Source organism: Waterburya sp. (assembly GCF_058530065.1).
This window is the reverse complement of sequence record NZ_JBZNBU010000260.1, coordinates 1-52,548: the sequence shown is the minus strand read 5'-3', so window position 1 is coordinate 52,548 and position 52,548 is coordinate 1. Positions and strand designations below refer to the sequence as shown.

The window sequence follows — 52,548 nt, the reverse complement described above, 5'->3', positions numbered from 1 at the left end:
GTAAGTTTTATTCGGCAGCAGCATTGAAATCGGAACTTCTTTAATTCCCAACAGCAGATCGCACATCTCAAGATTTTCTGCTAGTGGAATACCTTGCTCTAAATATTCGGAATCGGCAAAGCAGCGATCTGGACTGGGCTGGACAAATATTTGTAAGTCGCGCTCTTTATCTAGCAAGTATCGGCATTGCTTTGGTGTTAACGGTACTCTAGAATCAGTCTTAATTTTGCCTTCTCTAACGATTCCTACTTTCATAATTGGTAGTGTGGTTTATTAGATATCGAGCGTTTCATCACATATTCCTCACGTTATGTTTTTATTGTTGAATGCGAACTCAAGTCAGTTAAAAGTAAAGAAATGAAACGACTAACAATGCTAAAATTCCGAGGTTAGGTATTTATAGCCGTACAAGATTATATTAGGATAAGTTAAGTTATTAGCTCGTAGGTAGTAGGTAAACAGGAGTAAATAACGTCCTAACTTAAATACCTAATGCTTGAAAAAAGTTTAAATCAAAACCTCAGCTAATTTTTGAGAAAGATTAAAAATACGACCGCAACTTTCAGCGTGCCATATTTTCAACTTATCATTAATATTACCTGCAACTAAAGGTCCCATTAAATAAAAATTCTCGTTGGCTTCAAAATCTCCAGTCATTTCAAAACCAATTTTAGATTCATTGGGAGTACATACCCCATTGCTAACCAAGTTTTGAATCAGAGTAGAAGTAGATTTAGTTAGATCTTGAAAACCAGCACAGTTAATCACTACTTTGATGGTTTCGTTATAAACTTCTAGTTCTTGGCTATCGGAATTAATAAATTCAAATCCTCTTTTACTTTTTATAGTACGAATAAACTTGCCTTTAATGAAATCAAGTCTGCCTTTAGCTAGTAGCTTATCTACTACATTAAGATAATCTTGCCCCGCACGTCTTTGATATTTGCCGATTTTCACTCCATACCTAATGATAAACATTTTTTGCTCTTCAAAATCGAGCATATTAAGAGCGGTAATTATTTCTTGGGAAATAAGGCGATAAGTACCATCAATGGTTTCCCCTTGGGCTAGAACATTTTTAATGTCTAGTTTGAATGCTTCAAAGATCTCTTTGGCAGTAAATTTTTCTTGTTCGATCAAAGCTTTGAGATTTTTAGCCACAAAAGAAGTAGAGTTAGGATTGTTGTAAATGCGATGGGGAAATTGGGCATTAGGGGAAACAACAATAAATTTGCTAATTAAATTCTTGGCTTCAGAAATGTTATTGAGACTGTAAAGAGTTTCTAAAGCACTAGCATTTGAACCGATAATTAAGACTTTATTGTCTTCAGGAGTATCAGATTGTTCGAGAAATTTGATAACTGTCTCAATGTTGCTACTTTGGGAAGGTTCATACATATTGGCAATCGCACAGATATCTCGATCTGCTTCACTCTGAGCAAAGTTACTGAGGAAAGAAGCTTTATTTGGAGGGCTACCAATAGCTAAAACTATTTTCTCAGCTACCAAAGATAGATCTTCTTGAGAATTTGCCAAGTCAACTTGATATTGTTTATCTGCTAGTTTTTGTACATTCAATACTTCTCCCTCAAAGAGATCGCATTCTAAATATTCTTGATTTTTACCTTCTGTTAGTAACGTTTCTATTTGCTCTTTTAAATACCAACCAAAAATATAGCGGGGCAAAAATAATTCGTCCCAATGACCTGCAACCATTACCGCTTCGTAAGATTTCAGCCATTGTCGATCGAATATTCCAGGGCGAGATTGTAGAGAGTGTAATACAACATCGTAATTATTGGTTAACCAAGTGATAAAAGATTGTCTTTCCATTGGAGGTAAAAATTCTTTGAGGGCAGTAATAATTAGAGATTGCTTGCCAGTTCTACTTCCATAGGGAATACCAGTCCAAAATTCTCCTGATTTATCTAAAACGGCTACTCTAATCAAGTTATTGGGTATACCTTTAGGAGTATGACTAAATTTTTTTTGATTAAGGAAATGTAGTGAATCAAAGTGTAGGTGCAAGAAATACCCGATCCGACGATAGCTAAATCGTAAGTATTTTTTTGGCAAATAGCTTTTTGTGTACTTGAGTTTTGAGGGTCTATATTTTTCATTTTAAATTCAGACTATATGACTTCGTATAATTTGGGTTTAAAAAAAAGTAAGTAAAAGTAATCGCTAAAAAGCTATTTAAATAGGTTTAAAAATGGAAATACAAAGCATAAACACTCTGGCTACCTAATACATTTAATTTCGATTTTTAGGCGCAATAATCCAAAGTTTTTTAGCTTTTCAAGTTTCTATAGCTCGATTAAAAACATATAATCATCATGAGATATATGTTTTCAAAGTTGTTTTCTAGATTTTATGTTGAAGATCTTGTAATTGGTGCGATCGAGATCGTTGCTGTTTTCAAAATTATCGAGTATGATTATTTTGCTTTTAAAATACAATTTAAAAACTAATAAAAAGCTATACAGACTGATTTTAAATAGTTTGAATAATTTTTGATTATTAAAAGAGTAGTTAGTAGTTAGTAGTTAGTTCAATTAATTAGTAGATTTTGAGAGGGTACTTAGACCCAATAACAATAACTAATAACTAATAACTAATAACTAACCAAAGGTTAAAGCCATTTAATCGTGAGGAAATTAATTAGAATGACTATAAATACTTTCTAATTACAGTGACTAGTTATTTCTTATCCTCAACCAACTCAAAATTCTTGATTTTAATTCAGGAGTGGTAAAAATTCCTTGACTGGGACTAAAGAATAAAGCTAATAAGAAAAAAAACAAAATTACCATCACGATCGCAGCACCAGAAGGAAGATCGAAATAGTAGCTACAATACATTCCCGTGATGCTAGAAATTGCTCCAATAATTGAGCCTAGGAACATCATTTGATGTAGTTCTTTAACCAATAAATAGGCAGCGATCGCAGGACCGACGAGAAGGGACATCACTAGTAACACGCCGACAGTTTGCATACTAGCAACAATGGTTAAGGAAATCGCACATACCAAACCAAAATAAAGCAAGTTGACGGGTAAGCCACAGGCTTTTGCTCCTAAAGGATCGAAGGTATAAAATTCTAGTTCTTTATAAAAAAGCTTGGTTAAAACTAAAATAACAAGGGTAATAATTATCGTGCGCCAAACATCAGCACTGGTAACTCCTAAAATATCGCCGAATAAAATTTCATCCAGATTAATGCGATCGGTTTTGAGAGAAGTAATTAAAATAACTCCCAAAGCTAAAAAACTCGTCAGAGTTAAAGCCATTGCTGCATCGACTTTAATTCGCGATCGCGTTTGAATGCCCATTACTACCAAAGCACTCAATACCCCCGCTACAAATGCGCCAATGGCAATATTTATCTCTAGAAAGAAAGCGATGGAAATTCCTGGTAAAACCGCATGAGAAATTACCCCACTCATCATGCCCATTTGCTGCAAAATTAAATAACTGCCGACTACCGCACTGAGAATTCCTAAAGATAAGCCAATGGCGATCGCCTGGCGCATAAATTCAAATTCTAAAGGTTCGGTTAACCAAGTCAGCATAGTAGCTACAAATTTTCCGCACAAATCCATTTGTTGGGATGGGGAAAGAGTTAATTCTATTTATCTACGGGTAGAAGGCTGTTGTTTATTTTTATCACTAGAGGAAATAATTATATTTTTAATATTAAAAGAATAATTGCGATTGTAAGCTTTATTAATGTTTTCGTTGCTTAAGACTGTTTCCATCGAACCAGCAGCAATCAGCCTCTTATTCAATAACAATAAGTAGTCGTAGTTTTCTAAAGTTTCGCTCAGATCGTGACTGATAACTAACAAAGTTTTTTGTTGGGCTTTGAGTTCGGCAAAAATATCGAAGATGATGGTTTCTGTTTGGCGATCTACATTATTAAAAGGTTCGTCAAATAAAAACAATTCAGCATCTTGGGCGATCGCTCTAGCTAAAAAAACGCGCTGTTGCTGTCCTCCTGAAAGTTCTCCAATTTGATACTTGCGATATTGCCACATTCCCACTCTTTCTAAGGCTTGACGTACTAAAAGGCGACAATGTTTACTATAGCTTTTAAACCAACCTGTAGAGTTGATTCGACCCATTAAGACCACTTTTTCCACTGTCACGGGATAGTCCCAATCGATTTGCGATCGCTGAGGTACATAAGCTATCTTGCTTAATTGCTGCTTGACGGGCTTATTCTTCCACGTAATTGTACCCCTTGTCGGAGTTACCAAACTCAAAATAGATTTTATTAGAGTGCTTTTTCCCGCACCATTAGAGCCGAGCAAACCTACTACTTGTCCTGGTTGTAGGTTAAAAGAAACGTCTTCTAATGCCGAAGTATAACGATAATTTACACTCAAATTGCGAACTTCTAGCATGGGAAGATAATAATTGGAATCATTATCATTCTACATTATAATAATTGGAATCATTTTCATTTTTATTCGCTTCGCAAGTAATTTTAGGTTAGATGTTTAATAAGTCTTGGGTCAAAAGTGTTTTCAGTCTGGCTATCTTAAGCTCTGTAGGGTTCTTGAATAGTTGCAGTCTCAAAAGTAGCAACAATATTGCTCGTGCTGACGATAAGCCTAAGATAGTCGCCTCTCACAGCGTTCTGTGCGATCTAATTCGCTCTTTGGCAGAAGATACAATCGATCTAACCTGTTTGATAGATGGCGATCGTGATCCCCACGCCTACAATCCTACCCCTTCGCAACTTAAAGCGATGGAGGAAGCTCAATTAATTTTATATGGTGGCTATCAACTAGAACCAAAAATCATTAACTTAATTGAAGCTAGCGAAACTCAAGTTCCCAAACTAGCAGTGTACGAACAAGTAGTTACCGAGCCAATTTTGAGCCAACACGACCATGGAGACCATGAAGACCATGAAGACCATGGAGAACATGAAGACCATGAAGAACATGGAGACCATGAAGACCATGAAGACCATGGAGAAAAAAAAGAATTAGAACCAGATCCTCATGTTTGGCACAATGTAGAAAATGTAGTTGCAGCGATCGAACTTATTCAACCGATTTTATTGCAGCTAAATAGTTCAGAAGCAGAAAGATACTTACAAAACAGTAGCAATCTAACCGAACAACTCTGGCAACTAGATGCTTGGATTAAAGAACAAATTGCCACTATTCCTGAAGGAAGAAGAATCCTAGTGACCAATCACGATTCATTTAATTATTTCGTTCGAGCTTATCATCTAGAAGACTATAAAACTCTCCAAGGAGTTAGTTCCCAAACTACGGCTACTGCTTCCCAACTTAAAGAACTAGCAGGAGAAATAGAACAATTAGAGATCCCAACTATCTTCGTCGAAACTAGTACCAGCGATCGCGTGATGAAAAATGTCGCTAAAGCAGCCCAGGTTGAATTAGCAACAGAACAACTGTTTGCCGATGGCTTAGGAACGGCAAATAATTATAGCGAAATGATGGCTCACAATGTCTGCGCGATCGTTAATGGTTTGGGAGGAGAATGTCAAAGTTTCAATTAAATTTATCTGAATTTCCCCCAATCCCTAATCCCTTATGCGTAACGCTACCCTTTAGGACGAACCAATAACTTAGAGGGTACAAAAATTAACTAAAACGACTATATTTCATAACCAAGTAAACAGAGTTAGAAATAAAGAAAAGAAAAAAGCCATTCCTGCAATTGCCATTACTTCCAACGAATCATTTTGATAGTTCATGATTAATTAATTGTCAATTGTTCTTTGCCCAATGCCTATTTATCCATCACCCAACCTAACGATAATCCTGAGACTGAATATCGCTCAAACGAGCTTCAGCACGCAAAAAGCGATTTAGTTGAGATTCAAAAAACTCGCGGTTTTTCTGCAAATGTTGGGGATTGGGATCGTCTATGGGATATAACAAAGCCTGACGTAAAGCTTGAATTACCGCAGAGGTAACGTTGTACATAGATCGCTGAAAGGTAATACCCAATTGAATTAATACATCATCTTTTCCGCGACAGTATTTTTGATAATATTCTTGGAGATAATCGGGAAGGAAATGATACATATCATCCATTAATAATGTGGGAGGAATACCCGCAGTGCCAACGGGGAAAACATCGGCGTATAAAATACCGTAATGAAAATCTTTTTGATCGTCGGGGACTTGTTTGGCTTGGGCATTATAAGATTTTGTACCTCTAAAAGGGGCAGTACGATAAAAAACTGCTTCTACATAGGGTAATGCTGCTTCATACAGCCAAGTAAAACCCTTCGATTTGGGAATAATTTCGTAGCATTCATCCCCAATATAAACATGATGGTAAATCGGTCTACCCGCTACCGCAAAGATACCGTTAACTAAAAAGTCCATCGCATCAGGAACACCTTTAAATCCGCCCTCATCATAGATATCAGACATTTCAAAAAATACCGGTGCCATTACTTCCCAAAATAAGCCCAAGTTGGAATAGTAAGATAGCTGTCGCACCTGTTCGAGAAACATATCGGGAAATAGCTTATACAATCCCAACATCACAGGATTATTTTTAAAATAAGCTTTAATTGCCTTATCTGCGTTTTGTTTGTATTCTTCCGTATCGAGATAGGCATCAAACTTACCCCAGCCCATATCCCTACCGTGCCATAGCATCGCTCGCATACAAGCTTCGGCAAATTCCATATTAATGCGATCGTGCCACAAGTGATGAAATAACTTGGACATTTTGCGGGTATTGCCCTTTTCTATAAATTCGAACAAGTCTGGATGTGTTGAAGCTTTGCCCCGCCAAACTTGAAGATCGGCGTTTTCATCTGCATAGTGATTAGGTAAATCTAAATAAGATTTAGGTAAAAAATATTTAAAAAAGGGAAGCGGATTTAAAAATACTCTCTCGGCGATATAGAGTAAGTCGCGCCAGTAGAAATCCATAGGAACAGCATAGGCTTTGTAGATACCAATAATCTGCATTAGATTTTCTGGCGTATCGGGTAACATCGAACCCCCTGCTTCTAGACGATGAATTACATCGGCGAATTCATGATTGGAAGGAGGTAGTTTGGTTGGTTTAATTGGAGTGGCAGTCATTGTTGATAGTTGATAGATAATTGACGATTGGTAGAAACGTTATGAGATTTAATTTATTCCAGAGACACGGAAGTTATTTATTAGTACTACTTAATTGTTTGATTTAATTGTCAATTGTTCCCTGTCCATTGCTATCTGTTCGATTTGATTGACGTTTACTGCTAGTAAATTGGTTGTAGGTTCTGTCCAACGTAATAACCAGTTGGGTTGAATGCCGAGGAAAAGAATAATTGCCGTTAAGACAAAAGCAGGAATGCTTTCCGAACGAGATACAGTAGGGTAATATGCCGAACTGTTGTCTAATTTGCCGAAACAGGTGCGGTTGAGCAGAATAACAAAATAAACCGCCGTCAAGCCAGAAGCAACAATGCACAATAGTGTAGGAATGGGAAAAGTGCTAAAACTACCCTGGAAGATAATAAATTCTGCGACAAAACCAACTAAGCCAGGAATACCCGCGCTAGCCATTCCCGCCATAATTAATAAGGCACTAGTGAGGGGTAAGCCTCGTATGGGGTTCATTAAACCATTGAGAACATCTAGATCGCGAGTGCCAACTTTTCTCTCCACAATACCTACTAAGTGGAATAGCAAAGCCAAAATTAAACCGTGTCCGATCATCTGGGCTACTGCACCTAAAATACTCAGCTTCGTCCCAGCAGCAGCAGCAACTAAGATATAGCCCATATGTCCGATGGAACTGTAAGCTACCATCCGCTTAATATCCCTTTGGGCGATCGCATTTAACGCCCCATACATAACGGAAACCGTACCAATAATTGCCAAACCTGGAGCAACAATCGACCAAGCATCGGGAAATAATTGTAGGGCGAAGCGAATTAAACCATAAGTCCCCAGCTTGGCTAAGATACCACCTAATAGAATCGTAATGGCGGGGGAAGCTTCGGTGTAGGCATCGGGTAGCCAAGTATGGAGGGGAACTAGAGGGATTTTAATTCCAAAACCAATTAATAATACCGTGAGCAAAATCAATTGGGTGGTTAAAGATAAACCTTGAGTAGAAATAGTGTCGTAGTCAAAACTACTAACCCCATTTAAAAAGCCAATACCTAAGAATGCTGCCAGAATTAGTAATCCCGATACCGCAGTGTAAAGAAGAAACTTGGTTGCTGCATAGCCTCGTTTTTCTCCTCCCCAAATTGCGATCGCTAGATAAAAAGGAATTAATTCTATTTCGTAGAATATGACGAATAGTAATAAGTTCTGGGCGGTTAATGCTCCCGTGATTCCTGCATTAATTAAAAGCAACAAGGAATAATACAGCCTAGGTCTTTCGACATCTTTACCAATGCTATAAATAGCAATGATGGTGAGAAAAGCATTGAGGACTAACAACGGTAGAGACAAGCCATCTACCGCCAAACTGTAATTCAAGCCAATCGGTTCGATCCAGGGTAAATACTCGCTGAATTGCCAGCCAGTATTAGCAAGATCGAATTGAGTCAATAAATATATAGTCCAGACAAAAGTTAAAACTGCAAATACTGTCGCCAGATTGCGTAATTTAACTGCATTTTTTTTTCCTGGAGAGAAACCAATGATACCAGCCCCAATTACGGGCAATAAGAGTAAGAAACTAAGCATTTTTCCTTTATATTAAACATTTTGTTATTTGAAGTATTGAGCAAATAAAAACGATCTACTAACAACTAACAACTAACAACTACGAACAAAGTCAGTTCAAAAAGATATTTGTGTAATTAGGGGATAGCAAACTATGGCAATAAATAAGGTGAGTCCTAGAAGGATCGAAATTACATAAGACTGGGTTTGACCAGAGGTGTTGTATTTCAAACTTTCACCACTAAATAAAGTTGCCAAGCCCAGAAAATTGATCGCACCATCTACTAAAAAGCGATCGCACCAATAAACTAATTTAGAAATTAAGCCCACTACAAATACAATAGTGACGCGATAAAATTTCTCGGTGTACAGATCGTAAGTAAAAAAGTCTTGTACTGCCTTGGGTTTTAGCTGAATGGGTTTAGTAATATTGTCATTAAGGTAAATAAAACTAGCAGCACCTACACCCAAAACAGTAGTTGCAGTCAAAGCACCAGCAACAGTTAAATCTAAATCGGCAAACTTAGGCAGCAAACCCCAGCGATAGAGCATGATTGGTGCGTGTAAAGCCAATCCTATTCCTACAGTCATCGGCAACACCAAACTCCACAATCCTTCGGGCGAGCGCACGGTCATTTGTTTGGTTTTTCCCCCAAAAACCGAGCAGAATTCGCGGGTTAAGCTAAAAGCAGTTAAGCCGTTAACTACTACCATGACTCCCACTAGCCAAGGATGACTTTCCCAGAGATGTTGTGCCATTTCCGTTAGCGTCCAAAAACAGCCAAAGGGAGGAAATGCTACTAAAGCAGCACCACCAACGAGAAAACCGATGCCAGATATGGGACGACGCGACCACAAACCGCCATATTGGGTTAAATCTTGGGTAATCGTATTTAATACCACCCCACCAATACTCATTACTAGTAAAGACATGGCGATCGCATAAGTAAATAGTAGTTTTAAAGCCGTAATATCTTGTTGCGTACCTACGGCAATAAATACCAGACCCATATAAGCACTGACAGAATAGGATAAAGAGCGTTTAATATCTATCTGGGCGATAGCAATTAATCCCGCACCAATGGCAGTAGTTGCCCCCACAGCTATCATAAAGCTAGAAGCAGTAGAAGATAGTGCCAAAACTGGTTGTAACTTGATCAGCACCCAAGCGCCAGTAGAAACCACAATCGTATTTCTTAAAATTGTTCCAGGCATTGGGCCTTCCATCGCCTCATCTAGCCAGAGATGTAGGGGAAATTGAGCGCATTTCGCTAAAGGACCTGCAATTAACGCCAAGCAAAGCAATGTTGCTACATTGGGGTCGATGTCTGTAGTTTGCGCCCAAATAGCCAGTTCTGTATAGTTCCAAGTTCCAGCCAAAGGTAATAAAGCGACCACTCCCATAAGTAGGATTAAATCTCCTACCCTTTTGGTGAGGAAAGCATCTCGCGCTACTGTAACTACTAAAGATTGGTTAAACCACAAACCGATTAATAAATAAGTACCTAATGTCAGAATCTCTAACACCACATAGCTAAAGAAGAGAGAGTTACATAAAACTAAGGCGGACATTCCTGCTTCAAATAAAGCCAGCATAGAAAAAAATCGCGCCCAACCCCAGTCCATTTCCATATAGCCGACGGCATAAACTTGAGCCAAAAGATTCAAGCCTGTAATCACTACCAGGGCAGCGAGGTTAATTGTAGAAATTTCAATATCTAAAGAAATATCCAAACCCGCAGCTTGAAGCCAAGGAAAAGATAAGTATTGAATGGGTTGTTGCCAAGTCTCCAGTAGAGCAAAAATACTGTGAATTAATGCCATCAAAGTCATTAAGATATTAATATAGCCTGATGGTCTCGGCCCCGTATTGCGAATAATTCCAGGCGACCAAGGAATAGCCAATAATGCACCTGCCAGGGCATATACAGGCACTAGCCAGATGCTTTGATTAAAAAACTCATTCATAGATTTATTACTATGTTTTGGGTGTTACCGATTTATTTATATCTATTTAGATTAGATTATAGTATTTACTCTATGAAAAACAAAATATAATTGTTTTATAAGAATGATAAGCCTTAGAGAAGGTTGTTTAAAATAATATTAAGATTAATTGATTAAAATTAATTCAAAAACTTCGGTCTAGCTTGACCATTGCCGTGTAAAACTGCTTCCAATTCTTGCCATTTTTCAATTTCGATTAGTTCAATGGTTCGATCCAAACAATCTCGATAGCCATAGAGCGAGCGCAATAATTCTTCTCGATTGTATTTTGCCATCATTACGCCTAATTCGGGATTGCCACCACCAACCCGACTAGTATCGCGAAAACCAGAACTAGCCAAAATTTGCGCCAGTTTTAGAGTATCTGGATCTGCTTGCAAACAATTTTGAATCAAACTAGCACTAACCATGACAGGTAAATGAGAAATCAAACTCACCGCGCGATCGTGAACCTTGGCATCGCAAACATAGGGTATGGCATTCAATTCTAAGGTGAGAGATTTTAATTTTTCTACGTCTTCGGGTTTGTTTTGTTCTGTAGGGGTAAAAACATAAGCCGCATCGGCAAATAAATCAGATAAGGCAGCTTCTACACCACTTTCACTAGTACCCGCCATGGGATGTCCGCCGATAAAATTTTGCCACAATGGATTGCAAGATTGAACAATGGGATATTTAACCGAACCTACATCGGTCACTATAGCTTCGGGATTAAGATGGGGAAGAATTACTTTCAGGGTAGATGCGATCGCGCCAATTGGCGTACAGATAACTACAATTTCCGCATCTGCTAATAAAGCAAAATCCACACCAGCCCGATCGGCAATACCTTTTGACAAAGCAATTCTACAAGTATTTTCTTGGCGAGATATACCGATAATATAGTGTCCTTGCGATCGCCAATCTAAGCCCAACGAACCACCAATTAATCCTAAACCGACAATACCAATTTTCATGTTTAATTTTTGCTTGCGCTCCTTCACTACTATAAGAGGGAATAGGGAATGGAGAATGGGGAATTAAAAACAGTATTTTTTACTTAAGTTTCTTATCAGAAAATGACTATTAAATAAAAAAAACAGTGGATAAGTTAGGTTATCTACTGCTTTTTCTCTATTGAAGATCGAGATTGTTCGGCTACAAGCATTAACTCTTATGCAACTGCTGCTCGAACTCTTGGCGATCGCTCAAAATCGCAAAGTATTCGTCCATGCTAGTTAATTCAAACAGCATTTTGATCTGATCGTTAATCGAACAAAGAAAGAAATCAACTTCGGCAACCTTAAGAGATTTAAAGGCTTTAACTAAAGCTCCTAAGCCAGAGCTATCCATAAAGGTAACATTACTAAAATCAACTAGAATAGTGTGTACGCCACTATCTATACTTTGATTAATCTGATGTTGAAAGTCATCAGTTTTAGTTCCATCTAAAATGCCTTCTGGTTCAATTATTTGAACTACTGAATTCATATAGTAAAAAAAAAATTAAGATTATAAACTATGAAGTAAGTATAGCAAACTAAATGTCATATAACGAGCGCAATTTGCTTTTATGGAAAAGATAATCAAACCTTGTTCGAGATAGATCGGAAACAATTAGTTTAGTCTCGGCTAACAAGATCTGAAATTGCCGTATATTCTCGTTTTTAAGCATAAAAGAGTTAAAAACAAGGTTATATTCGTGGAATAGATCTTAAGGTACGTAAGTATAATTTACGACAAAATCAAATTACGTTGGGAAATATAGTAAGAAATAGAGCCGATTGAGATTGATAGCAGAATTAAATAGGACAGAAGTAATTTAGGATTGTCATATATTTGTTTAAATCGTTTTTCTGGAATTGAATGGGATATACTCGATTAGTAATTAACGAGCGATCGTCAATAGCATCTAAATATTACTAATTAGGGTTCTTAAGTTTCTTGTTTTTAGTTAAAAGTAAATTAAATTATATTTTTCTGGCTGCGATCGCAACTATTATCGGGCTAAATATTTCAGGTTATTTAGGAGCTTATGCTTTAACTAACTATCGAGAAAAAGAACAAATAGCATTAGGATATCCTCGTCCCCAAAATAAAAAAACACCCCAAGATTTTAATTTACCTTACAGGGGCGATCGCATTACAATTGACAACAACCAATGGATTGAAACTTGGTCGATCGAAACTCATAAACCAATTTCCCAAGGTACGGTAGTTTTATTTCACGGTAAAGGGGTTAGTAAAAGCAGTTTACTTGCTCCCGCAAAAACATTTCATCACCTGGGCTATGATAGCGTTTTAGTTGATTTTCGAGGGGCTGGAGGTTCTAGCGGTCATAAAACTACGGTGGGAGTAATCGAGAGCCAAGATGTAGTCACTGTCGTCAAAAAATTAAAAGCATTGCAACCAGATAAGCCTCTGATTTTGTATGGTATTTCTATGGGTACTGCTGCTATCCTAAGAGCGATCGCCCTACAAGAGATTCAACCAGACGGGATTATTTTAGAACTTCCTTTTACTAGTCTTTTGAGTGCTGTTAAAACCAGATTAAAGAGGTCGAATATTCCTCCTTTTCCTTTAGGTGAATTGATGGTTTTCTGGGGCGGAATTCAGCATGGTTTTAATGGTTTTGCTCACAATCCTCTAGACTATGGGCGAAAAGTTAATTGTCCGACTCTGATTTTACAAGGAGAATTAGACTCTACGGTTAATAATTCGGAGATACAGAAACTGTATGACAATATTGACGCGAGAAAACAACTAGTTAATTTTAAAGATGGGGGGCATCAAATCTTGGTTACTGTCGATCCTGTCTTATGGAAAAATAGCGTTGCCGACTTCCTGAATAGTCTCAACTGAAATGACCATAAATGAAATAAGCAGCATGAATTGAGATATAGTCAAGAATATTGTCATATTTATTAAATAATTTTTTTCAAGTGAATCTGCCAGTTATATCTTCGACCTTTTTTCTCACCTTATTAATGGCGATTGGATTGTTTTTCTTTATCCGCGCTTCAGTCAAAGATCGCACTAAACAAATTCAACTTCTGCCATCAGAATCAGAAGATGTTTTATTGAAAAAGTTACAAGATTATTTTGAGTCGAGGGCTTATCAACTTACCACAGTAGATCCAGAACAGAAACGAATTACTTTCAAAGGATTCGTTCAACCTAGTATTTTTCTGGCAACATTACTAACTTTCTTGGCGTTTGTGGGTTTTTCCTGCTTGGCTTTAGTCTTGTTTCTTTTATTTCCCAATGCGAATAACTTAGTTTGGCTTTTAGTGGTGCTAGCACCTCTGGCTGGTGTCTTTTATTGGCAAAAAGCAGGACGTTGGGAAGAAATAATCTTGGGGGTAGTAACTCGCCAAGATAGCCCCAATTTAGTCAGTATTTCCGCCCATAGAGATGAATTGATTCAGCTAGAAGCAAATCTCTCCGTCCAAACTGTAGACTAGATTAGTAATTTAGTTAAAGGTGCGATCGCTATGAAATATTTGTGTTCTTCTCTTTTGTTTTTCTGTCTAATGGCGACAGGAAGTAGAGTATTTGCAGACAATTCACCCAAATCCAAATCCAACGACGTGGCATATCCCGCGGAATTTGTTCGGCAATATAATACAGAATGCGTGCAAATTTCTTTAGACAAAGGATTGAGCGAAGCAGAAGCCAAAAAACTTTGTGACTGTACTCTGAAAAAGTTTCAAAGTCAATATAAACTGGAAGAATTTAAGCAGTTAACTGACAACTCTCTCCAAGATGAACAAGCTGAAGGAGTTTTAGTAGAAGTAGGACAAGTTTGTTTTGAACAAATACTATATCAACAGTAATTTAATACTCAATTAGATTGATAACTGGAACTCCCGTTAGTTTTTCCCTACCTCTCAAAGCCATCAGTTCGATAATAAAAGCACAACCAATTATTTGAGCGTCAACTTGCTTGACTAATTCAATGGTCGCTCCCGCAGTACCTCCTGTGGCTAAGAGATCGTCTACAATTAAGACTTTAGACTGGGGTGCGATCGCGTCTTGGTGGATTTCTAAACTGTCTTGACCATATTCCAAATCGTAAGTTACTGAATGTACTGCCGCAGGTAACTTTCCCGGTTTACGTACTGGTACGAATCCTGCATTTAACTTATAAGCTAGGGGAGTGGCAAAAATAAATCCCCGCGATTCCATTCCCACAATATAATCTGGAGTAAAATTAGCAGCCTGACATTTTTCCGCCAAACTATCTATGGTATGACTCAATCCTTGAGGATTATTTAATAAAGTTGTAATATCTCGAAATAAAATTCCTGGCTGAGGAAAATCTGGGATATCGCGAATTAGAGATTTGAGTTCCATATCAGTAAATTTAGATTAGATTAGTTTTTATAGCTGTGGCATCATAGCACCAGAGATTAATTTGTTATCCTCGACAGAGAATAACACTTATAACTAGATTATCGATTTGATTTTATAATGAGCCAATCTGCAAGTTTAGAAGCCGACTTTCCTTCCCCAACAGATAGCCCTGGAACAGTTTTAAATACTTTACCAGACATATCTCTTCCTTCTAAGGGTTGTTCTCCTCGCACCCAGCAACAAATCGATCTGCTTTTGCTGGCACTAGAAGCATTAGAATTGGGCGGATCGGAACATATGCTGGCGATCGCCAGGCAATTAAACTTGGATTCGATTATCAAAAATCGCGTTAATCTCTGGCGTTTGCGTTGTAGCAATCCTTGGCGACGTTCCTATACTAGAGACGAATTAAGTTTAAACCAAGCCAAAGCTTTAGTCATTATTGCTGGCTATCGGGCAAAAGATCTGATGGTGCATATCAGACAACTATTGGTAGCAGAACAACAAATGCGCGAGAAAAACTTACCCGTAGACAATCATTTTCGTCTTTCAGAATATTTAGAAAGATTTCGCGCTCATTTTCGCAGTCGAATGAACTCCCGTCGTGCTAAAGTATCGGCTTACATTGCTTCAGAAGAACAATTAAATGAATTAGCGTTGTCGTTACTAAATAAATTGTTATTCTGTACTGGAACTAGCGGTATACAGCGAGTGTGGTTTAGTTTGTTTGATGGGGAAGTGGCATAAATTATGAATATCAAGCGACAGTATATTTTGCCTAATTGCAATTTAATTTTGAAAGGATTGAAAGATAGCGACTCGGAAAATGTTGACATTTTAGATGGTCAATCTCCCATGTCAATTCTGATCGATGCTGAATGTAATTTTCTGAACTCCAATCAAACCATCAGTGGCGGTAGTGTTTTTCTTGAAAATCTATCTCGCACTGTGAGTAGATATGCTCAGGAGTTCTTAAGTGGTGTAGCTCAACCGCCACAGGATAATGGCGAATATCCTCAAGTTACTATTACCAAAACCGACAAAAATCTTCATCGTTTAACCCTCCAACCAGAAGCAAGTAGCAGTGAAGAAAAGCAAGAAATTAATTTAACTACTATCGAATTGTTCGATTTAGTGGATGCGCTCGATCGCTTTTATGCCGATCGCACTACTCTTCCTGCCATGACTCTCCAGTTAAAACCTGCCAGCAGACGCTATCGTCAGCCAGAACAATCCCTCTCGGAAAGATTGACTCCTGTCGCGATCGGTTTTGCTAGTTTGGCAATGGCAGCAGGGGCATTTTTTGTAATCCCCCCCCCAGAAGTACGCCCTCCCGCAACTACCCCTACTAATGGCACTACAGAAACTCAGCCCGAAACTACGGAGGGAGATTCTCTTAATACTGAAAACGATCCTGAAGAAACTAACTAAATTAATTAACTATGGTATGGCGATCGCAATTACTATATTCGGAATTAGTATTAGACGAGCGATCGCCTGTAGGATAGGCAGTTAGATAAATATCGCCATTGGGTTTGACTTCTACGCCCCTAGCCATAATAATTTTGCCTTTAGAAGTATCAATTGCTTGAATTTTAGTTGCTTGAGAATTATCTAAAGAAAACAAAGTATCAGAACTTAAAGGCGCAGTTGGAGACTGTTGGATGCCACCTCTTCCTTGGATGGTGAAACTATTTCGAGCTACGTTATGGCGATCGATGCTACAAGCACTAGCAGCAGTTTGCTCGGTTACAATAACATTTTCAGGTAATTCTCTGATGCCTTCTAGAGTATTGGTTTCAGGCGTGAAAATCGACACCATACCATCCAAACCAAAATCGGAACTAGCATCAATATCGTTAGAATTGTTATTGGCGATCGCTTTTCGTTCGAGAATTCCTAAAATAGAATTGGCATTATTTTCGACATTGATATTGATATCTCCACCATTACCAGTACCATAAACGCTAGTATCTATCGTGCCCACACCGTTAACTTCTAAAGTTTGAATCGGAAATTGAGTATTTTTAAGCAATTTATACTATGAAACATCATATTACATACTTCATTTATTTCGCTCTAATCTCTCAAATTTATTTACAAGATTGCCCATTGTTTATAGTACTTAGGTATTAAAAAGATCGAGGATTATTCGCTACTCTAATTCGATCGCACCAATAGCACATCGATTGTATAGATCCTCAAACTTTTTTAGTTATTGAAAAAGAAAATCAATTAGAATAGATAGCAATAACTAGCAATTAAGAAAGTATTATGATGACAATAACTCCCTTAATTTCTGAATTTACTGCGATTGGCGAATTAAAAGAAGTAGATGCTAAATCTGATGGGCGAGTTAAATATTTACTTTTATCTGTAGATCGCGAAGAATTGCGGATCAAAGTAGCCAAAGAACAACCCAAAAACTTAGCATTAAAGCTTGAATTAGGATCTAAATTAAAAGTTAAGGGTATGTTAAAGCGCAAACCCAAAGAAGATCTTTCAGAATATAAAGCCTACGGTATTCAGTTATTGTCGTCTCCTGTTGTAGCTGACACGCCCGCTTCTAAGAGTGATAAATCGAAAAAGTCGAAAAAGAAAGCTAAAGTCTTGATTTGTCAGAAATCTAACTGTTGGAAAAAGGGTGGCAGAGCAGTTTGTAATCTATTGGAATCAGAGCTGAAAAAACAAGGCTCTCTCGAAAATGTTGAGATTAAAAAGACTGGATGTCTGAAAAAATGTAAACAAGCTCCGACAATGCTTGTCCTGCCAGATAAAGAGCAATATGTTCGAGTCAAACCCAAACAAGTATCAAGCATCGTGGAAAAGCATTTATCTCAAAAGTTTTAGCAGTGGTATTTTTACCCCTGAAAAATAGTGGAAAAACAGCGTAGATTTAAAATTAATTTAAACTTATTGCTAATAAAACTCAATTTTACTCTTAATATTGTAGGATACTAAATAATATTTATTAGCAACTATCAATTTTGATTGAAAGGTGTGAGAGTTAAGGCTAGCTGAGTCTATGACTTGCTTCGCGATCGCAATTGCATTTTTGAGTCATAAATTTGCCATAAAAACAAGAGTGGAAGTTAAGATTAAGATTAAAGACTTATTTATTGGTTCGGCAGTAACTATTGTGGGTTACAACCGCATTTACGGTGGTTATGTTGGTCAACTTTTAAGCAAAAATTTAATTATTGGTCAGAATTTAGTTTTATTAGATAAAAGTATGCCTGAAGGGAAAGTTAAAATTATGTTAAAAGAAAAAATAGTTCAACTTTCTAAACCAGAGGCTGATGCTCTTTGGGTTGAGATTGTTGGCGATTAGAATTGTTTAAATAATTAGTAACTATTAGCTTATTTAGATAAAATTTTAATACCAGCAACTAAACCTAAAATATTAGGAATCCAAGCTGCCCAGAAAGGCGATATTATTCCCGTAATTCCTAACGAGCCAAAACTAAATCCTAAAAAGTAATAAAGAAAGACTATAGCCACACACAGACCGAAGGCTTGAGAACGATTGACTTGAGAATATTTTGTTCCTAAAGCAGCACCAATCAAAGCGAAGATAAAACAAATAAAAGGAAAGGCGTATTTTTGCTGAATTCTAACGGCAAACTTTGCAATATTTATTTTATGACCGCTATCTTGAATCAGGTTTAAATATTGTTTTGCCTGTCTGATGTTCATATCTTCAGGACTGCGTTGGAGTCGAGCAATTTGAAATAAAGTGTTGGGTAAAGATAGATATTTGCGCTCAAATTCTTCTGTAGAAATTTTGCCGTTTTTTGAGTTGATTCGATTAATTTCTCCCTCTACAAGATGCCAAAATTGCTGTTTCTCATCCCACTTGGCTAATTTAGCAGTGATAATTCCCTCGATCGCACCCCTTTCCAAATTAATGATGGTAATCCTATTTAAAACGCGATCGCGATACTGTTCGGCAAAATAAATTCTACTCAAACTTTTACCAGAATTATTATCTACTGATGATTTATATTCAGGATAGAAAATATCTCGTTTTTGTAAATTAAGTTCGCTTTTAGCAATAAAAGGATTTTGTAATAAATTAGCTTGATAGTTAGCTTCGGGTACAATTAATTCATTGAATAAAAAAGTTAGTCCTGTAATTAATAAGCTAAAAATCAAAGCGGGAGCAATAATCCGTTTTAAACTAATGCCAAAACTAAGTAAGGCAATTAACTCACAATCGCTATTCAAACGACCGTAAATAATCAAACAAGATAGCAAAATCGAAATGGGCAAGGCATAGGCAGCATATTCGGGAATTTTATAAGCAAAAATCAAACAAGCAATGGGAATAGGCAGATTATATTCCGTAACTTTATAACCCAAATCCGATACAGTACCGATGGTTACTCCTAAAGAAGAAAATAAGCCAACACTGAACCAAAAAAATAAACTTAATTGATGAATAATATAACGATCTACTAAAGAGATTCCATCGCACCACAGGCGATCGATAATTTTAAACTTCAATTGTATTAATTAACTTGTTGAACTTATATTTTTGACATTTTCAATCTATCCAGCCAAGTAGAATTTTTTCGGCAAACTAGGCTATTTTTGGCAAGATGTTGGCAATCCTCATTTGTAATCGCCATTGCCGCACTTTCTCAACCAATCTATTATCGAGAACTATCCTGGGAATGTCAAAAGATCTGGAGTACGGTAAATGTAGCGGGAGTGAAACTAGTTTCTCATGGTTGAAAAAATCTTAGTACTGTGGAACAAAATGAACTATATTCATTCCAAATAGCGCGAAATTGTGTTGGACAGGTTGACTAACTTGAGCCCTAAAGGATTAGCGACCCGTCACAAACTTCGCAAGAAGAAACCATCTAAAAAATTTAATCGACGATCGAAGCTTAAAAACCTTCTGGGCTGACTTCTGACTTCTGTACGGACGTTTCATGAAACGATGAGACCCCGCGCCGCCGACAGGCGCAAGGGAACGCTCATCGGAGTCTCTACCTGACCCCTGACCCCTGACCCCTGACCCCTGACCCCTGACCTTAAAGCCATTTAATCGTGAGGAAATTAATTATTAACTAAGTTCTTCTTGCAGAACATTTTGATAAATTTGAGGCAAATAATTACTCATAGAATTAGTTTCAATTCCGTAACCCAAACTAGTCCAAGTACCTGAGAGTAACTTCAAGACTTGATTTATTTCACCTTCTCTTAACTGTCGCGAAATATCTGTTCCCCATGCCCTAGAATCGTTGAGCCAATCATGGACAACTTTATCTTGATATTCTGCTTCAAAGCTATATTGTTTCCATCGCCAAAATCCTGAAGGATTGGGATGATATTTTCGGGCTTTTCTGTCCCAAGTGAAATCTAACATTTGATAGCGTCCAGCAGCAGTGGTGCATTTTCCTACATTAGGCCCCGCAACAATTGGCACGCATAATTCGGGATGAGTGCTAAGATCTTCCACATAGCGACCGCCGTAAATTACGTTGTAGGGTCGAGAGACATTTGCTTCGCTAGCGGTAATAGTCCGCATCAAGGCTCGAATATAAGGGTCTCCTCCATCCATAACTAATGGTTGAGTGCGATGAATACTGGGAAGAATACCAATGTCTTGAGTAGGAGTAGTTCCCTTTTCTTGCCAATACTCTGAAAGTCTTGAGAGTATTTGTTTAGATGTTGCTAGATAAGAACGTACTTGGGTTTTGCTGATATGCCCTCCTAATTGAGATAAAACTAGAATTAGACAGGCGAGATAGAAAAACTTGGTAGCTTTATTGATTAGTTGCATCGAAAGCAGCTAGATAGAACAAATGAAAGGTTATAGGTAGTACTTTAGATATTAAACGATATTACTAAACAGTTGCTCCCAGGTTTGAGATTCTGCTTCTGGATTAGCGACTATTTCTACTATTTTTGATTCTGCGGTGGGTTGAAATAGAGCTTCAACACAAACTTGGGCTACTTTGGGGCGGGGAATACTCCCTTCAAACAAAGTATCGGCACTTTTCATAATAATAGGGTCGGAATTATCTTCATTTTTCAATCCTCCTGGTCTCACTATGGTGTAGCTTAAACCGCTAGCTTGAATGTAGGCTTCTGCTTGTTTTTTCCAATACAAAACCAGCCAAAATAGATTTAAAGGATGGAAAAATTTGGAGACGCACAGAGAAGAAACCAAAATAAAGCGATCGATATTATTGTTTTTAGCCAGATCGACTAAATTCTTAGTTCCTTGATAATCTACTTGATAAGGACCAGTAGGATCTAAACTGGGACTAGCTCCAGTGGCACAGATTAAAACGCTACAATCGGAAAGGTGACTGCTAAAAGTTTCTGGCTTTAAAACATCTCCCAAGACCAATTCTGTTGAGTCTGGAAGTATGGATCTTGCTTTGTCTAGATCTCTAACTAGTGCTTTCACGGGAATATCTCTTTCTACTAGTTGCTTAACAATCTCTCTACCCGTTTGTCCTGTAGCTCCAGCAACAAATATCCGCATAGTAATTCTAAATCACACCTAATACTTTAAAAAAGTGTTTAGCTGATAATTAACACCTTTATTGTAATCATCATAACAGTAGGGTGAAGCTCTAAAACGATAGTTTAAGGATAGCTATGCAATCTAAATTTATTAATAGTTCGCCAAACATAACATTACAAAATTCTCAATCCAACTCTATGCAGCTTACCTGTGCTAATTCTTTAGATAATCAAAAAATCTTCGCCTTTACAGTTAGTTTTGTTGGGCGAATGGATATGTATAGCGATGCGGATACGGTAGCTCAATATTTAAACGCCCACGAAGGTTGGTTTCGTCGTTGCGCTCAACCGATGAAAGTCGAACCTCTTGATAACAATGGTTACGTCCTCACTGTAGGTAAATACGGTTCTTTTGGTTATGAGGTAGAGCCAAAAATGGGGGTGGTTTTACATCCTCCTGTGGGTAATATTTATCGTATGGAAACAATCCCTTTAAAAGATGAAGATCGCCTGGGTTATAAGGTTAATTATCAGGCTTTAATGGAATTGAACGAAATCGCGGGCAGCAGTTTGGCAGAAAATAAAAAAGGTTTATTCTCTCGCCAGCAAAATATTCCCCCTCGCATTACTCAAGTCAATTGGGAGTTAAATTTATCTGTAGAAGTGGAATTTCCTAATTTTATTCACAAGTTATCTACTTCTTTAATTCAATCTACAGGCGATCGCTTGTTGGCGCAAATTGTTCGACAAGTTTCTCCCCGCTTGACTTATAAAGTTCAGCAGGATTTTCATCTCAGCCATGAATTACCAATGCCTCCAAAAAGTAGCAGACAGCTAACTAAAGTCGATAAATCCGAGCAATGTGTTGCTTGAAATCGACATTAGACCGAGCTTAAAAATAGATAATTGATTGAATTGAGTAGATTTTTCCACAGATTTGCGTTGTTATTGCATAGTTTTCCACAGGTTATCCACAAGAAGATTGTGTAACAATTATTTACAAGACGAAATAATTGGAAATATGTTGGGTATGACTTTAACTAGCGATAGTCCGAAAACAGCAACCTTATTATCTGGTGGAGCAGAGCCTACCATATTCGATCCTTTAGAAGCATGGTATCCCATTTACTATTTACAAGACCTAGATAAAAGTCAACCGAGTAAATTTACCCTGTTAGAAAAGGATCTGGTAATTTGGTGGGATGAGTCGGCTAATAGTTGGCAAGTGTTTGCCGATAAATGCCCCCATCGTCTCGCATCTCTCAGTGAAGGAAGAGTTAATGAAGAAGGATTGTTAGAATGTCCATATCATGGCTGGGCATTTTCGGGAAATGGAGAATGTGAAACAATTCCCCAGCAACATTCGGGAGAAAAAGCTCATACTTCCAAAAGAGCCTGCGTTAAATCTTATCCTACTGCCACTGCCCAAGGACTTTTATTTGTTTATCCTGGGGATCAAGAAAAAGCGTTTAAAACCGAAGTACCAATTATCGAACCCATGGAAGAAGATCCCGATGCTTGGGTGTGTTTGGATATTTTCCGCGATCTTCCCTATGACGCTTTAACTTTATTAGAAAATGTGATCGATGCCAGTCACATTCCCTACACCCATCATAATACTGTAGGCGATCGCTCTAATGTCGCTCCTCTAGATTTAGAAGTGACCGAATCTAGCAAACAAGGCTTTAAAGGAGTTTGGCAAGAAGGTCCTCGTAAAGGCAAATTAGGCACGCAATATACTACCTTTACTGCTCCTTGTTTGATGTGGCACGATTTAACATCTAAGCAGTTTGGACGTACTTTAACGGTAGTTTACGCTACTCCTATAAGTAAGGGACAATGTCGTTTGTTTGCCCGCTTTCCCTTTAAATTTGCTTCTCCCATACCCCGTTTCTTGATTAAACTTACCCCTAAATGGTATAACCACATTAATCAACATGGAATCTTAGAAGACGATCAAATTTTTCTTCACCATCAGGAGCGTTATTTAGAAGCATTGGGTGGTAGTGCCAAATATAGCAAAGCTTTCTACTTACCCACCAAAGCCGATCTATATGTCTCAGAATTGCGTCAGTGGGTTAATTTATTTAACGCCGATCCTTTTAGCGATCGCCAATTACCTCCAGCTTTACCCAAAGAACAATTATTAGATCGCTATCATTCCCACACGAAAAACTGTGCCAGTTGCTCTCAAGCTTTAAAAAATATCCAAAGAATCAAAATCGGCGCGATCGCTCTAACTATTTTGACTTGGGCAATCATGCCTCTTCTGGCTTTATATATCTCTCTTCCTGCTCGGGGAATTGCGATCGCCACTTCTGCAACCCTACTGATTTCTAGTATTATTTGGTGGCAACTGAATAAGTTAGAAAGAAAGTTTTATCAAGGTACGGGAATGCCTCCCAGGAATCAAAATAAATAATCTAAAATTGTTTCTCACCATATTCTTTACCATCAATTTTCTAGCCTGGATAGACTAACTCATTAAGTTAGTTAACTTGTACTAGCACAATTTAAATCTAGGCATATGAAAATCAAAACTATAATGTTGGCAATATTACTTAGTTGTGGCATTCCTCTGGCAGCTAAAGCAGAAAGCCCAGAAAATTCCAATGCTCGACTCTCCTGTGAGGGACAATGCGAGAGTTTAAACCTCAGCCAAAATAACTCCTTGACTCAGATAGCTGATAGTTTCGATGAAGGACGAGATCTTAGAAGAAGTTCTGTTGGAGGCAATCGATCTTTAACCAAACGGATCTACGCTGGGGGTACTTTGGGAGTATTTTTTGTCAGCGAATTAGATGGTATTGAAATTATTGAAGAAGATCTAGACCTCGATGCGATCGACCCCAATACGGGATTTGGAGGCAGTCTGTTTGCAGGTTATAGATTTAGCCACATACTTGGGGCGGACATAGAAGGTTATATTTTTGGTGGCAGTGCCGAGCCAGAAGATTCTAATTTCTCTTCTCTGGGATTGTTTATTAATCCTAGATTATTCCTTCCTTTGGGTAGTAACAGCCTCAAAGCTCCCTATTTATTTGCTAGCCCTGGAGTCGGTATAGTAGGAATTGGTTTTGGAGACGAAATTGACGATATTGTTGAAGATCCAGATAGTGCCTTTGCTTTCCAACTAAAAGCAGGTGCTGGTTTGCCTCTATCAGAATCTTTTGATGTTATCGGTCAGATTAGATATGTTAACGCTCAAAATATTTATCCAGAAGAAAACGGCGATGAGGGTAATTTAAGTACTGTCGGTTTAGAAGTTGGATTTAACTTTAAAATTTAGCCCCAGTTAATTACTGAATAATTTTTACTACTCACTCCTCACTTTTTTTCAGTAATGACTTGATTTTGGCTTGATATTCTTTCCAAGCTAAAAAGGCTTCTGGCTTGGATTCAATGTCTTTTTGTAATAAAATTACTCCGTCAGAAAAATCTAAAATGCCATATTGTTGCTGGCGATCGACAACTCCGCTAACCAAATTTTCGGCAGTCTTCAACCAATGACGATCTTCGCCAAAAACTGCCTGATATTGTTCCATTTGCCAGAGATCCATAATAATATAATCTACTTTATTAACTTCCTGGCGATCGTTTTTAATTTTAATACCAGACATACGAATAATTTCTCTTCTTCCCGAAAGGTGAGGAATTATATAAGTAGAAGCAGAAACACTAGCATCGGCAGGTATTTGAGCAATTAGTTTTTTAATGTGAGGTACGTGCTGCCATTGCTTGACTGGAGATACGTAAACTCTAGGACTAATAGAGTCGGGAATTATAAAAGATAAAGTACGGCTGGGATTGGAAGTAATCGTGAATAGAATTGACAAGCAAATACAAAAAATCCAAAAGCGACGAAATTTAGGACGTAGTTTTCTCGGCTTGCATTCTGCCAAAGATTGGTTAATCTTACCAAAACCCTGTCCAGCCCACCAAAGAATTGCACCGTAAAATAAACCAGGAGTAACGCTCATCGCATAGCGAATAGAAATTACCAGAACAGTTTGTCCTTTGCCTAATAACAATTTTAATAGGGGAAAGACTGAGATTGCCCAAGATGCTGGGGCAACAGCGGGAATAAACGCTAAGGGCAACCACTGTCCCAAGACATATTTTAAAGTACCGAAAAAGGGAGTAAATAACTCAACCAGCAACAAACCAGGACTAGTGAGCATATTTTTAATAATCTCTAGGGTAGAAGCTTCGTTGCCATCGGCATACTGTCCGAATCTTTCCAACATGAAGCGTTTGGAAATATCATCGGAAAATAGCGGCATAATTAAATTAGTCAATGCCACTATATACAAGAAACTAACGCTACAGACAACTAATCCAATACGAGGGAAACGACGGGAAAGAATCATGTACATCCCAATACCAAACAAAGTAATCCCGCTATCTTCCCGCACCGCTAAAATGCAAATAATCAAAATGCCAAATAGCCACCAGCGTCTTTTTTCCATTGCCCAAAGCAAGCTAAAGACAAATAAAGGAATCTGAGAAATATCGTGGAAATTGGCTAAAGTCGGCCCTAAAATAGCATTTGCGCCATAAAAACTTAGGCTAATTAAAAGGGAAACTTGAGGTTCTAAATAAATTCTGGCTAGTTGGTAAAGTACCAAACCTGCTGCGGTAACAAATATTGCCTGCAATACTGTCAAAGTAGCTGGATGGGGAAATAGATAGTAAATGGGCAACCACAGGAGTAAAGCTGGAGTAAAGTGTTGTCCCAAGCGATGATAGCCGACGTAGGGAACTTCATTGCTGTGAACTACATTGGTTGAAAGTTGAGAAGAAAGAGTGCTTTGAAAAAAGTTACCGTGAGTACCATTCCAAAAAACTTGATTGAAGATTCCTTGATCGTAAGAAGAATAAAACGAAAAATGTCGATGTAGGGTTAAAGAAAGGGTACAGATAAAAAAAGCGATCGCCCCTGCAATTAGAATTTTTCCTTCGCGATCGATACTCGTCTTAGATAACATTTTTATCAATTGAATAATTGCTCTAAACGCAACTAACTATATCTCAAAAAAATCGAGCTATTTTTACGTTCAGAACATTGTATCGATTTCAATGGGCTTTTGTGTCGAAATCTAAAAAAAATCTAAAGGAAATCTATTGTTCTATCAGTAAAAGTAAGAAAGTTCTGGCAATTTCAAAGTTCTATTTTAGAATAGAAATGTGCGGAGACAAAAGTTTCCGTTCACTCCTCACACCACACTCCGCTCGAAAATTTATCGGGCGGTTTTCTATTTTTAGATATATTTTTAATCCAAAGGATAGCTACAATCTTTTAATCCCTGACTTTTAGATGTAAAGTCTAATTGCTTAATGCAGTGTTAATCATTGGCTGTGGTAGAATTCTGTATTATTGAAAAGGATTTGTGGTAAATAAGGACTTAATAAACATGTCATCATCAGCCGCGCCAGTAACAGACGCGAGTTTTCCCGCAGAAGTGTTGGAAAGTTCCGTTCCTGTACTAGTAGACTTTTGGGCCCCTTGGTGTGGGCCATGCCGTATGGTAGCTCCCGTCGTAGACGAAATTGCCGAACAATATGAAGGACAGATTAAAGTCGTCAAGTTAAATACAGACGAAAACCCTCAAGTAGCCAGCCAATATGGTATTCGTAGTATTCCTACCCTTATGATTTTTAAGGATGGACAGCGAGTAGATATGGTGGTTGGGGCAGTTCCTAAAACTACTTTGGCAAATACTTTGGAAAAATATCTCTAATTTTTCTAAAAATTATCAATATGGCTTCAGCAGATCTTGTTTATAAGATTAAGCTGAGGCTACAATCATCTACTAAAAAATCAACTGTCATTATCGTTACAATTGTTACAATCAAGCATACACAATTCACTGTCGATATTAGTTAGATGACTTTATCTCCTCCCGATCGCTCCAATGTAATCGATCGCGCCCTAGAAAATTTACTTGCCGATTTACCCCATCATCCTCACGGTAAGTATATAAAAAGAGCTTTAAACACTCTAATTAGAATTTCTGAATTGGATACCGAGCGTCTTAACTGGAAGATCCTTAGTGCTTCTCTTGAAGATATGGAACAAGGTTTCCAAAAGTTCTATCCCTACAGACATACAAGAAAAATAGCCATTTTCGGTTCTGCTAGAACTTCTCCCGAACAAGCCGAGTACAAAATAGCAGTGGACTTTGCCCGTTGTATGACCAAAGCAGGATTTATGGTGGTTACTGGGGCTGGAGGAGGAATTATGGCAGCAGGAAACGAAGGTGCTGGGCGAGAAAATTCTTTTGGCTTAAATATTCGTTTGCCTTTCGAGCAGGGAGCAAATTCTGCTATTGATGGAGATAATAAGTTAATTGATTTTAAATATTTCTTTACTCGCAAACTATTTTTTCTTAAAGAAAGTGATGCGATCGCACTTTTTCCTGGGGGGTTTGGCACTCAAGACGAGGCTTTTGAAACTCTAACTCTCTGTCAAACGGGCAAACATGGCCCAGTACCATTAGTGTTAGTAGATAAACCAGGAGGAGACTATTGGCATTCTTGGAATGATTATATTTGCCGACAACTCAAAGAAAAAGGTTTAATTAGTCCAGAAGATCCCAGTTTATATACCGTTACAGATCGTCTTGATGTTGCCTGTCAAACCATTAAAGATTTTTACAGAGTTTATCATTCCAGTCGTTATGTTGGTAAATTGTTTGTAATGCGACTCAAATTAGAATTGTCGGACGCAGCAGTACAATCTCTCAATCAAGAATTTGCTGATATTTTAGTTGAAGGGAAAATCAAGAAAAGTTCGGCTCTACCAGAAGAAGCACAAGAAGTCGAGATAGCAACTTTACCTCGTTTAACATTTTATTTTAATCAAAAAAGCCTTGGTCGTTTATATCAACTCATCGCCAAAGTCAATCAGTTAGGGGTCTATTGCGAGGTTACCGAGCATCCAGAACGTAAATAAAATACTTACTAAGAAATGCTTTTTAGGTAAACAATTACGTATACAATGTTAAGCTTTGTGTGAATTTAAGTTGAAAATCTAAATATTTTCTTTATATTCTTCTGAGTTGGATTAACATTGTTAGTGTCGATCTAGTTCTACAGGGAACGAAATTAACATTGTCTATCACGAGGTCAAGCATTTTGAATACTACATTATTGCGCCAAACCTGGAATGTGATTGAAACGACTAATGCTTCGGAACTTTTAGAAATTGAAGAAGCAGAATTAGTACGACAATTGGTCAATCGTTTAGATGCTCAACAACCTTTAGCAGATATGGAACGAGCAGTTGTCAATAATTATTTACATTCTAAAATGGGTTTAATTAAAGATACTGCTGAAGCCCGCTTGGTATATGCCTAATTTCCAGCTCGTTTAAGTTTTGAGCCAAGTTGTATAACTCCAGTTAATCAGCCAAATTATTTGCTTAACTTTAGCAATTTGTAGCTGCAATAGCTGATACTTCTGACGAATTTGACTAACATTACTTTTTCCTTCATAGAGAATAATTGGAGTAGCTTTTAGAGTAAACTGAAAGTAACTTTCGTATTTATCTAAGATAGCCGTGATTTTGGCTAATAATTGACCCAATTGCCAAATTCTAATAGCTATATAAATATTAAGTAGTGCGATTGATAAATTAATCGCGACGATTAGATAGATCATTAAATGCTTAAAATAGAGCTAGATAAATCCCCTTAGTTAAAGTCGAATGAAACTGCTAGTTCTGAGTAATGGTCATGGTGAAGATCTAATTGCCGTTCGGATAATCAAGCAGTTGCAAGCTGTCACCAAGAAATTAGAATTAGTTGCATTGCCCATTGTCGGAGAGGGCTATGCTTATCAAAAATCAAACATTACTATCGCTGGAAGAGTGCAACAAATGCCTTCTGGCGGTTTTATTTATATGGGAGGAAATCCTTTATGGCAAGATCTCCGCAGTGGTTTAGTTGCTTTAACCATAGAACAAATTAAACTAATACGTCAATGGGGTAAAGAGGGTGGTGCAATTTTAGCGGTGGGAGATATTGTTCCCCTGTTTTACGCTTGGTTGAGTGGTAGTAATTATGCTTTCGTGGGTACGGCTAAATCAGAATACTATCTGCGAGACGAGACGGGATGGTTAAAACAGACTTCTAGCCTAGAGAGAAGTCTCGGTTCGGTTTATTTGCCTTGGGAAAGATGGTTGATGAGTCGCCAGACTTGTAAAGGGGTGTTTCCTAGGGATAGTTTGACTGCGTCAATTTTGCAACTGCACGGTATTTCTGCCTACGATCTGGGTAATCCGATGATGGATGAAATTACTGGAGAAATAGAATTAGAAGAATCCCCCGAACTGAATATACTAATTCTGGCGGGTTCGAGGATGCCAGAAGCCCTACGTAATTGGCAGCAAATCTTAACTTCAGCTAATAGCATTATGACAGATAGCGATCGCCCGCTCAATTTTTTAGGGGCAATTGCACCAGCTTTGGATCTAAAATCCTTTATCACCGCAGCAGTAGATCGAGGATGGCAATCAACCCAAGAAGAATCGGGGAGATATACTCTTCGTCAAGGGAATGCCAGCTTAATTTTGAGTCAATCTAGTTACGTACAATTCTTACAAAAAGCCAAAATTGCGATCGCTATGGCAGGTACGGCAACAGAAGAATGTGTCGGGTTGGGCAAACCTGTAGTAATTATGCCAGGAGAAGGACCTCAATTTACCTATGCTTTCGCCGAAGCACAGTCTCGTTTGCTGGGATGTTCGATCGCCATGGTAGAAAATGCGGCAGAAGTGAGTCAGGCAATTTTTCAAATTGTTAATAATCTTCAAAAACTACACCAAATTGCCCTTAATGGCAAGCGACGCATGGGAAAACCTGGGGCATCTTTAAGAATTGCTGAATGTTTAGTAAAACAACTAACAACTAACAAAAACGATATCATTCGTATCCAACATCTATAGATTTATACTTTTCAATTGATTGGGTATTATCGGTCGATCTAGCCAATGCCCACCCGAATTCAAAATTTTAGTAATGAAATCTTCTCGAATATATTTATAGAGATCGCTTGAAAAGGAATTTTATCTTGAGCCTTTTTTGACTCTGGTAATCCAGAACCTTCTAAATGATATGTTTTGGGATATTTATATATACTGTCTCTCATGGAAGCGGGATTTTAGTTATATTAGCCAGCATTAGGCTGAACGTGAGGATGTAGAAATTGTTGCAAATATTGAGGATCTAGAGATGGATAATCTTTGATGTCTTCTTCTCCTTCCACAAAAGATGTTACCAGAGGGCATTGCCGATCGGAATCAATTACTGTTTTATCTATTTCTGCTCCTGTTTTGGCAACAATAACTCTAATTTCATATGCTGCATCGTATAAATTTGTGACAATATCTGGTTCGTAAGTACAAGTATCAATTAATGCTCCAGGAATACGAGTGATACAGGCTACAAGTTCGGTTGTTTCTTGTTTCATACCTGACACAGACCAAGTTTCGGGAATTTCGGGAAAATAAAAGGCGCGATTTTCAAATTTGTCTTGCACTTCTTCCCGTTCAAAAATATGTATGGGATGAATATTATTAATAGTAGGTTGATATTCTCTAGCTTCTGGTAAATAGCGATTGTTACATACTTCTGCAAAATCATAACTAGTCAGTTTATCTCGGTCGATTTTCAAGGGATTTTTAGATATCGATGATGAATTTTTCTGACACCCTAAAAGCAAAAAGAAGCCAGTCAATATTGCAAGCGATTTTTTTGGCGATTACCCCAGACATTATAGATAAAAAATATAGATGAGAAAATCTTACTACTCTTTAGATAAAACGATATATTTGTATCAAATTTTAATCAACTAAAGCTACTTAGCAACTCAAAATAACTCTATTTAGTCTTTTTCTCAGACGAGATGTTTCGATCGCCACGACAATAGAAGTATTTTTTGTTAAGGTTGTGCCAAGAAAACACCAAAAGTCAGTTATGTTGAGGGGTTTATGAGCAAATCTCAGAGTCTAAATATAGTTAAAATTTCTCTGGCGATCGCAACTAGCGTGTTAACCTCTGGTTTAATTATTGGCTTACGAACCACAGGTGTTTTTGAATCGGGAGAATTATTAACTTTTGATTATTTAATCAGATCGAAGGCAGAGAAAGATCCAGATTCTAGAATTTTATTGGTGGGAATAGACGATCGCTCTCTCCAAAAATTAAATAGCGATAAAATTTCCGATCGCAATTTAACCAAAGCCATCCAAAATTTACAACAGCATCAGCCTAGAGTTATTGGGATTGATATTTTAAGGGATGTTCCCATTGGTGAAGGAAGAGAAGAATTAATTAATTACACTAATAATTTATACGAACCTTTAGAAGGACAAATTAAACCAGTAATTTTTTCCTGCGCCTTACCTTCAGAAACCAGAGCCGCAGGCATAGCACCACCCCCTGTCATCGACTTAGATAGTGCGGTGGGCTTTGTTAATTTAGAACCAGATAAAGTTAATAAATTTGGCTCGGAAGTAATTCGCAGAATGCCCCTTTCTAGCATTCCCATAACTGCTGCTAAATCTGCTAAATTAAATACTTCAACCAGTTTAAAAAATGTCGAAGCTCCTTTATGCGAGTCTCCTTTCTCTTTAGGATTTTTAACCGCATTAAGCTATTTACAAACAGAAGAAATTTATATTGATACGGCTCAAATAACTGAGGGTAATATTGGTTTGGGTTCGGTAAATTATTCTGCTTTAAAACCCAATGCTGGAGGCTACCAAGATTTAGAATCGGGAATTTATCAAATACTTTTAGAATATCGCCAAGAGCAACCTGTAGATATTATTTCTCTAGCCGATGTTTTAGATAATAATATTAATCCCCAACAAGTAAAAAACAAAGCAGTTTTAATTGGCTACACCACCAAACAAGACATTCATCAAACACCGTTTGGCATCAAACCAGGAGTTTATTTGCATGGTTGGGCGATAAGCCAAATCTTGAGTAACGTCCTCGATCAACGTCCGCAAATTTGGTATTGGTCGGAATCAATGGAATGGCTGTGGATTTCGGCTTGGGGATTGACGGGTGGTGCGATCGCTTTATTGTTCCGTCCTACTTGGCAAACCTTAGCTGGAGGAGGCATTGCCGCAGTCGCAATTTTTGGTAGCGGTGTATTTTTCTTTAGCCAACAGGGATGGATTCCCTTAATGCCTTCTGTAGTTAATTTAGCGATCGCAACTACTCTAGTCAAACTAATCATTCCTCGATTAAAAGATTCTGATTCTCAGATAACTTCCTCAATTCCAACTGATAGCAATTCTCAACCTTCTGGCTACTCGCCAATCCCCACTATGATGGAGTCAGATGCAGATCCTGATACTGCAACTTCCAACCCTACTTTTGTCGAGTCAGAAACCAATAATCTTCCTGCAACTCCCAACCCTACTTTTGTCGAGTCAGAAACCAATAATCCTCCTGCAACTCCCAACCCTACTTTTGTAGAAATGGAAGCAAATACTATAGATCAATCCTTATCTGCTGCTACTCAAGTTCAATCCGATACGGTTGATGGCTCGTTAACTCCAGCAACTCATGTTGAAGGACAATTGGATAATTCATATACTAGACCCAATTTTTTCCTGGGAAAAGTAATTAGCAATCGCTATCGTTTGGATAAACTTTTAGGTCAGGGAGGGATGAGTAAAGTATTTATCGCCTCCGACACTAGATTGGAAAATAAAACCGTAGCAGTGAAAATTATGACTAGCTACTCTGGCAATAATAACCAAGCCTTAATTAAAAGATTTAATCGAGAAGTTAAAGTAATTTCCAGTCTTAGAAGTCACAATATCGTTCAAGTAACAGATTTTGGCACGACTCCCCCAGAAAAACCCTTTATGGGTTCTCCTTTTTATGTAATGGAATATTTTCACGGCAAAACTTTGGGGGAAGTTTTAGAAGAAACTCCTACATTACCAGTGAATCGAACCATTCGGATTATGATGCAAGTATGCACGGGTTTAAAAGAAGCTCATCAAAAAGGAATTATTCATCGAGATTTGAAACCAGATAATATTTTCCTAGCCACTGGCGGTGTCTTCGGAGAAGAAGCCAAAATCTTAGACTTTGGCATTGCTAAAGTTGTAGAAACCGAAGAAAAAAAACAAACTGCCATGACTCAACACGGCAGTTTTATTGGTACTTATCGCTATGCTTCCCCCGAACAATGTAAAGGAATACCCGATATAGATAGAAGAACTGATATTTATAGTTTGGGTATCATGTTATATGAAATGTTGAGTGGCAAAAATCCTTATAACAGCGATGCTGGTCAAACAACTCAAGGGGAATGGATTGCTTGTCATATTCGAGCCGAAGCTCAAAAACTAAGCACTTATGCAGAATGTGACGATATCCCCGATTCCCTCAAACAAATTGCGATGAAATGCCTCCGTAAGTCTCCTGCCGAAAGATTTCAAACCGTAGAAGAATTGACCGAAGCTTTGAAGGCTGTCAATCCTGGTTTGTTTTAGTTGTTAGTTGTTAGTTGTTAGTTGTTAGTTAGGGGAAAAAGAAAATAAAAATAATCTTATTCCCTTTCTCCTCATCTTAAGAAATCTAGTTAAATCTTTAAAAAAATCTTAACTTCCGCCAAATTCTTCTTGTAAAAGTTCGTCATTGTCGTCGGCAATATTGGCGACTAAAGTAACTAGCCGAGAAATTTCCCCTGGATACATATCCGCCACAGTACGTTGGGCAGAAATCATGATTTGGTTATCTTTAATGCTAAAGCAAGTTTCAAAAGTACCAGACCAATTCATTTCTAACAAACGACGCATCAATCCCGCTTCGTCTTTGGCTGGCAATTGCAGCAAGCTCGACCAAACAGTTAATAAATCGTCATCATTTTCTCCCGTAAGCTGAACAAAAACTTCTACACTGCCATAATTAAATTTCCAAAGACTGCCGCGATCAGTATGGTTAACCATTGCGGTATTATCTTGATCTAAGCTGGAAATGACGGTTTCAATGACTTCTTGGTGACTGGAACTTTCTTCAATAAACTCGTTAATTGATTGAGTTGTGTTTTCTTCTAAAGTAGAAATGGGGCTAGTCATAATAGCTTTCCTATAGTTTAGATTAATGCTGACCGAATTGAATTTAGCATCAAGTCTCGATCTTTGCTAACTTCAATGCCTTGTTAATGCCTATTTATTTTAACCTTGCTTTTAAAAATCTAATTTTTCGCCTTGGGAATTTAAGTTTAACTCCATACCTTGATTCACAGAATTTAACAAATTGCCCTAACTAATAATCGACAAAGGATTTAGAACTGAATTGCAGTTGATCTTGACTCATTCTTTCCCAGGCAACACCCCACTTGACCCCAATGTGGAAAAATTAGTTATGGACAGTACCATGACCCTTGTCTTCTCACACTCAATAGCATCGCAACCTATCAAACAGAGCAATTGTTAAAGATCTTTATTTCTCTTGGCAAGGGGGCGAGCAAAATATTAAAATTATCATTTTTTAAGATTTACTTTGGAAAATAATTAATCATGACTACCTATTATTATGTTGCAGCCAGCCAAAAATTCTTATTAGAAGAAGAACCTTTTGAAGAAGTCATTCAAGAGCGAGTGCGTAACTATCAAGAAAGAAATGAAGAGATAGATTTTTGGTTTGTCAAACAGCCAGCATTTTTAGACGCTCCTGAAATGGCAGCAGTCAAGGCAAAAATTCCCCAACCCTGTGCTGCTGTAATTACCACTAGAAAACAACTAGCTACTTGGCTCAAACTGAGATTGGAATATGTCATCTCAGGACAATTTGAAGCTCCTTCCGATACTATTCCCAATCCTTTGGCTTCTTTGGAATCTGTAGCATAGACTTACAAGAAATCGATAATATTTTGGAGAAGGGGATGTTAGTTCTAACATCTCTTTTTTTGCTGACGTAGCAAATTTGATTTAATTAATTGTAAGATTCGACACAATAAATTTTGACCTTTAAAGTTGCTCTATCCATAATGAAAATGAAATAAATGTAAATAAGCCAAAAGTAATATTAAGGCTTATAATACCTATGCTCGATATGTTTAAATTGTATTTTTGTAACTCTTTAGGTCTTTAAGTCGGAAAAAGCGATCGCCAAGTAACCAATAAGTAATCATCAAATAACTATTACAATTTTGCTTCATTATTTCAATCGTTGTTCGACGGTTGATATAGATTTGGCAAACAAGAAAATTAATGTCTGATTCTAATTTCGTAGTAATCAATCAAATACTACGTACTTTGCTGGTGATAACGGATCGACGTTTATTACCTTATCTCCAAGAAGTATCTTTAATTACAGGACAAACCATACAAGAACCAGGTCAAAAAATTACTAGTATCTATTTTCCCCAGACTGCTCGATTGGCTTCATTACTAATTATGTGCGATCGCTCTATTGTTGAAATTAATTCTGTTGGGAATGAAGGTTTAGTAGGTTTGCCAGCTATTCTCGGTTCAGATCGCGCTACTACTCGCACCATAACTCAAATCTCTGGTAGCGCGATCGAGTTACCCGTTGATGTATTGCAAAAAGAATTTCGACGAGGTGAAGAATTACGACAACTACTGTTACTTTATACTCAAACTCAATTTAGTAAGATGGCACAAATTGCTGCTTGTCGGAGTCATCATGGCATAGAACAAAGATTGGCTCGCTGGTTGCTATTAATTCACGATAACTCCCAAGCCAATAAGTTACCCTTAACGCAAAAATTTATTTCTCTCATGTTAGGAGTCAGACGTGCTAGCATTACCGAAATTGCCATCTCTTTCCAAAAACAAGGCATTATTCAATACAGTCGAGGTAGAATAACCATCCTCAATCGTGTCAAGCTAGAATCAGTCGCTTGTGAGTGCTATAGCAAGATTAAATCGGAATATCAACGTTTGCTAGAGCCCAAATTAGTAATAAAGCACCGAATCTAAGTTAAATCAAAACTTATGTACGATACCGAACGGTTAATTGTATTCTAGTTAGGTATGATTTTTAATCGGTTGGAGGATTGACAGAGTTTAGCTTTGCCTAGTCTGTCATTTTTTGGTGTTTTTTAAAATATCCACCCATATCACTTTTCCCATAGCTCGATTTGCTTTTGAGTTTTAATGAGATTTTCATTACAGCTTGATAAGTTAAGACCATATATTCGCCCTAATGCCTGAGAATCTTAAACAATCCAATAAAATACTTGCTGCCTTGCCAGACTCCGAATACGAGCGCATCGCACCCTACCTCAAGCAAGTCGAGCTTAAAAGTGGCGAAATTCTTTTAGAACCTAACGAAACTGTTCGTTCGATCTATTTTCCTCAGAAAGCGATGATTTCTCTAGTTTCAATTATGATGGATGGTTCAACCACAGAAATTGGTTTAGTTGGCAACGAAGGCTTGATCGGTCTTCCTGCAATTTTAGGCGGAAAAAGCACCACTAGCCGTTCGATCGTGCAAATTGCTGGCATGGCGTTAAAAATCTCCGCCCACATTATTGTTGAAGAGTTTCATCAGGGAAAAAAATTTCAAGAATTAGTCTTGCTTTATATTCAAGCATTATTTACTCAGGTTTCTCAAAGTGCGGCTTGCAATCGCCAACATAAAATTGAAGAAAGATTGGCTCGTTGGTTGCTTTCAGTACAAGATTGCGTATTAGAAAACGAACTGCTATTGACCCAAGAATTTATTGCTAATATGTTAGGCACTCGTCGATCTGGAGTTACTGTCGCAGCAGGAATATTACAACAAGCAGGAATCATTCGCTACAGTCGCGGCAAGATTACCATTCTCAATCAACAAGGTTTGGAGGATACTGCCTGTGAATGTTATCGCATAGTTCAAAATGAATTTATACGTTTGTTGGGTACTCGCAGGGGATGAATAATCGGGTCAAAGTCATAAATAGGAACAAAAATTTAGCTAAAATAAAAATATTATTTATCCGATATAAAACTAGTAATTTTTTTCAAGGAGGCATTTAATAATTGTCCCAAAAGCAACAATATGGGCTGGAAACGAGTCAAAATTTATTGAGTTTAGATGAAATCGCTTCCGAACTAAACTATCGTAAAGCCCAAAGATCTCTGCGAAATTTAATCGGTAATATCGATCTAACCGCAGAAGAACAAATTGGCTTAGAATCGGGAATCGATCGCCTGACGCAAATGCTCGATAAGTTAGAGCATTCTGTAGTGCAAATTGCTGCTTTTGGAATGGTTGGCAGGGGCAAATCTTCGGTCTTAAATGCTGTAGTTGGTAAAGAAATATTTCCCACGGGGGCATTACACGGAGTAACTCGCGAAATAAACAGTGCCAATTGGGAATTAACTCCCGAACAAATTGGCAACACTCCCGATAATTTACAACGGCTGACTATTAAAGGCAAACAGGGAGGACAAATTGAATTAATCGATACCCCAGGTATTGATGAAGTGGGGGGAGAAGCGAGAGAAGCTTTGGCTTGCGATTTGGCGAGTAGAGTCGATCTAATTTTGTTTATAGTATCGGGAGATATTACCCAGGTAGAATATCGCGCTTTGTCCAAACTGCGAGAAGCAGGAAAGCCCATGTTACTCGTATTGAATAAAATCGACCAATACCCCGAAGCTGACAGGCTGGCTATTTACCACAAAATAAAAGAAGCAAGAGTCAAAGAATTAATTTCTCCCGAGGAAATTATTATGGTAGCTGCATCTCCCATTGAAGTGCGGGGGGTAAAAGATGCAACGGGAAAATTAAAAGTACAAAGGATTAAAGGCAAACCCCAAGTAGAAGCTTTAAAACTAAAGATCCTAGAGTTATTGCACCGCGAAGGAAAATCTCTAGTCGCCCTCAATAGTATGCTATTTGCCGATGAAGTTAACGAGCAAATCTTAGCCCGCAAACTTGAAATACGCGATCGCGCTGCCAATGAACTAATCAATAAAGGAATGATGCTCAAAGCTACTACTGTCGCCCTCAATCCCGTTACGGCGATCGATCTTTTTTCTGGGGCGATCGTCGATTTGGGTATCATTATCTCTCTTTCTCGTCTTTATGGCATCAATATGACTCAATCTGGGGCGATAAAACTCCTCAAAAATATTGCTCTAAGTATGGGGGGGATTAGTGCTAGCGAACTCCTAACTACTCTAGGTTTAGGCTCTCTTAAAAGCCTTTTAGGGCTATCAATTCCCACTACAGGAGGTTTATCCCTCGCTCCCTATTTCTCCGTGGCGATCGCTCAAGGAGGGGTGGCTGGAGTCTCTTCCTATGCGATCGGACAAGTGACCAAAACCTATTTAGCCAATGGCGCATCCTGGGGAGAACAGAGTCCGAAAGTCGTAGTAGGCAAAATCCTCGACTCTCTAGATGAAGAGTCTATTCTCAATCGCATTAAATCCGAGTTAAAAGCAAAACTGGGTAATAAACAATAGACTAACTAAAGACTAAAAACTAATAATTAATTACTAATAACCAGAAATATTATGTCTGTAGGAAACGAACCAGCAGAAATTATCGAACAAAAACTTGCTTACAAAGGTCGTAAATTCAACTATGAAGTAGTTAAACTCCGCTTGCCTAACGGTGCTGTAGGACAATGGGAATGCGTCCGCCATCCTGGAGGTGCTTTAGCCGTTCCCGTCACTGCTGATGGTAAATTCGTCTTAGTCAAACAATATCGCTTTACCGTAGCGGGGAGGCTACTAGAATTTCCTGCGGGTACTGTAGAAGCCAACGAATCGCCCTTTGAAACCATCAAGCGAGAAATAGAAGAAGAAACGGGTTACAAGGCAAATAAATGGCAGGATATGGGTAAATTTATTCTTGCCCCTGGCTATTCAGACGAATATATTTATGCTTTTTTGGCTCAAGATTTAGAAAAATTAGAAACACCACCCCAACAAGATGAAGACGAAGATATTGAAGTGGTGTTGATGAGCGAAACAGAATTAGAGCAAGCCATCTTAGACGGCGAACCCATAGACGGCAAAACCATCGCCTGTTTCTATATGGCAAAAGCATATTTGAAAAAATAGTAGGGACGTTTCATGAAACGTCCCTACTATCTGCGTTTATTTATCGCCCAGTCTCCCAGTCTCCCAGTCCCAGTTAGCCTGGTTCTTCCTCATATTCAGGAGCTTTTTGCTTTTCTGGAATATTAACTGGGGGAGGATTGTAAGGTTCGGCTTTTACATCGTCGTCCCAAACATCTTCCATCGTATCTTCATACTCATATTCCTTGACGGGAGGTGCTTCATAAGTTGCTTCGTAAACTTCTGGATCGGCATCTTCCCAATTACTTTCCTCATATTCAGGTTCGTAAGGAATGGCTTCTGCTTGCTGTCTGATGGGAGGTGCAGTGCGAGATTCTTGCCATTCATCTTCATCCCATCTTTCTTCCATTACAGGTTCTCTCCTATCTACTGGAGTGGAAATAGGGGTGCGGACGGGAGTTCCTGTCGGTAATTGATTTCCCGCATCTACAGTTTTAGGATAGTAATCGACATCATCTTTTTCCCATACAGGACGACCGATGCCCAAACGTTCTAATAAACCAACGGAAATTTGTTGGATGCGTTCTTCCGAACCTTCAAAGACAATTAAACGACCAGGACCGCTGCTAACTACTTCTTCTATAGATAATTCGTAGGTACTAATAAATTGTTCTGGTATCTGAGGAATACCCAAAGAAGCGATCACAATCGAACTAACCGCACCAGTTTCGGCATCAAACTGAAAATCTCTAACTTTACCTAAAGGTTCTCCTGCTTCAGTAATTACTTCACAGTTGACTAATTTACTGTAAATTTCAATATCAATATCTTCAATTGCAGTTTCGTCTTCTACTAAAATCACGTCTCCAGTCTGACGAATGCTGTCGAGATACATATATTTCGGTATGCCAGAAACTGAAAGTAAATTATCTCTTAGACCTAAAGCAGTTACTTCTCTGCGGTCTATATCTACCAAAACTTCTTTAACCACTCCTAGTCTCTTGCCACTATTACGAGCAATTACTTGAGTGTTGATAAATTCAGAACGTAGATGTGTATTTTCAGTTACCATTTTATTGCTTGATTAATGTAAGCTATTGCTTGCCCTTTAATTGATGTCTATAAATTTTAGTTTGATTGGGATTGCAGATTGCTAAGTCTACACTCCAAAATAATGCCATAAAAATTATCTTATTTATAACTCAACAACAGCTAGAAACTATTTTAGCTAATCAAGACTATATTTGACTCAGTAAAAGCATAAATAGTTACTAATTTTGCTCGACGTGATAGTAAATGTAATAATTGTCTGTATTTTCGACTCCAGTGTTATTCAGCGGTCAAAAATGGGTATTTTAAAATTGTTGCCGTTTGAGTCGCTTTGAGATTGCATGAATCATCTCCATCCTTCTGATATCGAGAAAGATCGCTCGACATTTGTAACTGATAGTTTAGATAATATTTTCGACGAAGTATTGCGTTTGCAACGTAATAGTTGCTTGCAAATTGTTTATAATTCAACTACTTTCTTTCTTCACTTTAATGAAGGAAAACTAATTTATGCTACTAATTCTCTAGCTCCTTTTGAAAGACTAGAGCGTCATTTACGCCGTTTGAGTAATCTTAATTCCCAACTCAATAATTCAATTATCAAACAACCACGCTCTTTATTTCATAAAGGCTTGCAATCTTATCACCATTTCCCTTCAGATTATCAAAGTATTCTTTGGTTGGTCAAAAAGGAGCATCTAAATTCTAAGGAAGCTGTAACAATACTGAGAAGAATCACCAGAGAAGTTTTTGAATCTTTGCTATCTATTCCAAATTCTTGTCAGTATCGAGTTATTGCTCGATCCAATAAAATTGAAGAATTATGCGAATTTGACTTTATCTCTTATGTCGCACAATGCAGAAAAAGATTAGAAGCATGGCAAGCTTTTGATGAAAAAATTTGGTCTTCATATCAACGTCCTTATTTAGTTACCGAAAAAACTCAAGCTATTGGCGATTTGACAGCACAACAAAATGAAACAATTTGTAAGCTACTCAAAGGATTAAACTTTCGTCAAATTAGCGCGATTTTGGATCTCGATGAGTTGGTCGTAGTTAAAATTCTCTATCCTTCGATGCTGGAAAATACGATTGTAGTTAGAGATCCCAAACCACCTTTCGATCAATTACCTCCCCTACCCCAAGAAGAAAAATTTGACCTGCAATCGGAGTCAGATTGGCGCGGTGATGATAGTAGTGGTTTTCGAGTCAATTCCCATAGCAAACAAACCGTTCATGTTTTAGAAGTTAATTGGAAAATTGCTTATGTGGATAATGATTCTAAGATTCATGGCGATTTCGATCGCTGTTTGGATCGGAAGATGTTTTCGCTTTTAAGTATTAAAGATCCTTTAAATGCTTTTTCCGAATTAATTGAGTTTGAACCAGATTTTATTGTTTTAGATATTAGTATGCCCCACGTTAATGGTTACGAACTATGTAGCTTATTGAGAAACCACCATACTTTTAAACAAACTCCCATCATTTTATCTCACGAAGCATACGAACCTATCAATATATCTCAATTAAAACGTTCGGGAGCAACAGAAAATATCGCCAAACCATTCAATCGTACTAAACTATTGAATATAATTTTTAAATATATTCAGTAACGCCAACAGTTAGAATAAGTTAATTAAAAACTATTAAATAAAGCTAACTGTGAAAAAACCACCCGATAACACAATCAATATTGATGCTGGAACGTTAATTCTCATCATTTCAATAATGATTCTACTACCATTATTACTAACAGGCTTTATTTCTCAGTAATTTTGAAGATAATTTTAAATATATTCTTCGGGAAATGTTTGTTGGTTGAGTAATTGATGAAAACTTTCCTTGGTGGGAAGAGAAGCTTGTGCGCCATTTTTCGTAACAGCCAATGCCCCTCCCACCGAAGCCCATTGCAATGCTTCCTTTAAAGATTTACCAGATGCTAACCCCGCAGCTAAAGCCCCATTAAAAGCATCTCCTGCTGCTACAGTATCTACTACTGAAACGGGAATCGGTTTGAGCCAATAGCTTTCTTCACTGTTGCTATATAAAGCACCCTGGTTACCCAAAGTAATGACTACATTTTGAATGCCCATTTGATGTAAAAAAGATGCAGCTTGTCTGGCGGTAGTCACTCCATCTACCGTAAAGCCCACGAGTTGGCTTGCCTCTATTTCATTGGGAGTCATTAAATCTACCAGACTATATAGTTCTTCGGGAAAATTGGAGATAACAGGAGCAGGATCGAGAATCAAAAAGCAATCGTGGGCTTTAGCCTCTCTGGCTGCATTTAACACCGTAGCGATTGGAATACCTAACTCTAAAAGGACGATTTTGGCTTTTGGTAATAGTAGTTTAAATTGCTCTAATTCTGCTTCTCTGACCAGGTTATTTGCTCCCGCAGCACAAGCAATAGTGTTCGCACCCATTTCGTCTACCACAATAGAGGCAATACCAGAATAAGTTCCAGGATTAACTGTAATCCCCCTAGTGTCAACCCCAGCAGTTTGCAAGCTTTTAATTAAAGTCTGACCGAAACTATCATCCCCTACTTGACCGACCAAACTAACTGGTACTCCTAAATTAGCGATCGCAACTGCTTGATTGGCGGCTTTTCCTCCCGCAGCAGAAAAGAAACGATTGCCGACTACAGTTTCTCCCTTGACGGGCAAACGAGGTACTTCTACTACTAAATCGAGGTTAATACTGCCAAAGACAACTACGGTCATGGTTTTTTATCTAATGAATCTGAAAACATTGATAGATTATAAAATCCCCTAATTATTTTATAGGCAAACTACTACGACTCACCATTAAAGGGCAAGATGCTTTGAGGGGAATATTGTTTAAAACTACTCGTTTACTGTATCGTGAATTGTTGTCTGCAATAAGATCTTAAATAGATGTACCAAGGAAGTATAAAAGAGTTACATCAGCAATTAGTTAGCAAAGAACGTTCGGCAGTAGAAATTGCCCAAGAGGTTTTAACCCATATAGAAACAGTAGAACCAAAAGTAAAAGCGTTTTTGTCCATAACTGCTGAAGAGGCTTTAAACAGTGCCAAACAAGTAGATGCCAAAATTGCAGCGGGAGAATCGATTGGAATTTTAGAAGGTATTCCTTTGGCTGTAAAAGATAATATGTGTACCAAGGGCATTAAAACTACCTGTGCCTCGCAAATTTTGGCAAATTTCGTTCCTCCCTACGAATCTACCGTTACCCAAAAACTCAAAGATGCAGGAGTTGTGGTAGTTGGCAAAACTAATTTAGACGAATTTGCCATGGGAAGTTCTACGGAAAACTCTGGCTTCCAGGTAACAGCAAATCCTTGGGATTTATCAAGAGTGCCTGGAGGTTCGTCTGGAGGTTCGGCAGCAGCCGTAGCAGCAGGAGAATGCGTCGTTTCCTTGGGTTCGGACACTGGTGGTTCGATTCGTCAGCCCGCTTCTTTTTGTGGGGTAGTAGGCTTAAAACCAACTTATGGTTTAGTTTCTCGCTATGGTTTGGTGGCTTATGCTTCTTCTTTAGATCAAATTGGTCCTTTTTCTCGTACCGTTGAAGATTCAGCAATCTTATTAAATGCGATCGCAGGATACGATAATTATGATGCTACTAGCCTTAAAGTAGATATTCCCGACTACACTCAATACTTACAACCAGAATTAAACAAAGGAATTAAAGTAGGTATCATTACTGAAACTTTTGGCGAGGGTTTAGATTCTGTAGTAGCGGAAACGGTCGAAAAAGCGATCGCCCAATTAGAAGCAATGGGTGCGGAAGTTAAAGAGATTTCTTGCCCTCGTTTTCGCTATGGTTTGCCCGTTTATTATATGATTGCGTCTTCTGAGGCTTCTGCTAATCTAGCTCGTTATGATGCGGTGAAATATGGCGTGCGAGAAGATTCTGAAGATTTGCTTGATATGTACACCAACACTCGTGCTTCTGGTTTTGGTGCGGAAGTTAAGCGTCGCATCATGCTTGGTACTTATGCTCTGTCTGCGGGATATTACGATGCCTACTATCTCAAAGCACAAAAAGTACGTACTCTAATTAAACAAGATTTTGATAATGCTTTTGCCGATGTAGATGTGTTGGTATGTCCTACTTCTCCTTCAACCGCTTTTAAGGCAGGAGAGAAAACCGACGATCCTCTATCGATGTATCTTTCTGACTTGATGACTATTCCCGTCAACTTAGCTGGTTTGCCAGGGATCAGCATTCCCTGCGGTTTTGATAGTAATGGTCTGCCCATTGGCTTGCAAATGATTAGCAACGTTTTGCGAGAAGATGTCTTATTCCACGTCGCCCATGCTTACGAACGAGCAACAGAATGGCACAAACAAGAGGCTTCTGTAAAATAATTTAGGTTTTGGGGTGGTGGGGTTGAGAGGTAAAAGTTTACTTCACCTGCACCATCTTCCCTACTCAATCACCCCTCTAACTTCTCTGTCTTGTTAAATATCGTCAGGAATCACCCATTTAGGTGGTTCGGATAGCTTTTTCATTCTGGCTATCTCTGCCATTTCTAACATCTTGTCTAAAGAAGTCTCTTTAATAAAATTGGCGGTTTTATTTTTGTATTCAGTATTGGGGCAACTATCGCCTAATACACAGCCGTTGGTGCAATCTACCGCACAGTTAACTTCTTGGGGATTCATAAGTTTCAATCTTAAAATTCGTCTTTAAAATATTTTAATAAAATAAGTAAGTTAATCTACTTAGCAAAATGATGAGTCTGGGTTATATAAGCTATAACTGCCATAATCACTTCTAATTATGCAGCTAAGATGTCCTCTTTTCCCCCACCAAAATTACAATACAAACTAGCGATAATAGATATTCAAGAACACCGTATGTCCCGCATTGCAATCTGGCGTTCTGGTTTTATTCTTAGTTGTTTTCTCGGTTTGGGATTATTAACAACAATGCCTTTTTGGCAAATTAAACAATCCTCTCAAATTTCTCTAACTGGTCAAAAAATAGTCGGTAAAAAGACAATCGAACAATCTCTTGATTTCTCTTATCCCCAATTTATTTGGGGAATACAAGTTGCAGATTTAGCTCATAAATTAGAATCAATACCCTCTATTGAAGTAGCCAAAATTGACAAACAAATTATCCCACCTAAAATAATTATTTCCTTACGAGAAAGAACTCCCATTGCGATCGCTTCTTTTGAAGGTAAAACGGGTTTTTTAGATAGTCATGGAACTTGGATCGAACGTCAGTTTTATACTAATATCGAGGGCAATTTTACTTTACCCCAACTGGTAGTACATCACTATCAACCCCAATATCAAAAAACTTGGCAAACCCTGTATGAATTGATTGCTCTCTATCCAGAACTAAAAATAGAGCGAGTACGCTGGAATCATTCTGGCGGTCTATTTTTGGACAGTAAAATAGGTAGAGTTGCTCTGGGAACAAATTCATCTCGTCTTGAAGAACAATTTAAAATTTTGTTAAAGTTACAAAACTTAAATAAGCAAGTCGATCGCGAGAAAATTGCCTATATAGATTTGAGCAATCCAGAGGCAAATTTAATTCAAAGATACTAGTATAAATGATAATTTTCTTCCAATCTAAGTAAATACCCTGATATTTTTGACAAACTAACGATTGAATCCGTAATTTCTTGGAGGATACTTATATTTATGCGATCGATAATTACAAAAACTTTAATATTTCATACAGACTAAATTACGTAGATGATAATAAATTGAACCAAACTGCTAAGTTAAATTGTCTATAAGAAACCCAAGCACGGAATCACGATCTACGCCATGTCTCTAGAGAAAAAACTCGTCCGTACTTTCAATAATGAAATTTACTATGGTTCTGAATTACCCTTAGCTTTAGGAAAGAATTCTTTAGGTAATGGAATGGGGATACCTTTCAAGGCCAATAGTAGTAGTTCTCAAATTCCCAAAGAAGAAAACAGGAGTAATAAAATAGTGCCTAGCAATGTCGCCAATATCAAGGTAATGGGAGTAGGCGGAGGAGGCTGTAACGCAGTCAACCGCATGATTGAAAGTCAGGTGACTGGCATCGAGTTTTGGGCAATAAATACCGACGCTCAAGCTTTGAATAACGCCAAAGCCCCCCAGAAACTGCAAATCGGACAAAAAATCACTAGAGGCTTGGGTGCTGGAGGCAACCCTGCTATCGGACAAAAGGCAGCAGAAGAATCGCGAGATGAAATAGCCCACGCTTTAGAAAATACGGATTTAGTCTTCATTACCGCAGGAATGGGAGGCGGTACGGGAACTGGTGCAGCACCCATCGCAGCAGAAGTAGCCAAGGAAATGGGTTGCCTGACAGTAGGAGTTGTCACTCGTCCTTTCACCTTTGAAGGCAGGAGAAGAACCAAACAAGCGGAAAAAGGAATCGAAGCTTTTCGCAGCCGAGTCGATACGTTAATTATCATTCCCAACAATCAATTACTATCGGTAATTTCTCCCGAAACTCCCGTGCAAGAAGCTTTTGGCGTAGCAGATGATGTACTGCGTCAGGGTGTCCAAGGTATATCGGATATTATTACTATCCCTGGCTTAATCAACGTAGATTTTGCCGATGTCAGAGCGATTATGGCAGATGCAGGTTCGGCATTAATGGGTATTGGGATGGGTTCGGGTAAATCTCGTGCGAGAGAGGCGGCTGTGGCTGCGGTTTCTTCTCCCCTACTCGAAGCTTCGATTCACGGTGCAAAAGGAGTCGTAATTAATATTACTGGAGGCTACGATTTAACTTTACACGAAGTCAATGCAGCAGCAGATAGTATTTATGAAGTAGTAGATGAAGATGCCAATATTATCTTTGGTGCGGTGATCGATGACACCATGGAAGGAGAAATCAGAATTACCGTCATCGCCACGGGATTTGATGGGGAAAGCGATGCCGATCTAGATTTGGAAGAACCCCAAACAGAACATAGAAGCGTTTTTCCCTCTATGGCTGGGGTGCAACAACCAGAAAGAACTAGAGTCAAAGAATCGAGCGATCGCTCGCGTATTGAAATTCCCGATTTTTTGCAAAGAAGACGTACCCCTAAAGGTTAAAATAGCAGGTTGATTTATGACCCAAATAGCTTTAACTATTGCTGGTTCTGATAGTGGTGGAGGAGCGGGAATTCAAGCAGATCTGAGAACTTTTGCTTTCCACTGCGTTCATGGTGCTAGTGCGGTTACTTGTATTACCGCTCAAAATACTGTGGGAGTGACTCAAGTTGCTGCTATGACTCCATCTATGGTTGAAGCTCAAATAGAAGCCGTTACGACGGATTTGTCAGTAAATGCTATTAAGACGGGAATGTTGCTTAATGGCGAGATTATTGAAGCGGTGGCAGCGGCGATCGCTAAAAATAACTTACAACCTTTAGTCGTCGATCCCGTAATGGTATCTCGTGCGGGAGTACAATTAATCGATGATGATGCGATCGCCACTTTAAAAAAACTGTTAGTTCCTCAAGCTGCCATTGTCACTCCTAACCGCTATGAGGCTCAAATTCTTAGCGGAATGACAATTGATACCCTTGAAGATGCTAAGGAGGCTGCTAGGGCTATTTATGAAGGATTGGGAGTCAAAATAGTTTTAGTTAAGGGCGGTGGCTTGAGCAATAGCGATAAGCCTGACGGCATGGCTTCGCAACGCGGTATTGATATTTATTACGACGGCAAAGAAGTTCGAGTTTTATCTACCAAAACGATTTCTACCCAAAATACCCACGGTACTGGTTGTACTCTCTCCGCAGCTATTTGTGCTAACTTAGCCTTAAAAAAAGATTTATATCGCTCGGTTATTGCTGCTAAAGAATATGTAACTACGGCTTTAGAATATTCCTTAAATATAGGTGCTGGAAATGGGCCAGTGGGACATTTCTTTCCTTTAATAAAAAATATTTAGAATATTAAATTGAGATTAAATTCAATGAATCTAGCCACTCAAATCGAAGCCATTTTCTACATTAAAGGTAAACCTCTTTCCATAGAAGAAATATTCGCTCTTTTAGAGCGACAAACAACAGAAACAGGCAAAATATCGGCAGAAAATCGTGCTTTAATCGAAGATGCTTTGATTGAATTAATGAATGATTATGCCCATCGCAATAGTGCTTTGGAAATCGCCGAAACCGAAGCAGGCTATAGTCTTCAACTCAAAGATGAGTATAGCTACTTATTAAAAGAATTAGTTCCTGCGGAATTGGGTAAAGGAGCATTACGTACTCTAGCAGCAGTGGCATTGAAGAATCCAATTTTACAAACAGAATTAATCGATTTACGGGGAAGTAGTGCTTATCAACAGGTCGGAGAATTGGTAAAATTAGGTTTTATTCGCAAACGACAACAAGCTGATGGCAGATCCTATTGGTTGGAAGTAACTAATAAATTTCACCAATACTTTGAAATCAGCAATATGGCTATATCATAGCCCTCTGACCTGCTGTTTCTTACTAGCGTGTAATACTAAAACTATGTCAAAGTAGAAACAGTTTTAATCCAATATTTGGGTAACGAATGATATTTAATTTTGATTTTTTGAATTCCGAACAACAAGAGCAAACTTACAATAACCTGATGCAATACTTGCGCCAGCAACATCCCGAAGTTCTAGCGCAAATTGCCCAATCTGCCAGCCCTGACGTAAAACAAATTATTTCTCAGAACGTTCAGGGCTTGGTGGGGATGCTTCCAGCGGGAGACTTTAACGTCAAAGTCACCACCGATAGAGAAAACTTAGCTCATTTGCTAGCTTCTGCGATGATGACTGGTTATTTTTTGTGCCAGATCGAAAAAAGAATGGATTTGGAAGAAAGTCTGACCGATTCTGCTTCCGTTGCTAATTCTTCTTTTATGGACGATAAGCCTGAAGAATAAGTTTTCTCAAAGACTATGTAAGTAATTTCTTGATGATGTTCTTGGTCGGTAGATCGAGATATCTGGATCGAGTCAATTAATTAATTTAATCAACTAATTGACCAAAAGTTCCTGCTGGCAATTTTTTAACCACCCTTAGCAAAAGTCAGCATAATCAAAATAGATAAAGCCATACCAGGGCTAAGTAAAAGAACTAAAGTCAGTAATTCGTTTGATGTCATGGAGTTGGCTAGTTAAGTCTTTCCAAAGCTTGTGTCCTTTACTAGACTAACTTCAACTAATTAATTGCTGGTTGAATTAAACAAATATTTAATTATTGAATGTTAATTTAGTTATTAGTTGTTAGTCACTAGTCACCCAGTCACCCAGTCACCCAGTCACCCAGTCACCCAGTCACCTAGTCACCCAGTCACCAAATTAAATACCTGACAGCTTATCTATAATTAAAGTTATTAAGTAATTGTTGAAAGTCTATCTCCAGCAACTTTAGCAGTTAATTTAACATTAAATTCTTCTTCAAAGACTTCCTTTTTATAACTAAGATTCCATAATTCTAAAGAACAATTATCTCCTACTTCTTGAGGAATTAATTGTAAATTTAAAACTCGTTCGTGAGAATTGTAGTTACATTTTATCTTGGCGATCGCGCCTTTATTTCTACGGTCTAAAGCCACGGCTAATCTAAGTATGGCACTCAACTGCCTAACTATTAATTGATAGCTTTTGTGAGGAAGCTTGTAATAAGATTCGTGCTTTTTCTTGGGTTTACTTTTACGGTGGTAGCGAGCAATATTAGCAATCAGTTCTAATTCCAGTTCTGTAAAACCAAGTAATTCTGCGTTGCGAATTAAATAGTAAGAATGTTTGTGATGGGCTGAATGGCTAATATAAACTCCAGCATTGTGCAAAATTGCCGCCGACCATAATAATTCTTTTTCTCCATCACCCCAGTCGTGTAAGACTCCTTGTAAGCGATCGAAAAGTTCAAGGGCAAAATCAGCAACTCTCTCGCTATATTCCAAGTCTACATGATATTTTTGAGCAATTTTGATGACATTGCGTTTTTTGACTTCGTTTTGATAGCGCAAACGACTGTTAATCATTCCGCGACTCAACATCCAGTCTACAATCATCCCTTCCCGTAAAGCTCGCTCGCAAATGACAATGGAATCTACCTTAAGCATGGTCATAGCTTCTAGTAAGATTACCGCCCCAGGGATGATGATTTCCGCCCGTCGATCGGAAATTCCCGATACTTCTAACCGTTCTTCATAGCTCATTTTGGCGAGCTTTTTGACTATCTTTTCTATATCTTTGCGACGTATTTTATAACCATTGAGGGGATCGGGAATATCTCCCAGTTCTTCTTTAGCATGAATGGCAGCAATGGTTTCAATCGTGCCAGAAGTACCAATCATGCGGGGGACTTCATTCAATTGCAAATTGCGCCAAATTTCATCTACTGGACGTTCTAACATCCCCTTAACATAAGCTCGTAATACTCTTAATTCGCGATCGCTAATGGGATCTGTCGTGACAAACTCTTTAGACAGACGTACTGCTCCTACTTTGGTACTGCTTAAAAAACGAGCTTCGTGAATATCTGCCAAAATTAATTCTGTCGAACCACCACCAATGTCAATAATAATATGAGGGAGATCGTTAAAATCCATACCCGAAAGTACTCCCAGGTAGATGCGACGGGCTTCTTCTTGACCAGAAATCAAATTGACTACAATACCTAATTCCGCTTCAATTTGACGGAGAAATGCTTGTCCGTTGGGAGCTTCCCTAGTAGCACTAGTAGCAACAGCAATAATCCGTTCTGCTTCCAAGCTATTGGCTAAATCTTGGCAGCGTCTGAGGGTATCGAGAGAACGTTTAATCGCTTCTGGGGTTAATTTTCCCGTAGCAGGATCGCGATCGCCCAAACGGACGGTATCTTTTTCCTTGGCAATAACTGTAAACGCTGGCAGAGTCGGATCTATTTTGACAATTACCATATGAATGGAGTTAGTGCCGATATCGATCGCCGCAATAATCTGTTGGTTCATGGTAACTGTCTATGATTTGAGTCTATTGAAGAGGATGTTTACGGATAAAATTACAACGAAGAGCAATATTTAAAGATAACTTTTGTCGATCGCCCTATTAAGATATTTTTATATTCTCACGAATCTTAGCCAACACAATAATTCATCTTAGAAAATTCAAATATTTGTCAATTTAATAGCAGAAAAATTAAGCAAAATCAAAGCATGACTCAAGATCTATCTGTAACAAGCGAGCCAACTTGGCAAAAAATCATTCGTCTCTTGCGTTGGGATAAACCCGCAGGAAGGCTCATTTTAATGATTCCTGCATTATGGGCGGTGTTTTTGGCTGCGGAAGGAAAACCTCCTTTACCATTAGTAGGAGTAATTGTTCTAGGTACTCTGGCTACTAGTGCTGCTGGTTGCACGATCAACGACCTTTGGGACAAAGATATAGATCCTCAAGTAGCCCGCACTAAAACTCGCCCTCTAGCTTCTCGCGCTCTCTCAGTGAGAGTAGGAATTGTTGTTTTTATAATCTCATTAATTTGCGCTGCTATTTTGGCTTTTTATCTCAAGCCTGTGAGTTTTATTCTGTGCTTAATTGCCGTTCCTTTTATTGTTTTTTATCCTTTAGCCAAGCGAGTTTTTCCTGTACCCCAATTGGTCTTATCTCTAGCTTGGGGTTTTGCAGTGTTGATTAGTTGGACGGCAGTCACGGGAGAAATCGAACCTGCCACCTGGATCTTGTGGGGGGCGACGGTAGCATGGACGATGGGTTTCGATACGGGTTATGCCCTCAGCGATCGCGAAGACGATTTAAAAGTAGGAATTAATTCTAGCGCGATTTTTTTTGGCAAATATACTCCAGAAGCGATCGCTTTTTTTTATGCTCTTACTGCTGGTTTGATGGTTTATCTAGGGCTGACTCTCTCCCTAAATCTAGCTTTTTGGATATCTCTGATTTTAGTTACCGTTGCTTGGGGTTGGCAATATAGCAAGCTTCGCCAACCCGATCTTTCTCGCGAACTATATGGCAAAGTTTTAGGACAAAATGTGTGGTTGGGCTTTATTTTGTT

General features: G+C 38.2%; 51 protein-coding genes and 1 pseudogene. 30 read left to right on the top strand and 22 right to left on the bottom strand.

Going from position 1 to position 52,548, the window contains the following annotated elements:
• The 4 genes and pseudogenes from AC33VI_RS15775 to AC33VI_RS15760 form a co-directional block, all read right to left on the bottom strand.
• Nucleotides 1-255 (bottom strand): annotated as a pseudogene (locus AC33VI_RS15775) (alanine dehydrogenase); the annotation flags it as partial.
• 252 nt (nucleotides 256-507) lie between these two features.
• Nucleotides 508-1,950, bottom strand: coding sequence for an FAD/NAD(P)-binding protein (locus AC33VI_RS15770; RefSeq protein WP_491783226.1), 1,443 nt, complete (start codon nucleotides 1,948-1,950; stop codon nucleotides 508-510).
• Between the two features lie 746 nt (nucleotides 1,951-2,696).
• Complete coding sequence (locus AC33VI_RS15765) at nucleotides 2,697-3,572, bottom strand: metal ABC transporter permease (RefSeq protein ID WP_491783225.1); 876 nt, start codon at nucleotides 3,570-3,572, stop codon at nucleotides 2,697-2,699.
• Between the two features lie 60 nt (nucleotides 3,573-3,632).
• Nucleotides 3,633-4,406 carry a metal ABC transporter ATP-binding protein gene (locus tag AC33VI_RS15760; protein WP_491783224.1) on the bottom strand — a complete coding sequence of 258 codons (774 nt, stop codon included), beginning with the start codon at nucleotides 4,404-4,406 and terminating at the stop codon, nucleotides 3,633-3,635.
• A gap of 92 nt (nucleotides 4,407-4,498) precedes the next feature.
• Between AC33VI_RS15760 and AC33VI_RS15755 the strand changes: the two genes are divergently transcribed.
• Nucleotides 4,499-5,539, top strand: coding sequence for a metal ABC transporter solute-binding protein, Zn/Mn family (locus AC33VI_RS15755; RefSeq protein WP_491783223.1), 1,041 nt, complete (start codon nucleotides 4,499-4,501; stop codon nucleotides 5,537-5,539).
• A gap of 253 nt (nucleotides 5,540-5,792) precedes the next feature.
• On the opposite strand, the gene AC33VI_RS15750 is transcribed toward AC33VI_RS15755, so the two are convergent.
• The 5 genes from AC33VI_RS15750 to AC33VI_RS15730 form a co-directional block, all read right to left on the bottom strand.
• On the bottom strand, nucleotides 5,793-7,091 hold the full coding sequence (locus AC33VI_RS15750; protein ID WP_491783222.1) for a CO2 hydration protein: 1,299 nt from the start codon (nucleotides 7,089-7,091) through the stop codon (nucleotides 5,793-5,795).
• 90 nt (nucleotides 7,092-7,181) lie between these two features.
• Nucleotides 7,182-8,696, bottom strand: a complete 1,515-nt coding sequence (locus AC33VI_RS15745; RefSeq protein ID WP_491783221.1) for an NADH-quinone oxidoreductase subunit M — start codon at nucleotides 8,694-8,696, stop codon at nucleotides 7,182-7,184.
• Nucleotides 8,697-8,792: 96 nt separating this feature from the next.
• Nucleotides 8,793-10,643, bottom strand: coding sequence for an NAD(P)H-quinone oxidoreductase subunit F (locus tag AC33VI_RS15740; protein WP_491783220.1), 1,851 nt, complete (start codon nucleotides 10,641-10,643; stop codon nucleotides 8,793-8,795).
• A gap of 158 nt (nucleotides 10,644-10,801) precedes the next feature.
• A complete protein-coding gene (locus AC33VI_RS15735) occupies nucleotides 10,802-11,638 on the bottom strand; it encodes a prephenate/arogenate dehydrogenase (protein WP_491783219.1) in 837 nt (278 codons plus the stop codon).
• A 190-nt stretch (nucleotides 11,639-11,828) separates the two neighbouring features.
• A complete protein-coding gene (locus AC33VI_RS15730) occupies nucleotides 11,829-12,152 on the bottom strand; it encodes an STAS domain-containing protein (RefSeq protein WP_491783218.1) in 324 nt (107 codons plus the stop codon).
• A gap of 453 nt (nucleotides 12,153-12,605) precedes the next feature.
• Here AC33VI_RS15730 and AC33VI_RS15725 point away from each other — a divergent pair, with 453 nt between their 5' ends.
• The 3 genes from AC33VI_RS15725 (at nucleotide 12,606) to AC33VI_RS15715 (ending at nucleotide 14,497) form a co-directional block, all read left to right on the top strand.
• Nucleotides 12,606-13,523 (top strand): alpha/beta hydrolase, encoded by a 918-nt coding sequence (locus tag AC33VI_RS15725; protein ID WP_491783217.1) that lies wholly within the window; start codon nucleotides 12,606-12,608, stop codon nucleotides 13,521-13,523.
• Nucleotides 13,524-13,603: 80 nt separating this feature from the next.
• A complete protein-coding gene (locus tag AC33VI_RS15720) occupies nucleotides 13,604-14,125 on the top strand; it encodes a cofactor assembly of complex C subunit B (protein WP_491783216.1) in 522 nt (173 codons plus the stop codon).
• 30 nt (nucleotides 14,126-14,155) lie between these two features.
• Entirely contained in the window at nucleotides 14,156-14,497 is a 342-nt protein-coding gene (locus AC33VI_RS15715) for a hypothetical protein (RefSeq protein WP_491783215.1), read from the top strand.
• Between the two features lies 1 nt (nucleotide 14,498).
• Here AC33VI_RS15715 and AC33VI_RS15710 read toward each other — a convergent pair whose 3' ends face one another.
• Nucleotides 14,499-15,017, bottom strand: coding sequence for an adenine phosphoribosyltransferase (locus AC33VI_RS15710; protein WP_491783214.1), 519 nt, complete (start codon nucleotides 15,015-15,017; stop codon nucleotides 14,499-14,501).
• Between the two features lie 117 nt (nucleotides 15,018-15,134).
• Here AC33VI_RS15710 and AC33VI_RS15705 point away from each other — a divergent pair, with 117 nt between their 5' ends.
• Complete coding sequence (locus AC33VI_RS15705) at nucleotides 15,135-15,764, top strand: DUF3038 domain-containing protein (RefSeq protein ID WP_491783213.1); 630 nt, start codon at nucleotides 15,135-15,137, stop codon at nucleotides 15,762-15,764.
• A gap of 3 nt (nucleotides 15,765-15,767) precedes the next feature.
• The gene (locus tag AC33VI_RS15700; protein ID WP_491783212.1) at nucleotides 15,768-16,448 is read left to right on the top strand and encodes a DUF4335 domain-containing protein; all 681 of its coding nucleotides are present in this window, start codon (nucleotides 15,768-15,770) and stop codon (nucleotides 16,446-16,448) included.
• 1 nt (nucleotide 16,449) lies between these two features.
• Here AC33VI_RS15700 and AC33VI_RS15695 read toward each other — a convergent pair whose 3' ends face one another.
• Nucleotides 16,450-17,052, bottom strand: a complete 603-nt coding sequence (locus AC33VI_RS15695; protein WP_491783211.1) for a hypothetical protein — start codon at nucleotides 17,050-17,052, stop codon at nucleotides 16,450-16,452.
• Nucleotides 17,053-17,291: 239 nt separating this feature from the next.
• On the opposite strand from AC33VI_RS15695, the gene AC33VI_RS15690 reads away from it, so the two are divergent.
• Nucleotides 17,292-17,867, top strand: a complete 576-nt coding sequence (locus AC33VI_RS15690) for a (2Fe-2S) ferredoxin domain-containing protein (protein WP_491783210.1) — start codon at nucleotides 17,292-17,294, stop codon at nucleotides 17,865-17,867.
• A 235-nt stretch (nucleotides 17,868-18,102) separates the two neighbouring features.
• Nucleotides 18,103-18,348, top strand: a complete 246-nt coding sequence (locus AC33VI_RS15685; protein ID WP_491783209.1) for a FeoA domain-containing protein — start codon at nucleotides 18,103-18,105, stop codon at nucleotides 18,346-18,348.
• Nucleotides 18,349-18,377: 29 nt separating this feature from the next.
• On the opposite strand, the gene AC33VI_RS15680 is transcribed toward AC33VI_RS15685, so the two are convergent.
• Nucleotides 18,378-19,523: an LptF/LptG family permease gene (locus AC33VI_RS15680; protein WP_491783208.1), complete on the bottom strand. Its 1,146-nt coding sequence runs from the start codon at nucleotides 19,521-19,523 to the stop codon at nucleotides 18,378-18,380.
• Between the two features lie 87 nt (nucleotides 19,524-19,610).
• Between AC33VI_RS15680 and AC33VI_RS15675 the strand changes: the two genes are divergently transcribed.
• Complete coding sequence (locus AC33VI_RS15675) at nucleotides 19,611-19,754, top strand: hypothetical protein (protein ID WP_491783207.1); 144 nt, start codon at nucleotides 19,611-19,613, stop codon at nucleotides 19,752-19,754.
• A gap of 337 nt (nucleotides 19,755-20,091) precedes the next feature.
• Here the strand turns inward: AC33VI_RS15675 and AC33VI_RS15670 are convergent, their stop codons facing one another.
• Nucleotides 20,092-20,811: a glycoside hydrolase family 24 protein gene (locus AC33VI_RS15670; RefSeq protein WP_491783206.1), complete on the bottom strand. Its 720-nt coding sequence runs from the start codon at nucleotides 20,809-20,811 to the stop codon at nucleotides 20,092-20,094.
• 51 nt (nucleotides 20,812-20,862) lie between these two features.
• A complete protein-coding gene (locus AC33VI_RS15665; protein ID WP_491783205.1) occupies nucleotides 20,863-21,522 on the bottom strand; it encodes an SDR family oxidoreductase in 660 nt (219 codons plus the stop codon).
• A 116-nt stretch (nucleotides 21,523-21,638) separates the two neighbouring features.
• Between AC33VI_RS15665 and AC33VI_RS15660 the strand changes: the two genes are divergently transcribed.
• The 3 genes from AC33VI_RS15660 (at nucleotide 21,639) to AC33VI_RS15650 (ending at nucleotide 24,792) form a co-directional block, all read left to right on the top strand.
• Entirely contained in the window at nucleotides 21,639-22,376 is a 738-nt protein-coding gene (locus AC33VI_RS15660) for a DUF1997 domain-containing protein (RefSeq protein WP_491783204.1), read from the top strand.
• A 157-nt stretch (nucleotides 22,377-22,533) separates the two neighbouring features.
• A complete protein-coding gene (locus AC33VI_RS15655; RefSeq protein WP_491783203.1) occupies nucleotides 22,534-23,925 on the top strand; it encodes an aromatic ring-hydroxylating dioxygenase subunit alpha in 1,392 nt (463 codons plus the stop codon).
• Between the two features lie 105 nt (nucleotides 23,926-24,030).
• Nucleotides 24,031-24,792, top strand: a complete 762-nt coding sequence (locus tag AC33VI_RS15650) for an outer membrane beta-barrel protein (RefSeq protein WP_491783202.1) — start codon at nucleotides 24,031-24,033, stop codon at nucleotides 24,790-24,792.
• A gap of 31 nt (nucleotides 24,793-24,823) precedes the next feature.
• Here the strand turns inward: AC33VI_RS15650 and AC33VI_RS15645 are convergent, their stop codons facing one another.
• The gene (locus tag AC33VI_RS15645; RefSeq protein ID WP_491783201.1) at nucleotides 24,824-26,491 is read right to left on the bottom strand and encodes a DUF2079 domain-containing protein; all 1,668 of its coding nucleotides are present in this window, start codon (nucleotides 26,489-26,491) and stop codon (nucleotides 24,824-24,826) included.
• Nucleotides 26,492-26,917: 426 nt separating this feature from the next.
• Here AC33VI_RS15645 and trxA point away from each other — a divergent pair, with 426 nt between their 5' ends.
• From trxA to AC33VI_RS15630, 3 genes are all read left to right on the top strand, one after another.
• Nucleotides 26,918-27,244 carry a thioredoxin gene (trxA, locus tag AC33VI_RS15640; RefSeq protein ID WP_491783200.1) on the top strand — a complete coding sequence of 109 codons (327 nt, stop codon included), beginning with the start codon at nucleotides 26,918-26,920 and terminating at the stop codon, nucleotides 27,242-27,244.
• A gap of 146 nt (nucleotides 27,245-27,390) precedes the next feature.
• The gene (locus AC33VI_RS15635; RefSeq protein WP_491783199.1) at nucleotides 27,391-28,458 is read left to right on the top strand and encodes an LOG family protein; all 1,068 of its coding nucleotides are present in this window, start codon (nucleotides 27,391-27,393) and stop codon (nucleotides 28,456-28,458) included.
• 182 nt (nucleotides 28,459-28,640) lie between these two features.
• Entirely contained in the window at nucleotides 28,641-28,862 is a 222-nt protein-coding gene (locus AC33VI_RS15630) for a hypothetical protein (RefSeq protein WP_491783198.1), read from the top strand.
• Between the two features lie 12 nt (nucleotides 28,863-28,874).
• Here the strand turns inward: AC33VI_RS15630 and AC33VI_RS15625 are convergent, their stop codons facing one another.
• A complete protein-coding gene (locus AC33VI_RS15625) occupies nucleotides 28,875-29,165 on the bottom strand; it encodes a hypothetical protein (protein ID WP_491783197.1) in 291 nt (96 codons plus the stop codon).
• 46 nt (nucleotides 29,166-29,211) lie between these two features.
• On the opposite strand from AC33VI_RS15625, the gene AC33VI_RS15620 reads away from it, so the two are divergent.
• On the top strand, nucleotides 29,212-30,450 hold the full coding sequence (locus AC33VI_RS15620) for a lipid-A-disaccharide synthase-related protein (protein WP_491783196.1): 1,239 nt from the start codon (nucleotides 29,212-29,214) through the stop codon (nucleotides 30,448-30,450).
• Between the two features lie 224 nt (nucleotides 30,451-30,674).
• Here AC33VI_RS15620 and AC33VI_RS15615 read toward each other — a convergent pair whose 3' ends face one another.
• Entirely contained in the window at nucleotides 30,675-31,178 is a 504-nt protein-coding gene (locus AC33VI_RS15615; protein WP_491783195.1) for a hypothetical protein, read from the bottom strand.
• A 316-nt stretch (nucleotides 31,179-31,494) separates the two neighbouring features.
• Between AC33VI_RS15615 and AC33VI_RS15610 the strand changes: the two genes are divergently transcribed.
• Nucleotides 31,495-34,026, top strand: a complete 2,532-nt coding sequence (locus tag AC33VI_RS15610; RefSeq protein WP_491783194.1) for a CHASE2 domain-containing protein — start codon at nucleotides 31,495-31,497, stop codon at nucleotides 34,024-34,026.
• A 108-nt stretch (nucleotides 34,027-34,134) separates the two neighbouring features.
• Here the strand turns inward: AC33VI_RS15610 and AC33VI_RS15605 are convergent, their stop codons facing one another.
• A complete protein-coding gene (locus AC33VI_RS15605; RefSeq protein ID WP_491783193.1) occupies nucleotides 34,135-34,611 on the bottom strand; it encodes a YbjN domain-containing protein in 477 nt (158 codons plus the stop codon).
• A gap of 444 nt (nucleotides 34,612-35,055) precedes the next feature.
• On the opposite strand from AC33VI_RS15605, the gene AC33VI_RS15600 reads away from it, so the two are divergent.
• The 5 genes from AC33VI_RS15600 to AC33VI_RS15580 all read left to right on the top strand — a co-directional run bounded on the left by AC33VI_RS15600 (nucleotide 35,056) and on the right by AC33VI_RS15580 (nucleotide 39,558).
• On the top strand, nucleotides 35,056-35,385 hold the full coding sequence (locus AC33VI_RS15600) for an MgPME-cyclase complex family protein (protein WP_491783192.1): 330 nt from the start codon (nucleotides 35,056-35,058) through the stop codon (nucleotides 35,383-35,385).
• Nucleotides 35,386-35,748: 363 nt separating this feature from the next.
• On the top strand, nucleotides 35,749-36,480 hold the full coding sequence (locus AC33VI_RS15595; RefSeq protein WP_491783191.1) for a Crp/Fnr family transcriptional regulator: 732 nt from the start codon (nucleotides 35,749-35,751) through the stop codon (nucleotides 36,478-36,480).
• A gap of 226 nt (nucleotides 36,481-36,706) precedes the next feature.
• Entirely contained in the window at nucleotides 36,707-37,420 is a 714-nt protein-coding gene (locus tag AC33VI_RS15590) for a Crp/Fnr family transcriptional regulator (protein WP_491783190.1), read from the top strand.
• Between the two features lie 104 nt (nucleotides 37,421-37,524).
• Nucleotides 37,525-38,955 (top strand): GTP-binding protein, encoded by a 1,431-nt coding sequence (locus tag AC33VI_RS15585; protein ID WP_491783189.1) that lies wholly within the window; start codon nucleotides 37,525-37,527, stop codon nucleotides 38,953-38,955.
• A 51-nt stretch (nucleotides 38,956-39,006) separates the two neighbouring features.
• Complete coding sequence (locus AC33VI_RS15580; protein WP_491783188.1) at nucleotides 39,007-39,558, top strand: NUDIX hydrolase; 552 nt, start codon at nucleotides 39,007-39,009, stop codon at nucleotides 39,556-39,558.
• Between the two features lie 73 nt (nucleotides 39,559-39,631).
• Here the strand turns inward: AC33VI_RS15580 and AC33VI_RS15575 are convergent, their stop codons facing one another.
• Nucleotides 39,632-40,588 (bottom strand): PRC-barrel domain-containing protein, encoded by a 957-nt coding sequence (locus tag AC33VI_RS15575; RefSeq protein ID WP_491783187.1) that lies wholly within the window; start codon nucleotides 40,586-40,588, stop codon nucleotides 39,632-39,634.
• 319 nt (nucleotides 40,589-40,907) lie between these two features.
• On the opposite strand from AC33VI_RS15575, the gene AC33VI_RS15570 reads away from it, so the two are divergent.
• Nucleotides 40,908-42,179 carry a response regulator gene (locus AC33VI_RS15570; protein WP_491783186.1) on the top strand — a complete coding sequence of 424 codons (1,272 nt, stop codon included), beginning with the start codon at nucleotides 40,908-40,910 and terminating at the stop codon, nucleotides 42,177-42,179.
• Between the two features lie 174 nt (nucleotides 42,180-42,353).
• Here AC33VI_RS15570 and rbsK read toward each other — a convergent pair whose 3' ends face one another.
• Nucleotides 42,354-43,292 (bottom strand): ribokinase, encoded by a 939-nt coding sequence (rbsK, locus tag AC33VI_RS15565; RefSeq protein WP_491783185.1) that lies wholly within the window; start codon nucleotides 43,290-43,292, stop codon nucleotides 42,354-42,356.
• Between the two features lie 174 nt (nucleotides 43,293-43,466).
• Here rbsK and gatA point away from each other — a divergent pair, with 174 nt between their 5' ends.
• A complete protein-coding gene (gene gatA, locus AC33VI_RS15560) occupies nucleotides 43,467-44,924 on the top strand; it encodes an Asp-tRNA(Asn)/Glu-tRNA(Gln) amidotransferase subunit GatA (RefSeq protein ID WP_491783184.1) in 1,458 nt (485 codons plus the stop codon).
• A 93-nt stretch (nucleotides 44,925-45,017) separates the two neighbouring features.
• Here the strand turns inward: gatA and AC33VI_RS15555 are convergent, their stop codons facing one another.
• Nucleotides 45,018-45,221, bottom strand: a complete 204-nt coding sequence (locus tag AC33VI_RS15555) for a hypothetical protein (RefSeq protein ID WP_491783183.1) — start codon at nucleotides 45,219-45,221, stop codon at nucleotides 45,018-45,020.
• Nucleotides 45,222-45,350: 129 nt separating this feature from the next.
• Here AC33VI_RS15555 and AC33VI_RS15550 point away from each other — a divergent pair, with 129 nt between their 5' ends.
• From AC33VI_RS15550 to AC33VI_RS15530, 5 genes are all read left to right on the top strand, one after another.
• Nucleotides 45,351-46,121, top strand: a complete 771-nt coding sequence (locus AC33VI_RS15550; protein ID WP_491783182.1) for a cell division protein FtsQ/DivIB — start codon at nucleotides 45,351-45,353, stop codon at nucleotides 46,119-46,121.
• A 225-nt stretch (nucleotides 46,122-46,346) separates the two neighbouring features.
• A complete protein-coding gene (gene ftsZ / locus AC33VI_RS15545; RefSeq protein WP_491783181.1) occupies nucleotides 46,347-47,621 on the top strand; it encodes a cell division protein FtsZ in 1,275 nt (424 codons plus the stop codon).
• Between the two features lie 16 nt (nucleotides 47,622-47,637).
• The gene (gene thiD, locus AC33VI_RS15540) at nucleotides 47,638-48,465 is read left to right on the top strand and encodes a bifunctional hydroxymethylpyrimidine kinase/phosphomethylpyrimidine kinase (protein WP_491783180.1); all 828 of its coding nucleotides are present in this window, start codon (nucleotides 47,638-47,640) and stop codon (nucleotides 48,463-48,465) included.
• 24 nt (nucleotides 48,466-48,489) lie between these two features.
• The gene (gene scpB, locus AC33VI_RS15535) at nucleotides 48,490-48,990 is read left to right on the top strand and encodes an SMC-Scp complex subunit ScpB (RefSeq protein ID WP_491783179.1); all 501 of its coding nucleotides are present in this window, start codon (nucleotides 48,490-48,492) and stop codon (nucleotides 48,988-48,990) included.
• A gap of 86 nt (nucleotides 48,991-49,076) precedes the next feature.
• Nucleotides 49,077-49,436, top strand: a complete 360-nt coding sequence (locus tag AC33VI_RS15530) for a DUF760 domain-containing protein (RefSeq protein WP_491783178.1) — start codon at nucleotides 49,077-49,079, stop codon at nucleotides 49,434-49,436.
• Nucleotides 49,437-49,888: 452 nt separating this feature from the next.
• Here the strand turns inward: AC33VI_RS15530 and AC33VI_RS15525 are convergent, their stop codons facing one another.
• Nucleotides 49,889-51,490, bottom strand: a complete 1,602-nt coding sequence (locus AC33VI_RS15525; protein WP_491783177.1) for a Ppx/GppA phosphatase family protein — start codon at nucleotides 51,488-51,490, stop codon at nucleotides 49,889-49,891.
• Between the two features lie 204 nt (nucleotides 51,491-51,694).
• Between AC33VI_RS15525 and ubiA the strand changes: the two genes are divergently transcribed.
• On the top strand, nucleotides 51,695-52,548 hold an 854-nt coding region (gene ubiA, locus AC33VI_RS15520), incomplete at its 3' end, for a 4-hydroxybenzoate octaprenyltransferase (RefSeq protein ID WP_491783176.1).

Excerpts from the sequence above, each read along its gene's own strand:
- AC33VI_RS15765 (WP_491783225.1), bottom strand. The coding sequence starts at position 3,572 with ATGCTGACTTGGTTAACCGAACCTTTAGAATTTGAATTTATGCGCCAG.
- AC33VI_RS15760 (WP_491783224.1), bottom strand. The coding sequence starts at position 4,406 with ATGCTAGAAGTTCGCAATTTGAGTGTAAATTATCGTTATACTTCGGCA.
- AC33VI_RS15755 (WP_491783223.1), top strand. The coding sequence starts at position 4,499 with ATGTTTAATAAGTCTTGGGTCAAAAGTGTTTTCAGTCTGGCTATCTTA.
- AC33VI_RS15750 (WP_491783222.1), bottom strand. The coding sequence starts at position 7,091 with ATGACTGCCACTCCAATTAAACCAACCAAACTACCTCCTTCCAATCAT.
- AC33VI_RS15745 (WP_491783221.1), bottom strand. The coding sequence starts at position 8,696 with ATGCTTAGTTTCTTACTCTTATTGCCCGTAATTGGGGCTGGTATCATT.
- AC33VI_RS15740 (WP_491783220.1), bottom strand. The coding sequence starts at position 10,643 with ATGAATGAGTTTTTTAATCAAAGCATCTGGCTAGTGCCTGTATATGCC.
- AC33VI_RS15735 (WP_491783219.1), bottom strand. The coding sequence starts at position 11,638 with ATGAAAATTGGTATTGTCGGTTTAGGATTAATTGGTGGTTCGTTGGGC.
- AC33VI_RS15730 (WP_491783218.1), bottom strand. The coding sequence starts at position 12,152 with ATGAATTCAGTAGTTCAAATAATTGAACCAGAAGGCATTTTAGATGGA.
- AC33VI_RS15715 (WP_491783215.1), top strand. The coding sequence starts at position 14,156 with ATGAAATATTTGTGTTCTTCTCTTTTGTTTTTCTGTCTAATGGCGACA.
- AC33VI_RS15710 (WP_491783214.1), bottom strand. The coding sequence starts at position 15,017 with ATGGAACTCAAATCTCTAATTCGCGATATCCCAGATTTTCCTCAGCCA.
- AC33VI_RS15705 (WP_491783213.1), top strand. The coding sequence starts at position 15,135 with ATGAGCCAATCTGCAAGTTTAGAAGCCGACTTTCCTTCCCCAACAGAT.
- AC33VI_RS15700 (WP_491783212.1), top strand. The coding sequence starts at position 15,768 with ATGAATATCAAGCGACAGTATATTTTGCCTAATTGCAATTTAATTTTG.
- AC33VI_RS15690 (WP_491783210.1), top strand. The coding sequence starts at position 17,292 with ATGATGACAATAACTCCCTTAATTTCTGAATTTACTGCGATTGGCGAA.
- AC33VI_RS15670 (WP_491783206.1), bottom strand. The coding sequence starts at position 20,811 with ATGCAACTAATCAATAAAGCTACCAAGTTTTTCTATCTCGCCTGTCTA.
- AC33VI_RS15665 (WP_491783205.1), bottom strand. The coding sequence starts at position 21,522 with ATGCGGATATTTGTTGCTGGAGCTACAGGACAAACGGGTAGAGAGATT.
- AC33VI_RS15660 (WP_491783204.1), top strand. The coding sequence starts at position 21,639 with ATGCAATCTAAATTTATTAATAGTTCGCCAAACATAACATTACAAAAT.
- AC33VI_RS15655 (WP_491783203.1), top strand. The coding sequence starts at position 22,534 with ATGACTTTAACTAGCGATAGTCCGAAAACAGCAACCTTATTATCTGGT.
- AC33VI_RS15650 (WP_491783202.1), top strand. The coding sequence starts at position 24,031 with ATGAAAATCAAAACTATAATGTTGGCAATATTACTTAGTTGTGGCATT.
- AC33VI_RS15645 (WP_491783201.1), bottom strand. The coding sequence starts at position 26,491 with ATGTTATCTAAGACGAGTATCGATCGCGAAGGAAAAATTCTAATTGCA.
- trxA (WP_491783200.1), top strand. The coding sequence starts at position 26,918 with ATGTCATCATCAGCCGCGCCAGTAACAGACGCGAGTTTTCCCGCAGAA.
- AC33VI_RS15635 (WP_491783199.1), top strand. The coding sequence starts at position 27,391 with ATGACTTTATCTCCTCCCGATCGCTCCAATGTAATCGATCGCGCCCTA.
- AC33VI_RS15625 (WP_491783197.1), bottom strand. The coding sequence starts at position 29,165 with ATGATCTATCTAATCGTCGCGATTAATTTATCAATCGCACTACTTAAT.
- AC33VI_RS15620 (WP_491783196.1), top strand. The coding sequence starts at position 29,212 with ATGAAACTGCTAGTTCTGAGTAATGGTCATGGTGAAGATCTAATTGCC.
- AC33VI_RS15610 (WP_491783194.1), top strand. The coding sequence starts at position 31,495 with ATGAGCAAATCTCAGAGTCTAAATATAGTTAAAATTTCTCTGGCGATC.
- AC33VI_RS15605 (WP_491783193.1), bottom strand. The coding sequence starts at position 34,611 with ATGACTAGCCCCATTTCTACTTTAGAAGAAAACACAACTCAATCAATT.
- AC33VI_RS15600 (WP_491783192.1), top strand. The coding sequence starts at position 35,056 with ATGACTACCTATTATTATGTTGCAGCCAGCCAAAAATTCTTATTAGAA.
- AC33VI_RS15595 (WP_491783191.1), top strand. The coding sequence starts at position 35,749 with ATGTCTGATTCTAATTTCGTAGTAATCAATCAAATACTACGTACTTTG.
- AC33VI_RS15590 (WP_491783190.1), top strand. The coding sequence starts at position 36,707 with ATGCCTGAGAATCTTAAACAATCCAATAAAATACTTGCTGCCTTGCCA.
- AC33VI_RS15580 (WP_491783188.1), top strand. The coding sequence starts at position 39,007 with ATGTCTGTAGGAAACGAACCAGCAGAAATTATCGAACAAAAACTTGCT.
- AC33VI_RS15575 (WP_491783187.1), bottom strand. The coding sequence starts at position 40,588 with ATGGTAACTGAAAATACACATCTACGTTCTGAATTTATCAACACTCAA.
- AC33VI_RS15570 (WP_491783186.1), top strand. The coding sequence starts at position 40,908 with ATGAATCATCTCCATCCTTCTGATATCGAGAAAGATCGCTCGACATTT.
- rbsK (WP_491783185.1), bottom strand. The coding sequence starts at position 43,292 with ATGACCGTAGTTGTCTTTGGCAGTATTAACCTCGATTTAGTAGTAGAA.
- gatA (WP_491783184.1), top strand. The coding sequence starts at position 43,467 with ATGTACCAAGGAAGTATAAAAGAGTTACATCAGCAATTAGTTAGCAAA.
- AC33VI_RS15555 (WP_491783183.1), bottom strand. The coding sequence starts at position 45,221 with ATGAATCCCCAAGAAGTTAACTGTGCGGTAGATTGCACCAACGGCTGT.
- AC33VI_RS15550 (WP_491783182.1), top strand. The coding sequence starts at position 45,351 with ATGTCCTCTTTTCCCCCACCAAAATTACAATACAAACTAGCGATAATA.
- ftsZ (WP_491783181.1), top strand. The coding sequence starts at position 46,347 with ATGTCTCTAGAGAAAAAACTCGTCCGTACTTTCAATAATGAAATTTAC.
- thiD (WP_491783180.1), top strand. The coding sequence starts at position 47,638 with ATGACCCAAATAGCTTTAACTATTGCTGGTTCTGATAGTGGTGGAGGA.
- scpB (WP_491783179.1), top strand. The coding sequence starts at position 48,490 with ATGAATCTAGCCACTCAAATCGAAGCCATTTTCTACATTAAAGGTAAA.
- AC33VI_RS15530 (WP_491783178.1), top strand. The coding sequence starts at position 49,077 with ATGATATTTAATTTTGATTTTTTGAATTCCGAACAACAAGAGCAAACT.
- AC33VI_RS15525 (WP_491783177.1), bottom strand. The coding sequence starts at position 51,490 with ATGAACCAACAGATTATTGCGGCGATCGATATCGGCACTAACTCCATT.